The organism is Actinoplanes sp. NPDC021490 (assembly GCF_055562135.1).
Map to the genome: position 1 here is coordinate 111,443 of NZ_JBVHFW010000025.1, position 56,208 is coordinate 167,650.

55 protein-coding genes (2 of these 55 only partly in view) are annotated in these 56,208 nt (G+C 70.8%); 26 read left to right on the plus strand and 29 right to left on the minus strand.

From position 1 onward, the window contains the following. Positions 1-647: the 5' portion of a PPK2 family polyphosphate kinase gene (locus ACZ3I4_RS44215; protein ID WP_465388149.1), read on the minus strand. It extends 205 nt beyond the left edge of the window; only the first 647 of its 852 coding nucleotides appear in the window; its start codon is at positions 645-647; its stop codon lies beyond the left edge, outside the window. A gap of 42 nt (positions 648-689) precedes the next feature. Further along, the gene (locus ACZ3I4_RS44220; RefSeq protein WP_465388150.1) at positions 690-1,568 is read right to left on the minus strand and encodes a DMT family transporter; all 879 of its coding nucleotides are present in this window, start codon (positions 1,566-1,568) and stop codon (positions 690-692) included. 72 nt (positions 1,569-1,640) lie between these two features. Here ACZ3I4_RS44220 and ACZ3I4_RS44225 point away from each other — a divergent pair, with 72 nt between their 5' ends. The 5 genes from ACZ3I4_RS44225 to ACZ3I4_RS44245 all read left to right on the plus strand — a co-directional run bounded on the left by ACZ3I4_RS44225 (position 1,641) and on the right by ACZ3I4_RS44245 (position 6,298). Beyond that, a complete protein-coding gene (locus tag ACZ3I4_RS44225; RefSeq protein ID WP_465388151.1) occupies positions 1,641-2,519 on the plus strand; it encodes a LysR family transcriptional regulator in 879 nt (292 codons plus the stop codon). A 50-nt stretch (positions 2,520-2,569) separates the two neighbouring features. Further along, positions 2,570-3,964, plus strand: a complete 1,395-nt coding sequence (locus ACZ3I4_RS44230; RefSeq protein ID WP_465388152.1) for a M20/M25/M40 family metallo-hydrolase — start codon at positions 2,570-2,572, stop codon at positions 3,962-3,964. 8 nt (positions 3,965-3,972) lie between these two features. Then, positions 3,973-4,932, plus strand: a complete 960-nt coding sequence (locus ACZ3I4_RS44235) for a DNA polymerase domain-containing protein (RefSeq protein ID WP_465388153.1) — start codon at positions 3,973-3,975, stop codon at positions 4,930-4,932. Positions 4,933-4,993: 61 nt separating this feature from the next. Beyond that, complete coding sequence (locus tag ACZ3I4_RS44240; RefSeq protein ID WP_465388154.1) at positions 4,994-5,455, plus strand: DUF6098 family protein; 462 nt, start codon at positions 4,994-4,996, stop codon at positions 5,453-5,455. A gap of 216 nt (positions 5,456-5,671) precedes the next feature. Continuing rightward, on the plus strand, positions 5,672-6,298 hold the full coding sequence (locus ACZ3I4_RS44245; RefSeq protein WP_465388155.1) for a hypothetical protein: 627 nt from the start codon (positions 5,672-5,674) through the stop codon (positions 6,296-6,298). A 39-nt stretch (positions 6,299-6,337) separates the two neighbouring features. On the opposite strand, the gene ACZ3I4_RS44250 is transcribed toward ACZ3I4_RS44245, so the two are convergent. Together ACZ3I4_RS44250 and ACZ3I4_RS44255 are read right to left on the minus strand one after the other, a co-directional pair. Then, positions 6,338-7,513 carry a zinc-dependent alcohol dehydrogenase gene (locus tag ACZ3I4_RS44250; RefSeq protein WP_465388156.1) on the minus strand — a complete coding sequence of 392 codons (1,176 nt, stop codon included), beginning with the start codon at positions 7,511-7,513 and terminating at the stop codon, positions 6,338-6,340. Next, complete coding sequence (locus tag ACZ3I4_RS44255) at positions 7,510-8,052, minus strand: SRPBCC family protein (protein WP_465388157.1); 543 nt, start codon at positions 8,050-8,052, stop codon at positions 7,510-7,512. The genes ACZ3I4_RS44250 and ACZ3I4_RS44255 overlap by 4 nt, the downstream gene beginning before the upstream one ends. A gap of 284 nt (positions 8,053-8,336) precedes the next feature. Here ACZ3I4_RS44255 and ACZ3I4_RS44260 point away from each other — a divergent pair, with 284 nt between their 5' ends. From ACZ3I4_RS44260 to ACZ3I4_RS44275, 4 genes are all read left to right on the plus strand, one after another. Then, positions 8,337-9,821, plus strand: a complete 1,485-nt coding sequence (locus tag ACZ3I4_RS44260) for an FUSC family protein (RefSeq protein WP_465388158.1) — start codon at positions 8,337-8,339, stop codon at positions 9,819-9,821. A 186-nt stretch (positions 9,822-10,007) separates the two neighbouring features. Then, positions 10,008-10,736: a GAF domain-containing protein gene (locus ACZ3I4_RS44265; protein ID WP_465388159.1), complete on the plus strand. Its 729-nt coding sequence runs from the start codon at positions 10,008-10,010 to the stop codon at positions 10,734-10,736. Positions 10,737-10,821: 85 nt separating this feature from the next. Next, a complete protein-coding gene (locus ACZ3I4_RS44270; RefSeq protein ID WP_465388160.1) occupies positions 10,822-11,688 on the plus strand; it encodes an alpha/beta fold hydrolase in 867 nt (288 codons plus the stop codon). A 9-nt stretch (positions 11,689-11,697) separates the two neighbouring features. Then, a complete protein-coding gene (locus ACZ3I4_RS44275) occupies positions 11,698-12,531 on the plus strand; it encodes a helix-turn-helix transcriptional regulator (RefSeq protein ID WP_465388161.1) in 834 nt (277 codons plus the stop codon). On the opposite strand, the gene ACZ3I4_RS44280 is transcribed toward ACZ3I4_RS44275, so the two are convergent. Continuing rightward, complete coding sequence (locus ACZ3I4_RS44280; protein ID WP_465388162.1) at positions 12,500-13,375, minus strand: enoyl-CoA hydratase/isomerase family protein; 876 nt, start codon at positions 13,373-13,375, stop codon at positions 12,500-12,502. The two genes, ACZ3I4_RS44275 and ACZ3I4_RS44280, sit on opposite strands and share 32 nt — an antisense overlap. Before the next feature lie 120 nt (positions 13,376-13,495). On the opposite strand from ACZ3I4_RS44280, the gene ACZ3I4_RS44285 reads away from it, so the two are divergent. Beyond that, positions 13,496-13,891 (plus strand): winged helix-turn-helix transcriptional regulator, encoded by a 396-nt coding sequence (locus ACZ3I4_RS44285; RefSeq protein WP_465388163.1) that lies wholly within the window; start codon positions 13,496-13,498, stop codon positions 13,889-13,891. A 12-nt stretch (positions 13,892-13,903) separates the two neighbouring features. On the opposite strand, the gene ACZ3I4_RS44290 is transcribed toward ACZ3I4_RS44285, so the two are convergent. From ACZ3I4_RS44290 to ACZ3I4_RS44345, 12 genes are all read right to left on the minus strand, one after another. Beyond that, positions 13,904-14,665 carry an ABC transporter permease gene (locus ACZ3I4_RS44290; protein ID WP_465388164.1) on the minus strand — a complete coding sequence of 254 codons (762 nt, stop codon included), beginning with the start codon at positions 14,663-14,665 and terminating at the stop codon, positions 13,904-13,906. 3 nt (positions 14,666-14,668) lie between these two features. Next, the gene (locus ACZ3I4_RS44295; protein ID WP_465388165.1) at positions 14,669-15,430 is read right to left on the minus strand and encodes an ABC transporter ATP-binding protein; all 762 of its coding nucleotides are present in this window, start codon (positions 15,428-15,430) and stop codon (positions 14,669-14,671) included. Positions 15,431-15,552: 122 nt separating this feature from the next. Then, on the minus strand, positions 15,553-16,083 hold the full coding sequence (locus ACZ3I4_RS44300) for an EXLDI protein (RefSeq protein WP_465388166.1): 531 nt from the start codon (positions 16,081-16,083) through the stop codon (positions 15,553-15,555). 43 nt (positions 16,084-16,126) lie between these two features. Continuing rightward, a complete protein-coding gene (locus ACZ3I4_RS44305) occupies positions 16,127-16,432 on the minus strand; it encodes a DUF1048 domain-containing protein (RefSeq protein ID WP_465388167.1) in 306 nt (101 codons plus the stop codon). 1 nt (position 16,433) lies between these two features. Then, positions 16,434-16,790: a DUF1048 domain-containing protein gene (locus tag ACZ3I4_RS44310; protein ID WP_465388168.1), complete on the minus strand. Its 357-nt coding sequence runs from the start codon at positions 16,788-16,790 to the stop codon at positions 16,434-16,436. Continuing rightward, positions 16,787-17,113 (minus strand): PadR family transcriptional regulator, encoded by a 327-nt coding sequence (locus ACZ3I4_RS44315; protein WP_465388169.1) that lies wholly within the window; start codon positions 17,111-17,113, stop codon positions 16,787-16,789. Before ACZ3I4_RS44315 ends, ACZ3I4_RS44310 begins: the two co-directional genes overlap by 4 nt. Positions 17,114-17,156: 43 nt before the next feature. Further along, positions 17,157-19,649, minus strand: a complete 2,493-nt coding sequence (locus ACZ3I4_RS44320) for a DUF4118 domain-containing protein (RefSeq protein WP_465388170.1) — start codon at positions 19,647-19,649, stop codon at positions 17,157-17,159. Positions 19,650-20,865: 1,216 nt separating this feature from the next. Beyond that, positions 20,866-21,708: a potassium-transporting ATPase subunit C gene (locus ACZ3I4_RS44325; RefSeq protein ID WP_465388171.1), complete on the minus strand. Its 843-nt coding sequence runs from the start codon at positions 21,706-21,708 to the stop codon at positions 20,866-20,868. A 1-nt stretch (position 21,709) separates the two neighbouring features. Beyond that, positions 21,710-23,830, minus strand: coding sequence for a potassium-transporting ATPase subunit KdpB (gene kdpB, locus ACZ3I4_RS44330; protein WP_465388172.1), 2,121 nt, complete (start codon positions 23,828-23,830; stop codon positions 21,710-21,712). Continuing rightward, positions 23,827-25,473, minus strand: coding sequence for a potassium-transporting ATPase subunit KdpA (gene kdpA / locus ACZ3I4_RS44335; protein WP_465388173.1), 1,647 nt, complete (start codon positions 25,471-25,473; stop codon positions 23,827-23,829). Before kdpA ends, kdpB begins: the two co-directional genes overlap by 4 nt. Beyond that, positions 25,473-25,562 carry a K(+)-transporting ATPase subunit F gene (gene kdpF / locus ACZ3I4_RS44340; protein ID WP_221381504.1) on the minus strand — a complete coding sequence of 30 codons (90 nt, stop codon included), beginning with the start codon at positions 25,560-25,562 and terminating at the stop codon, positions 25,473-25,475. Before kdpF ends, kdpA begins: the two co-directional genes overlap by 1 nt. Beyond that, positions 25,559-25,690, minus strand: a complete 132-nt coding sequence (locus ACZ3I4_RS44345) for a hypothetical protein (protein WP_465388174.1) — start codon at positions 25,688-25,690, stop codon at positions 25,559-25,561. The genes kdpF and ACZ3I4_RS44345 overlap by 4 nt, the downstream gene beginning before the upstream one ends. A gap of 180 nt (positions 25,691-25,870) precedes the next feature. Here ACZ3I4_RS44345 and ACZ3I4_RS44350 point away from each other — a divergent pair, with 180 nt between their 5' ends. From ACZ3I4_RS44350 to ACZ3I4_RS44360, 3 genes are all read left to right on the plus strand, one after another. Then, entirely contained in the window at positions 25,871-27,817 is a 1,947-nt protein-coding gene (locus ACZ3I4_RS44350) for an APC family permease (protein WP_465388210.1), read from the plus strand. A gap of 85 nt (positions 27,818-27,902) precedes the next feature. After that, the gene (locus ACZ3I4_RS44355) at positions 27,903-28,931 is read left to right on the plus strand and encodes a DUF4331 family protein (RefSeq protein ID WP_465388175.1); all 1,029 of its coding nucleotides are present in this window, start codon (positions 27,903-27,905) and stop codon (positions 28,929-28,931) included. A 65-nt stretch (positions 28,932-28,996) separates the two neighbouring features. After that, positions 28,997-31,687 (plus strand): helix-turn-helix transcriptional regulator, encoded by a 2,691-nt coding sequence (locus tag ACZ3I4_RS44360; protein WP_465388176.1) that lies wholly within the window; start codon positions 28,997-28,999, stop codon positions 31,685-31,687. 6 nt (positions 31,688-31,693) lie between these two features. On the opposite strand, the gene ACZ3I4_RS44365 is transcribed toward ACZ3I4_RS44360, so the two are convergent. The 5 genes from ACZ3I4_RS44365 to ACZ3I4_RS44385 all read right to left on the minus strand — a co-directional run bounded on the left by ACZ3I4_RS44365 (position 31,694) and on the right by ACZ3I4_RS44385 (position 35,697). Beyond that, positions 31,694-32,614, minus strand: coding sequence for an NADP-dependent oxidoreductase (locus tag ACZ3I4_RS44365; RefSeq protein ID WP_465388177.1), 921 nt, complete (start codon positions 32,612-32,614; stop codon positions 31,694-31,696). A gap of 11 nt (positions 32,615-32,625) precedes the next feature. Further along, positions 32,626-33,414 (minus strand): alpha/beta hydrolase, encoded by a 789-nt coding sequence (locus ACZ3I4_RS44370; protein WP_465388178.1) that lies wholly within the window; start codon positions 33,412-33,414, stop codon positions 32,626-32,628. 107 nt (positions 33,415-33,521) lie between these two features. Beyond that, the gene (locus ACZ3I4_RS44375; RefSeq protein ID WP_465388179.1) at positions 33,522-33,890 is read right to left on the minus strand and encodes a cupin domain-containing protein; all 369 of its coding nucleotides are present in this window, start codon (positions 33,888-33,890) and stop codon (positions 33,522-33,524) included. Positions 33,891-33,911: 21 nt separating this feature from the next. Further along, positions 33,912-34,838: an alpha/beta fold hydrolase gene (locus ACZ3I4_RS44380; protein WP_465388180.1), complete on the minus strand. Its 927-nt coding sequence runs from the start codon at positions 34,836-34,838 to the stop codon at positions 33,912-33,914. A gap of 25 nt (positions 34,839-34,863) precedes the next feature. Then, positions 34,864-35,697, minus strand: a complete 834-nt coding sequence (locus tag ACZ3I4_RS44385; protein ID WP_465388181.1) for an alpha/beta fold hydrolase — start codon at positions 35,695-35,697, stop codon at positions 34,864-34,866. Positions 35,698-35,908: 211 nt separating this feature from the next. Between ACZ3I4_RS44385 and ACZ3I4_RS44390 the strand changes: the two genes are divergently transcribed. The 6 genes from ACZ3I4_RS44390 (at position 35,909) to ACZ3I4_RS44415 (ending at position 41,777) form a co-directional block, all read left to right on the plus strand. Continuing rightward, on the plus strand, positions 35,909-36,610 hold the full coding sequence (locus ACZ3I4_RS44390; RefSeq protein ID WP_465388182.1) for an alpha/beta fold hydrolase: 702 nt from the start codon (positions 35,909-35,911) through the stop codon (positions 36,608-36,610). Between the two features lie 64 nt (positions 36,611-36,674). Continuing rightward, complete coding sequence (locus tag ACZ3I4_RS44395) at positions 36,675-37,643, plus strand: alpha/beta fold hydrolase (protein ID WP_465388183.1); 969 nt, start codon at positions 36,675-36,677, stop codon at positions 37,641-37,643. 30 nt (positions 37,644-37,673) lie between these two features. Continuing rightward, on the plus strand, positions 37,674-38,687 hold the full coding sequence (locus ACZ3I4_RS44400) for an SLAC1 family transporter (protein WP_465388184.1): 1,014 nt from the start codon (positions 37,674-37,676) through the stop codon (positions 38,685-38,687). A 12-nt stretch (positions 38,688-38,699) separates the two neighbouring features. After that, positions 38,700-39,074 (plus strand): response regulator, encoded by a 375-nt coding sequence (locus tag ACZ3I4_RS44405; RefSeq protein ID WP_465388185.1) that lies wholly within the window; start codon positions 38,700-38,702, stop codon positions 39,072-39,074. Further along, positions 39,061-39,747, plus strand: a complete 687-nt coding sequence (locus ACZ3I4_RS44410; RefSeq protein WP_465388186.1) for a response regulator transcription factor — start codon at positions 39,061-39,063, stop codon at positions 39,745-39,747. The genes ACZ3I4_RS44405 and ACZ3I4_RS44410 overlap by 14 nt, the downstream gene beginning before the upstream one ends. Then, on the plus strand, positions 39,744-41,777 hold the full coding sequence (locus tag ACZ3I4_RS44415) for a GAF domain-containing sensor histidine kinase (RefSeq protein WP_465388187.1): 2,034 nt from the start codon (positions 39,744-39,746) through the stop codon (positions 41,775-41,777). Before ACZ3I4_RS44410 ends, ACZ3I4_RS44415 begins: the two co-directional genes overlap by 4 nt. On the opposite strand, the gene ACZ3I4_RS44420 is transcribed toward ACZ3I4_RS44415, so the two are convergent. From ACZ3I4_RS44420 to ACZ3I4_RS44445, 6 genes are all read right to left on the minus strand, one after another. Further along, positions 41,778-43,946, minus strand: a complete 2,169-nt coding sequence (locus tag ACZ3I4_RS44420; RefSeq protein WP_465388188.1) for a GAF domain-containing sensor histidine kinase — start codon at positions 43,944-43,946, stop codon at positions 41,778-41,780. Beyond that, positions 43,943-44,686: an alpha/beta fold hydrolase gene (locus ACZ3I4_RS44425; protein WP_465388189.1), complete on the minus strand. Its 744-nt coding sequence runs from the start codon at positions 44,684-44,686 to the stop codon at positions 43,943-43,945. Before ACZ3I4_RS44425 ends, ACZ3I4_RS44420 begins: the two co-directional genes overlap by 4 nt. A gap of 106 nt (positions 44,687-44,792) precedes the next feature. Further along, positions 44,793-47,537, minus strand: a complete 2,745-nt coding sequence (locus tag ACZ3I4_RS44430; RefSeq protein WP_465388190.1) for an AAA family ATPase — start codon at positions 47,535-47,537, stop codon at positions 44,793-44,795. A gap of 130 nt (positions 47,538-47,667) precedes the next feature. After that, a complete protein-coding gene (locus ACZ3I4_RS44435; protein ID WP_465388191.1) occupies positions 47,668-48,492 on the minus strand; it encodes a nitroreductase family protein in 825 nt (274 codons plus the stop codon). Then, positions 48,492-48,818, minus strand: coding sequence for a hypothetical protein (locus ACZ3I4_RS44440; RefSeq protein ID WP_465388192.1), 327 nt, complete (start codon positions 48,816-48,818; stop codon positions 48,492-48,494). Before ACZ3I4_RS44440 ends, ACZ3I4_RS44435 begins: the two co-directional genes overlap by 1 nt. Then, on the minus strand, positions 48,818-49,534 hold the full coding sequence (locus ACZ3I4_RS44445) for a class I SAM-dependent methyltransferase (RefSeq protein WP_465388193.1): 717 nt from the start codon (positions 49,532-49,534) through the stop codon (positions 48,818-48,820). Before ACZ3I4_RS44445 ends, ACZ3I4_RS44440 begins: the two co-directional genes overlap by 1 nt. 87 nt (positions 49,535-49,621) lie before the next feature. On the opposite strand from ACZ3I4_RS44445, the gene ACZ3I4_RS44450 reads away from it, so the two are divergent. From ACZ3I4_RS44450 to ACZ3I4_RS44470, 5 genes are all read left to right on the plus strand, one after another. Beyond that, positions 49,622-50,167 carry a 2'-5' RNA ligase family protein gene (locus ACZ3I4_RS44450; protein WP_465388194.1) on the plus strand — a complete coding sequence of 182 codons (546 nt, stop codon included), beginning with the start codon at positions 49,622-49,624 and terminating at the stop codon, positions 50,165-50,167. 150 nt (positions 50,168-50,317) lie between these two features. Next, entirely contained in the window at positions 50,318-50,656 is a 339-nt protein-coding gene (locus ACZ3I4_RS44455; RefSeq protein ID WP_465388195.1) for a BON domain-containing protein, read from the plus strand. 89 nt (positions 50,657-50,745) lie between these two features. Next, the gene (locus ACZ3I4_RS44460; RefSeq protein WP_465388196.1) at positions 50,746-51,063 is read left to right on the plus strand and encodes a TraR/DksA family transcriptional regulator; all 318 of its coding nucleotides are present in this window, start codon (positions 50,746-50,748) and stop codon (positions 51,061-51,063) included. Positions 51,064-51,075: 12 nt separating this feature from the next. Beyond that, complete coding sequence (locus tag ACZ3I4_RS44465) at positions 51,076-51,825, plus strand: rod shape-determining protein (protein ID WP_465388197.1); 750 nt, start codon at positions 51,076-51,078, stop codon at positions 51,823-51,825. Positions 51,826-51,949: 124 nt separating this feature from the next. Continuing rightward, a complete protein-coding gene (locus ACZ3I4_RS44470; RefSeq protein ID WP_465388198.1) occupies positions 51,950-53,149 on the plus strand; it encodes a PucR family transcriptional regulator in 1,200 nt (399 codons plus the stop codon). A 17-nt stretch (positions 53,150-53,166) separates the two neighbouring features. On the opposite strand, the gene ygiD is transcribed toward ACZ3I4_RS44470, so the two are convergent. Continuing rightward, a complete protein-coding gene (ygiD, locus tag ACZ3I4_RS44475) occupies positions 53,167-54,024 on the minus strand; it encodes a 4,5-DOPA-extradiol-dioxygenase (protein WP_465388199.1) in 858 nt (285 codons plus the stop codon). Between the two features lie 258 nt (positions 54,025-54,282). On the opposite strand from ygiD, the gene ACZ3I4_RS44480 reads away from it, so the two are divergent. Together ACZ3I4_RS44480 and ACZ3I4_RS44485 are read left to right on the plus strand one after the other, a co-directional pair. Beyond that, a complete protein-coding gene (locus tag ACZ3I4_RS44480; RefSeq protein WP_465388200.1) occupies positions 54,283-55,005 on the plus strand; it encodes a CBS domain-containing protein in 723 nt (240 codons plus the stop codon). 270 nt (positions 55,006-55,275) lie between these two features. Then, positions 55,276-56,208, plus strand: the start of a protein-coding gene (locus tag ACZ3I4_RS44485; protein WP_465388201.1) for a galactose-binding domain-containing protein. Its footprint extends 1,335 nt past the window's final position; only the first 933 of its 2,268 coding nucleotides appear in the window; it begins with the start codon at positions 55,276-55,278; its stop codon lies off the right edge, out of view.

A 56,208-nucleotide genomic window follows, 5' to 3' on the forward strand; every position in this document is an offset into this window, starting at 1 on the left:
TCGTCCCAGCGGGCGCGCTCGGCCAGATCGCCCGGGTTGTACTTCCAGTGTTTGGCCGGGTCGTCGAGGCGGTCGAGCAGCCGCTTCTTCTGCTCCTTCTTGGAGATGTGCAGCATGACCTTCACCATGGTCAGCCCGTCGGCGGCCTGTTCGGCCTCGAACTCGTTGATGGCGTCGTAGCGCTGCGACCAGACGTCCTCGCCGACCAGGTTGTGTACCCGTACGACCAGAACGTCCTCGTAGTGGGAACGGTTGAAGATCCCCACGTAGCCGGGCGCGGGCAGGGCGCGGCGGATGCGCCAGAGGAAGTCGTGGCGCCGTTCCTCCTCGCTGGGCGGCCCGAAGCTGACCGCTTTCATTCCGGCCGGGCTCATGCCCCGGGTGACGTTGCGGACGGTGCCGTCCTTGCCGCCGCAGTCCATCGCCTGCAACAGCAGCAGGACCCGGGTGGTGGCCGCGCCTTCCTTGGCCGAGGCGAACATGCGCTCCTGATAGCCGGCCAGGTCTTCCGAGATCGCGGCCACCTCGGCTTTCGACCACCGCTTCGGATCCTTCCCGACCACCTCGCGGCCGGGCAGCCCGGGAGTGCTGCGCGGATCGATGTCGGCGAGGGGGCGCGCCCTCAGGATGGTTCGCAAGTCAGGCATGGCCGGTCTTTACCCGGACGGCCAAATCGCATGCCCGGCGGGTCACACGGGAACCAGCGCCCGATGGCCGGCCTCGACCCGCTGGCCGTAATAGGTGCCGGCCAGGACGAGCGCGATCCCGGCAACGGCGGCGGCGGTCAGGTGCTCGCCGGCGATGCCGACGCCGATCAGCACCGCCCACACCGGTTCGGTGCCCAGCAGCAGGCTCGCCCGCGCCGCCGACGTGCGGCGGATCGCCCACAGCTGCACCACGAAGGCGAACACGCTGCAGCCCAGAGCGAGGTACAGCACGCCGAGCCAGTGTCCCGGCCCGAAGGCCCGCACCGCCGCGGGCAGGGCGGGCGCCGCGACGACCGTGAACAGAACCGCGCCGACCATGGTCTGCAGCCAGGTGAGCGTCACCGTGTCATACCGCCGGCCGTCCGTCAGCCGCCCGGAGAGGGTGACGTGGGCCGCGCGCACGACGGCCGCGGCGAGCATCAGCGCGTCCCCGGCGGTCGGCGCGCGCAGACCCGGGCCGGCCACGAGCAGAACCACGCCGGCCACCGCCACCGCCGCGGCCGCGAAGAACCGGAGCGGCAGCCACCGCCGTCGGACGGCGCCCTCGAGCGCCGGCGTCAGCAGGATCGTCAGGCTGATCAGCACCCCGGCGTTGGTCGCGCTGGTCAGCGACACCCCGTACGTCTCCAGCACCAGCACGGCCGCCTGGGTGAGGCCCAGCAGCACCCCGACCCGCAACTCCGGCCCGCTGAGCCGTCGCACGGCCATGGCCGGGGCTAGCGCGATCGCCGAGACCGCGAAGCGCAGCGCCAGCACAGCCAGCACCCCGCCGGCCAGGACGAGGGTCTGGGCGGCCAGATAGCTGCTCCCCCACACCACCGCCACGGCCAGCAGCAACAGATCGCTCCGGCGTATCGACATGCTTGCAGCCTGGATCGGACGGATCGTGAAGACAAGATGCGTACCACTCAATCGAAGGTGTAGTCATACCTAATGGATCTGCACCACCTGCGCCTTCTCCGGGAGCTCGGCGATCGGGGCAGCGTCGCCGCCGTCGCCCGGGCGATGCACATCACGCCGTCGGCCGTGTCGCAGCAGCTGCGTTCGTTGCAACGCTCGGCGCGGGTGCCGTTGACCGAGCGCAGCGGCCGCCGTCTCGTACTGACCGAGGCGGGCCGGGCCCTGGCCGCCGCGGCGATCGACGTCTCCACCGCGCTCGACCGGGCCGGCCGGGCCGTGGGCGCCTACCTCGACGACCCGGCCGCGCCGGTCACGGTGGCCGCCTTCCACAGCGCGGCGCTCACCTGGTTCGGACCGCTGCTCGGCCGGGCCGGCCTGCCGCCGATGCGGTACTCGGACGAGGACGTGGCCCAGGCCGACTTCCCGGCGCTGGTCGCCGACTACGACCTGGTGCTGGCGCACCGGCTGGCGCACAGCCCGTCCTGGCCGGCGGACCGGCTCACGGTCGTGCCGCTGGTCCACGAGCCGCTGTACGTCGCGATTCCCGTACGCCACCGGCTGGCCTCGAAGACGTCGCTCGTCGCGGCCGATGTCGCCGCCGAGCCGTGGATCTGCGTCCACGAGGGGTTCCCGCTGGAAGGCGTCCTGACGGCGATCGCCGCGGCGGCCGGCCGGCCCCTCGACATCGTGCACCGGGTCAACGACTTCACCGTCGTGGCCGCGATCGTGGCGGCCGGCGGCGGGCTCGCGCTGCTGCCCGGCCACACCAGCCGGCCCGACCCCGGCGTGGTTCTGCGCCCACTGGCCGACCTGCCGGCCGCGCGGCACATCGACGTTCTCACCCGTCCGGAGAGCCTGCACCGGGTCGCCGTGCGCACGGTACTCGGCGCCCTGCGCGAGATGGCGGAATAAGCGCGCCTTCACCGGGTAGCCGACCGGCCCGACTATCCGAGGGGGCCACCATGGCGGACCGGGACCCGGCCCGCGAAGCGCCCGCGGCCGAGCTGGTGCTGCGGGCGGCGATCGAGCGGGAGATGCCCGGGGTCCGCGCCGGCCTCGAACGACTGGTCCGCATCCCCGGGATCGCGTTCGACGGATTCGACCACTCGCACGTCGAGCGGTCCGCCGCGGCCGTCGCCGAGTTGTCGCGCGGATGCGGTCTGCACACGCGCATCGTCCGCTCGGGCGGGCAACCCGCGGTGATCGGACACCGGGCCGCACCGCCCGGCGCGCCCACCGTTCTGCTGTACGCCCATCACGACGTCCAGCCCGCCGGCGATCTCACCCGGTGGAGCAGCGACCCGTTCGAGCCGGTCGAACGGGACGGGCGGCTCTACGGGCGGGGCGCCGCGGACGACAAGGCGGGCGTGATGGCCCACATCGCGGCCCTGCGGGCGTGGGGCGACGACCTTCCCGTCGGCGTGGTCCTGTTCATCGAGGGCGAGGAGGAGTTCGGCTCGGCGTCCCTGGACAGGCTCCTCACCGATCACGCCGATCTGCTGCGCGCCGAGGTGATCGTCGTGGCCGACTCCGACAACTGGGACATCGGCCGTCCCGCGCTGACGACGTCGCTGCGCGGGACGCTGAGCTGCTTCGTCGAGGTCCGAACCCTGCGCGGCGCCGTGCACAGCGGCATGTTCGGCGGGCCCGTGCCCGACGCGCTCACCGTGCTGGCCCGGCTGCTGAGCACCTTGCACGACGACGGCGGCGCGGTCGCCGTCGACGGTCTCGCCGCCCGCGGGAACGCGACGGTGGACTATCCGGAGGACCGGTTCCGCCGGGAGGCCGGGGTGCTGGACGGGGTCGAACTGATCGGTACGGGCCGGCTGGCCGACCGGCTCTGGAACAGACCGGCGATCGCGGTCCTCGGCATCGACGCACCACCCACCGGTGAGGCGCCGAACGCGCTGGTGCCGGCGGCCCGCGCCAAGCTGAGCGTACGGCTGGCGCCCGGTGACGACCCTTCCTCGGCGTACGCCGCCCTCCGCTCGCACCTGGCGAAGCACGTGCCGTGGGGAGCGCAGCTGTCGGTCACCTGGGAGAGCGGCGGGGCGCCGTGCGTCCTCGACACGACCGGTCCGGCGTACGACGCGGCCCGCGCCGCCTGCACCGCCGCGTGGGACGGAACCGCCCCGGTCGAGGTGGGCATCGGCGGCTCGATCCCGTGCGTCGCCATGTTCCGGCAGCGCTTGGAGGAGGCGGCGATCCTGGTCACCGGCATCGAGGACCCGTACTGCGCCGCCCACGGACCCGACGAGAGCCTTCACCTCGCCGAGTTCACCCGGACGTGCCTGGCCGAGGCGCTGCTCCTGGGCAACCTGGCCGGGCTGCGAACGTCCGGCCCGCGTCGGCTATGAGGGAAGGGTTGAAGCCGGCGCCGGTCGGCCCCGGCGAGCTGGCCGGACTCGACGCGCTGGGCGACGGCGGCGTCTGGCCGCTCTTCGGGCGGGAGCTGCGGGTCACCAACCTGGGCAAGGTGTTGTTCCCGGCGCGCGACGGGCACCCACCGGTCACCAAGCGGGACTTCCTGCGCTACACCGCCCGGATCGCGCCGACGTTGACGCCGTACCTGGCCGGGCGGCCGTTGAACCTGCACCGGTATCCGAACGGCGCGCTCACGAAGGGGTTCTGGCACAAGGAGCTGCCCGGGCACGCGCCCGGCTGGCTGTCCCGCTGGACCAACCCCGAGGCCGATCCGGGTGAGACGCGCACCTACCTGGTGGCCGATGAGCCGGCCGCGCTGGTGTGGGCGGCCAACTTCGGCGCCCTGGAGTGGCATCCGTGGACGTCGCTCGCGGCCGCGCCGCACCGGCCCACGTACGCGCTCGTCGACCTCGATCCGGGCCCGGCCACCGGCTGGGACGACGTGCTGACCCTGGCCCGGCTGCACCGGACGGCGTTCGAGCATCTCGGCGTCACCGCGCGGGCCAAGGTGACCGGGCGGCGCGGCATCCAGATCTGGGTGCCGATCGCCCCCGGCCCGGGCTTCGACGAGACGCGGGCCTGGGTGCAGGCGCTCTCCCGTACGGTCGGGGCCGTCGTGCCGGAGCTGGTCAGCTGGAAATGGCAGAAGAGCGACCGGGGTGGCCTGGCCCGGCTCGACTACACGCAGAACGCCATCAACCGCACGCTTGTCGCTCCCTACAGTCCGCGGCCGGCGCCGGGCGCTCCCGTGTCGGCCCCGATCGACTGGGACGAGCTCGACGATCCCGCGCTGCGCCCGGACGGCTTCACGATCGACGACGTCCTGCTCCGCCTGGAGGAACGGGGTGATCTGTTCCGCGAGGTTCTGGACCATCCGCAACGGCTGCCACCGCTGACCTGAGCGGCCCGCCGATCCGGTGAAACAATGACTAACGCCCGCGGATCGGGGCACGCCGCAGCCCGTGTACGAGAACCTGCGCACCGTGGCCGACCTCGATGAGCTGACCGAGCTGATCACCACGTCCGGGGAGCAAGACCGGTTGTTCGTACGGTGGTCGGCCGGCCCCGCGGTGGATCTGCGCCAGGACGGGATCAGCCGGGACTCGCTGACCGGCGTGCCGCTGCCCGGTCTGTCGGCCAACCCGCTCGCCGTCGAGAAGTGGTGGGGTGACCGGTCCCGGCGGCTCTGGGTCGCCCGCCGCCTGTACGACTACCGTCATCTGCGCTATCTGCGCGGTCCGGGCGTCCGGCCTTGGGTCCTGATCGGCGACCAGTGCGGCCGCGGACCGGACAACGAGCCCCTCGTCCGGGTGCGCCGGCCGGTCGCCTGGATCGCCGACGCCGCGCTGACCGAGGCCGAGCAGCTGGTCGAGGCCCAGAACTCGGCCGAGTGGGGCCCGCTGGACCGGCGCAGTGCCCGATGAAGGTGAGGGCTGAAGCAATTGGTGGTGTAGGCGCCTTGCCGACGGGTAGGCGCGTCCGATGACACCACGAACCGGACGGTGGCCAGGCGCTGGGAAAGGCGATGGCCGGTTGGCAGCATGTGCCCGCTGACCTGGCAGGCCGACACGGGCCCGCAGTCCACATTTGTCGCCGTCCACGGCACACCGGACGCGGATTCCATAGTCGCACTGCATACGATGCTGAGGCGTCGTCTCGCTCGGCGACCGAGCTGCCTGATCCTCGACCTGCCCGACATGTCGGCGTCGGACAGGATCGTCGTCATCAGCCGGTCCTTGACGGCCTACTCCGGCAGTATGGCGTCGGGAACGACGGTACTGCTGAGTGGTGACCCGCCCGTCGATGTCACCGTGCGCCGCCATCGGCTGGGCCGGAGCGCAGCGCTCACGCGCCGATACGCCCGGGCCCGGGAAGCACTCACCATGGGGCTGCTGAGGTCGCCGTCGTTCGTCGAACAGGCCCTGCCGACCTCCGGCTCGGCGAGACGCATCCGGGACATGGTCACCGGCGCCTGCCTGACCTGGGGTCTGACCCACCTCACCGGCCCAGCGACGCTGGTCGCCAGTGAGCTGATCACCCGGGCCATCCGGCAGGCGTCAACCATGATGACGGTCGTGGCGCTGTTGGATCGAGACGTCCTCTACCTATGGGTCCGTGCCGGCAGCGCGGCCGCCCTGGATCGGCCGGACGAGCAGTCCGCCGCCCTCGAGACCCTCGTCATCGACACCATGGCCGACCACTGGGGGCACCTGCCGGACGGTCACGAGTCGGTGCTCTGGGCGGCGCTGCCCGTCCATCCCACATGATTGCTCATGGGTGGAGGTCCAGTGCCGCCCGGCAGGCCGTCAGGGTTTGAGGACGACCTTCTCGCAGTCGTCCTGCTTGTTCTTGAACATCTCGAAGCCGCGCTCCGCTTCGTTGAGCGGCAGCCGGTGGGTGATGATGCGGGTCGGGTCGATCTCCCCGCGTTCGATGCGCTGCAGCAGCGGCTTCATGTAGCGCTGCACGTGGCACTGCCCGGTCCGCAGGGTCAGGGCCCGGTTCATCCAGGCGCCGGCCGGGAACTTGTCCAGCAGGCCGCCGTAGACGCCGATCACCGAGACCACGCCGCCGCTGCGGCACGACAGGATCGCCTGGCGCAACGCGTGCGGACGTTCGGTCTCCGACCGCACCGCCTGCTTGACCCGGTCGTACGCGGCGATGTGGGCACTGCCGTGGGTGGCTTCCAGGCCGACCGCGTCGATGCACTTGTCGGGTCCCCGGCCGCCGGTCAGCTCGAGCAGTGTCGACCGCACGTCGACCTCGTCGAAGTTCACCGGGATGTGGCCGGCCTGTTCGGCCATCCGCAGCCGGTACGGCTCCTTGTCGATAGCGATGACCTTCGCGGCGCCGAGCACCCGGGCGCTGTCCATGGCGAACTGGCCGACCGGGCCCGCGCCCCAGACCGCCACCACGTCGCTGGGCTGGATGTCGCACATCTCGGCGCCCATGTAGCCGGTGGGCAGGATGTCGGACAGGAACAGCACCTGCTCGTCGCTCAGGTCCGATTCGATCTTCAGCGGGCCGACGTCGGCGAACGGCACCCGCGCGTACTGCGCCTGGCCGCCCGCGAAGCCGCCGGTCAGATGCGAGTATCCGAAGATGCCGGCGACCGGATGGCCGAACATCTTCTCGGCGATCCCGGCGTTGGGGTTGGTGTTCTCGCAGCAGGAGTACAGCTCGGCGGCGCAGGCGGCGCACGCGCCACAGGCGATCGGGAACGGCACGACAATCCGGTCGCCGACCCGCAGCTTGTCCGCGGACACCCCTGACCCGACCTCGACAACCTCGCCCATGAACTCGTGACCCAGGATGTCACCGTCCTGCATGGTCGGCACGTACCCGTCGACCAGGTGCAGGTCCGACCCGCAGATCGCCGTCGAGGTGATCCGCACGATCGCATCGCGGTTGTTCAGGATCTTCGGGTCCGGCACGTCGCGAACCTCGACCTTGTTGCGGCCGGCCCAGGTGTTGGCCCTCATGCGTCCGCTCCCTTCTCGAGCTCGGAGTCCGACAACGGCTGGGCCGGACGCTGCGGGAATTCTTTGCGGGCCCGTTTGCCCCACGGCGCCCCGTCTGAGCGGACCACCTCGCCGGTCTCCAAGACCTGCTTGAGCCGGCGCAGGTCGTCGTCGAGCTGCTGGTGGGGTTCCTCGCCGAAGTACTTGGCGACCGCTTTGCCGACCGCGCCGCCCGGGATCTCGTACACGAGCACGACGTGCACCTCGGTGCTCACCCCGTCGGGAGCGGGCTCGAACCGGACCGTCCCCGCGTTGGGCACGTCGGCATTGCCGGTCGAACGCCACCCGATCCTCTCGCCCGGCGCCTCCTCGGTGATCTCCGCGTCCCACTCCACGCTCTTGCCGAACGGGGCGGCGGCGGACCAGTGGCTCGTCCGGTCACCGGTGGTGCGGACCTGCTCGAGGTGCGCCATGAACGTGGGGAGGTTCTCCAGATTTCGCCAGAACGCGTACACCTCCGACGCGGGTTTGCGAATGGTTGTCGTGGCCGTCAATTCCATGGATCCTCCTTTTACGTACGCTCCGCACCATCGGCCCGGAGCCGGTTCCTGGCCCGGCTGCGAGGCGCGTCGGGTCCAGATCGGGCCTACCCGCCGCGATTCCCCTGAAACCGGCATTCGGCCGATACGGTGAAATCGGCTCGTCTGCCTCGTGGCGGCCCGCCGGCGGCACGATCTCGCGCGTGCGGGGCCTCGGGCCGGACGAAACCGGATGGCATGCTGGTTAGGCGGACACGTCGCGGGCGCCACCAGCCGGGTATGGCTCAGCCCGACGAGGAGGAGCGATGAGGCTGACCACCTACATGCGCCACCCGTGGACGGCTGTCCTGGCCCGGTGGGGCCGGATCCCCGGGCTCCGAACCGCCAAGGTCACGCTCGCGGCGGTGTTGTCCTACGTCGCCGCCGACCTGCTGAACACGACACCGTCGCCGATCCTCGCCCCGCTGACCGCCATCCTGGTGGTGCAGGTGACGGTGTACCAGACGGTCGCCGAAGGACTCCAGCGCGTCCTGAGTGTGCTGGCCGGCGTCCTGATCGCGGTCGGTCTGGCCACCGTCGCCGGGCTGAGCTGGTGGAGCCTCGGGGTCGTGGTGGGCGTCAGTCTCGTACTCGGGCAGCTCCTCCGTCTGGGGCCGCACACCCTCGAGGTGCCGATCAGCGCGATGCTCGTCCTGGCGGTCGGCGGGGCGGCGGCGCCGCAGGCAGCGGCCGGCCGGGTGTACGAGACGCTCATCGGCGCGGCGATCGGCATCACGGTGAACTTCGCGATCGTGCCCCCGGTGCATGTGGCATCGGCCGGCTCGGCGGTGGCCGGCCTGGCCACCCGGCTCGGGGATTTCCTGCGGTCACTGGCCACGCAACTGCGCGCCGGCTGGTCGCGGCAGGCCGCGCAGGACTGGCTCACCGCGGCCCGGGGCCTGAGCACCTCGGTGCTGGAGGCCGGCCAATCGGTAATCCGGGCCGAGCAGAGTGCCGTGCTCAACCCACGCGGCCTCGAGGTCCGCGTGGCGCAGCCCCGCCTGCGCACAGCCCTCACCGCGATCGAATACTGCACGATCGTCGTCCGCACCCTGTGCCGGGAGATCTTCGATCGGACGTTCTATCTGCCGCCGGACCTGGAGGCGGAGGTCTATCCCCCGGCCGCCCGCCTGGCTTTCGCCGATGTGCTCGACGCCGCCGCGGCGGCCCTGGACGGCGTGGCCGCGGTCGCCGCGGGCGGTGAGCCGGTCGAGGTCACCCGCGCCCGCGTGGCCGAGCAGCTGGACGAGCTGCACCAGCGACGCGAGTTGCTGGGCCGGCTGCTGCTGGTCGACCCGCACGCCGACGCCGCGGCCTGGCAGCAGCACGGCGCGCTGCTGGCCGCGGTGGACCGGCTACGGGTCGAGATCGAGGCGGCGGTACGTCCGGCGGCCGAGCCGTGGCGTCCGCCGTCGCTGACCGAGGGACCGCGGCGGGCCGCGCGGCGGGTCGTGGGCGCCGCCGAGCAGACCCTCCCGCTGGTCACCGATCGTTCCCGGCAGGCGGTCCGGCGGATGATGGACGTCGCCGCGGAAGCCGCGACCGACGCGGCGGCGCATCTGGCCAACCCCGATCCACGGGCTGCCCGTCCCCTGCAGCGCGATGCCGCGGAAAGCGTGCCGGTCGAGCAGGCGGCCGCCGAAGCCGCCGCGGCCGCCCTCCGGGAAGCCGCGGAGTCGCTGGCCGAGGAGGATGCTGCGCCGCCACCGGCGCAACCGGGCAGCACCGAGCCGAAAGCCGGCCAGGAATGACCCGGCGGCTCGACCCTGCTGCTTCTCGTCCCAATAGCCGTCCGGTTCATTCCTTCACGCTGCCTCCTCCGCAGAGTCTTCCCACGCTCCGGCTCAAACCGGATACCTCCCCATTCCACGTGGTGGCGCCCTCCGGACGGTATTGGCAGGGCGTTTAGGTGGAGATCATCGTGGTAAGCACGCGCGATGAGGGCGCATGAGGACGATCCCGCGGCTGTGGCGCCCCCGACCGGTTTGCTACAAGATCGATTGCTGGCGCTGGCCGGCACACCGGACGACAGCCTCCGCATCCGGACCGATCTGATCGTTGTCGCTCAGCTGGCCGCTAAGCTGATCACAGCGGCCGACTGCGCGTCGGTGACCAGCCGGCATGAGGGCGGGTACGCCACCGTCGCGGCCAGCAGCGATCTCGCCGCCGCGGTCGACCAGGCACAGTACGACGACAAGGCCGGACCCTGCCTCGAAGCCCTCGAGGCACAGTATCCGGCCGCGGTGCCGGACATCGCTGCCACGATCACCTGGCGGGGTTTCCGGGGCACCGCAGCCCGGTTCGGCCTGCGGACGTCTCTCTCGATCCCCCTGTTCGCCGGCTCCGGCACGACGATCGCGTCGCTCAATCTCTACAGCCGCCGGATGGGCACCCTGTCGACGCTGACCACCGCGGTCTGGGCCGCCTTCGAACCGGACTCTTCCGACCGCTGGGACTACGACGCGCTGGAAGCCGGCGGCCGCGAACTGACCGCCGGCCTCATCAGCGCCGTGGCCTTACGCGCCATGATCCAGCGAGCGGTGGCCGTCCTGTCCGCCGGCGAGCCGAACGAGCACGGCTACCGGATCCTTTGTGAGCGAGCCGCCGCGGCCGGTGGTTCGCTGACCGATGCCGCCGCCCAGGTCATCGAACAGAACCAGCCCTGACGCGACGCCGGCTCGTCATCGGCTCCGGATCCCCGTACTTCCCGTACGTGGTTGTCCGGCCCGCCCGGCCCTACCGTCGTTGATCATGTTGGATTTGAATCCTGTCGTGCTGGTGCACGGAATGTGGCACGGAAGCTGGTGCTGGAGCCGGGTGACCCGGGCGCTCGCCGCCCGCGGCGTGCCCTCGATCGCCGTCGACCTTGAGGGTCACGGCCTGCAGGCCGGGTCACCGGAGGCACGCTGGGCACGACCTTTCGACCCTTCCGCGTACGCCACCGAGCCGTCCCCACATACCGCGGTCACCGCTTCGTCAGCCGCGGCGACGCTGGTGGCGCAGATCCGGGAGGCCGGCGCCGAGCGGCCGTGCGTGGTCGTGGCGCACAGCATGGGCGGCGTCGTGGCCACGGCGGCGGCCGAACTGGCTCCGGAACTGTTCGCCGAGCTGATCTACCTCACGGCGTTCGCGCCGGTCAGCGGTCTGGCCGCGGGCGCCTACATCGACACCCGGGAGAACGCCGGTTCGCAGATCGGCGCCCTGCTGCGGGCCGACCCGGGACGCACCGGGGCGTTGCGCCTGGATCCCGGCGACCGGGCCGGGCATGCCGCCGTACGGGAAGCGCTGTTTCACGATGTTGACCGGTCGACCGCCGACGCGGCGACGGCGTTGCTGAGCCCGGACGGCCCGGCCGGCTTCGCGACCGAGGTTCTCACGATCACCCCGCAGCGGTACGGTTCCGTGCCGCACACCTACATCGTCTGCACCGGCGACCGCGGGGTGCCGCCCGCCCTGCAACGCCGCTTCGCCGAGGAGATCGACGCCGTGTCGTCAGCCGCCACCACCGTCGTGGAACTGGACGCCTCACACTCGCCCTTCCTGTCCGCCCCGGATGCGCTGGCCGATACGATCGCCGCCGCGCACCACGCCCGCCGGGCGGCACTCGCACCGAGCTGAAGGACCCGCGTGTCTGACACAGTCGACCTTTCCGAGCTCGGCGCCTTCCTGAGGCAGCGGCGTGAGTCCCTGACCCCGGCCGGGGCGGGCGGACGCCGGCGCACCCCCGGGCTGCGCCGGGAAGAGGTCGCGGCCCTGGCCCACGTCTCGATGGTCTACTACGAACGACTGGAGCAGGCCCGGGGGTCGAGACCGTCGGCCACCGTGCTGGCGGCGCTGGCGCAGGCGCTGCGGTTGACGCCCGGCCAGCATGCCCAGCTGTACCGCCTGGCCGGCCGGGCGGCACCGCTGGCCCCGGAGCCGTCCGGGTTCGTCGATCCCGGCCTCGCTTCGGTGCTGACCGCGGTCGAGACGACCACGCCCGGGTTCATCTCCGACGAGCTGGGCGTCGTAGTGGCCCAGAACGCGCTGAACGTGGCCTTGTTCGGCCGGCTCGCCGGGCGCCCGGGCCGCGAGGCGAACCTGGTCTGGCGGTGGTTCACCTCGCCGGAATGGCGGCTCACGCTGGAGCCGGCCGAGCAACACGCACAGACCGGCCGGGCCTACGTGGCCGACCTCCGCGCCGTTGTCGCCCAGCGCGACGGCGATCCCCAGGCGGCGACCCTGGTGGCGCAGCTACGGGAGGTGAGCCCCGAGTTCGCCGCGTTCTGGGCCGAACACGACTCCTCGGTGCTGCACTGCTCGGCGAAACGGGTGGACGACGAACGGGTCGGCCGGCTGCACCTGGATTGCGTGGTGATGCTGAGTCCGCTGTCCCGGCAGCGGATGCTGCTGCTGCGGCCGGTGCCCGGCACAGGCACGGCGGAGCGGCTCACCCGGCTGCACGAACTGGTGTGCCCTTGAGGCCGGGGCTGTCCTGAGCCCTGTTCAGCTCGCGAAACAGACCTTCCAGGTCTTGTTCGCCGTCCCGGGTCTGGGCCCCGCGGCTGAGGCCGGCGCTCAGGAGCTTTGCCGTGGCCGGACGGAATACGAGCCCGGCCCAGGCGTCGTTCTCCCGCGCCAGGCCGTCGGCGTGGTCACTGGCGACGATGGCGTGTTTGGCGGCCGCGACGACATCGTCCGGCAGGGCGGCGATGTTGCGGGCCAGGCGGTCGACGAACTCGTCGAGCTGGTCGGCGGGCACCGCACGGTTGATCCAGCCGTACCGTTCGGCGGTCTCGGCGTCGAACAGGTCGGCGCCGAGCACGATCTCCAGGGCACGGTTGCGCCCGACTCGCTCGGTCAGATATTGCGTGGCGCCTCCGCCGGGGACGATGCCCATGAGGGCCTCGATCTGGCCGAGGCCGGCGGGGCCGATCGCCGCGAACGCCATGTCGGCGGCCACGACGAACTCGGCTCCGCCGCCGCGCGCCTTGCCGGCGAGCTTGACGATGGTCACCTGGGGCTGGTGGCGTAGCTGCTCCCCCACGGCCTGAAAGACGTTCACGCCTTCCGGCAAGTCGGCCATGAGCCCGGCGAGCGACTCGGGCGTGGCGGTCATGTCGACGTGGGCGAGGAAGAAGTCCGGATCGGCGCTGTCGAACACGATCACCCTTACGGACTCGTCGCCGGCCAGCGTGTGGAGCAGCCGCCGCAGGTCGGTCATGACCGCGACGCCGAGGACGTTGATCGGCGGGTGGTCGATCGTGACGTGGGCGACTCCGTCCGCCTGCTTGACCCGCAACGTCGGGTACGCGTCGTCGCGCATGAGCATCTCCTCAGGTATCTGGCAGGACCTTAGTTCCTGCTGTATACCTAGTGTTCGACCGGCTCCAACCGGCGTCAAGAACGCACTTCAGGCATCCCAGGGATCGCGGAGGATACCGCCATGGTCACGTCCGAGCCCGTTTACCAGGCCATCGCCGAGCACGACATCGTGTTCCGCGCCGACTGCGCGAGCCGGCCGATCCTCGACCAGATCGCCGACAAGTGGTCGATGATGACGATGGCGGTCCTGGCCGAGCCCCGCCGGTTCAACGAGATCAAGCGTCGCCTCGAGGGCGTGACCCAGCGCGTCCTCACCCAGACCCTGCGCCGGCTGGAACGCAACGGGATGATCGAGCGTCGCGTGCTGCCCACGTCACCGGTCGGTGTCGAATACTCGCTGACACCGCTCGGCGCCTCCCTGCGCGAGCCGTTCGGCCGCCTCTACGACTGGACGGTCGCCCACGCGCCCGAGATCCAGGCCCGCCAGCGCGACTACGACGAGCGCGCCCAGCAGTGACTCGACTCGTTTTCAGGCGATCTTTTTCTTGTAGGCCATCAGGGCGAAGCCGTACGCGACCACGAGGATGCCGGCGCACCAGGCCAGGGCGGTCCAGATGTCGGTGCCGACGGGTTGCTGGTCGAACAGGGCGCGGATGGAGTTGACGATCGCGGTGACCGGCTGGTTCTCGGCGAACGCGCGGACCGGGCCGGGCATCGTCTCGGTCGGCACGAACGCGGAGCTGATGAACGGCAGGAAGATCAGCGGGTAGGAGAACGCCGATGCCCCGTCGGGGGTGGACGCGCTCAACCCGGCCACGATGGCCAGCCACGTCAACGCCAGGGTGAACACCGCCAGGATCCCCGCCACCGCCAGCCAGGCGAACACATTCGCCGAGGTGCGGAAGCCGATACCCAGACCGACCAGCACGATCACCACCACCGAGATGGCGTTGGACACCATCGAGGTCAGCACATGGCCCCACAGCACCGAGGATCGGGCGATCGGCATCGAGTGGAACCGTTCGAAGATGCCGCTTTTCATGTCGTTGAACAACCGGAACCCGGTGTAGGAGATCCCGCTGGCGATCGCGATCAGCAGGACGCCGGGCATCAGATAGTTGACGTAGTTGTCGGTGCCGGTCTGGATGGCCCCGCCGAACACATACCGGAACAGCAGCAGGAACGCGATCGGCATGATCGTGACGGTGATGATGGTGTCGAGGCTGCGGCTGACGTGTTTGATGGACCGGCAAAGCATGACATTGGTGTCGCCGAGAACGTGGGTGCTCATGACTCAGGCCTGCTTTCCGACGACGGAGAGGAACACTTCTTCCAGGGTGGGCTGACGTTCGACGTACTCCACCTGCGCCGGCGGCAACAAGGCCCGCAGGTCGGCCAGGGTGCCGGACACGATGATCGTGCCCTCATGCAGGATCGCGATCCGATCGGCCAGCTTTTCGGCCTCTTCCAGATATTGGGTGGTCAGCAGCACCGTCGTCCCGCCCCCGGCCAACTTCTGGATCTCGCTCCACACCTCGATCCGCCCCTCCGGATCCAGCCCCGTCGTCGGCTCGTCCAGGAAAATCACCGGTGGGTCACCGATCAGGCTCATCGCAATGTCCAGGCGGCGGCGCATTCCCCCGGAATAAGTGCCGACCCGCCGCCCACCCGCCTCGGCCAAACTGAACCGAGCCAGCAAACTGTCGGCGACCTGCTGGGCGTTCTTCACCCGTCGCAGCCGCCCCACCATGATGAGGTTTTCCCGGCCGGTCAGGATTTCGTCGACCGCCGCGAACTGACCGGTCAAACTGAACGACTCGCGCACCCGTACCGGCTGCGACACGACGTCATACCCGGCCACCATGGCCGTGCCCGCGTCAGGCTTGAGCAATGTGGACAGGATCCGCACGACGGTGGTCTTACCGGCGCCGTTCGACCCCAGCAGGGCGAAGATGCCGCCCCGGGCCACGTGGAAATCCACACCCTTGAGCACTTCGAGTTTCCCGTACGACTTGCGCAATCCGTTGACGCTGATGGCCGGGCTCGCAGCTTCCATGTGCCGTCTCCTGTGCAATAGGCATGGGCCATCGCCGGACGGCCGTCACCGGCTTGCCCGTGATGTGGGGACGTGTGGGATCGACGGACGAGCCGGCGGCTCGCCCGTTTTTCAGGCTCGGATCAGATGTCGAGATCCTCGATCGTCGGTTCGTTGACTGCGTCGAGAACCAACTCGTAAAGCTGGGCCGGAATGAATTCGCGCAGCGCGTCGAGATCGTCGGCGATGCGCAGGCTGGAATGGGCGGGGATGTGCGTCCAGGACTGGTTGGCGCTCCAGTCGCCGACCCAGGCGCGCCAGCCGGTTCGGTACTTCTCGGCGTCCGGTCCGATGTTCACATGGGCCTCGGACCGCTGGTGGTGAACCACGTACTTCTCGGTTCGCGTTCGGTAGACCCGGTAAGACTCATCGCGCTCGTTGCCGGTCTGCTCCATCTCGGCCAGCAGCATGCCGGAGAACCGTTGCTTGCGGCCGAGCCCGGGCCCGACCCGGACGACGACGTCGTCGTAGCCCTCTCGCCGGCCCTCCTCGACCTCGACGTAACGGCGCAGTGCGGCAGCGATGGCCGCCGACAGGGTGCCACCGGCGAGTTCCTGAGCGCGCTGGAACACCGGCAGGTCGTCGTCGGACACATAGATCGTCTTGTTGGGCACGAACCCAATATACGCACACCTATACGTACACGCTACTGTCGGATTATCGTCCGGCGGAGTTCTGATGGAGGTCGGCGTAGGTGCGCGAATCCTTGATCAGGCCGTCGCAGAAGGCGGCGACGTCGGGGCCGGTGACTTCCAGGACCCGCCGGCCGGAGGCGGCGCCCTCCTCGAAGAAGTCGACGATTCCCGGGAGCAGATTGCCGTCGAGCAGGTCGATCGGCCCGACCTTGAACAGGTAGCGCTGCATTTCCTGGTAGACGATCCGATAGTCCGGCGGGAGCGCCTTCACCCGGGCCACGTGCGCCCGCCACTGCTTCTTGCCCTCGATGATGTCCTGAATGCCCACGTCAGTCTCCTAGCCGGGCGAGTTTGCGGGCGACATTGCGGTTCAGCTGCTCCCGCCACCGGTCGCGGTAGTCGCGCGCCCCCGCCCCGCCGGCCAGAGCGGTGGCGAAGCCGGCGATGTCGTCACCGAGCACTTCCGAAACGGTCTGCCCGTCGGCCGAGGCTTCCTCGAGCAGCCCGAGGGCCGCGTCGGCGATCGGTGTCAGGTTGCGGCCGGTGAAGTTCCCGTACGGGAAAAGGTGGTTGATGATCTGGCCCCAGGCGGCCTGATAGTCGGCCGGCAAAGCCTGCGCCCGCGTTTCGAACGCCTTCCATTCCCGGGTCAGATCGCTGCCCGTAACGGTCTCCCAGAAGCTCATGCCCCACCCGCCTTCAGTTTGTCGATGCGCGAGGAGACGTACTCCCATTTGGCCCAGAACGTCGCCAGCTCCCGCCGTCCGGCGTCGTTGAGCGCGTAGAACTTGCGCGGCGGGCCCACTTCGGACGGTCGTTTCGTCACCTGGACGAGGCCGTTGCGTTCCAGCCGCAGCAGAATGGTGTACACCGTTCCGTCGATGACGTCGGCGAATCCGAGCTCGTTCAGCCGGCGCGTGATGGCGTACCCGTAGGTCTCCTCGCGGCTGATGATCTCGAGCACGCAGCCTTCGAGCGTGCCCTTGAGCATCTCGGTCAGGTCTTCCACCGCGGCCCCTCTCCCGTCCGGTACCTCGTACCACCGGGTACCGCTATACCGTACCACCGAATACCGGGCCGGTGGGGAGCGTCAGAATCATCGTGAGTCCGCCGCCGGGGGTGTGCTCGGGAACGAGGGTGCCGCCCATCGCCTCGGTCAGTCCGCGCGACAGGGCCAGGCCGAGGCCCACGCCGGTGTGGTTGTCCCGGTCGCCGAGACGCTGGAAGGGCAGGAACACGTCGTCCCAGCGGTCCTCGGGGATGCCCGGCCCGTGGTCGATGACGCGCAGCTCCAGGGTGCCGCCGAGCGTGCTGGCGGTGATGGCCGGCGGATGGCCGGCCGGGCTGTGGCGCAACGCGTTGGCGACCAGGTTGACCAGAATCTGTTCCAGCAGACCCGGATCGGCGTGCACCGGCGGCAGGTCGTCGGCGATGTGCACCCCGACCTTGCGCCCGTCCGGCCCCAGTTCGTCCAGGGCTCGCGGCACCGCCTCCTCCGCCCCCAGGTCGACCGCGTTCACGCCGAGCGCGCCCGCCTGCAACCGGCTCATGTCGAGCAGATTGGTCACCAGCCGGACGAGACGGTCGAGGGATTCGTCGGCGGTGGCCAGCAACTCCCGGCGGTCCTCCTCCCCGAAGTGCACCTCCTCGCTGCGCAGCCCGGCCACCGCGGCCTTGGCCGACGCCAGCGGGGTGCGCAGATCGTGGCTGACCGCGGCCAGCAGGGCGGTGCGCATCCGATCGGCCTCGGCCAGCGGTTTCGCCGTGGCCGCCTCGGCCGCAAGCTGCTCCTGCCGCAGGGCGACCGTGGCCTGAGCGGCGAACGCCTCCACGATGCGGCGGTCCGAGGCCTCCAGGGGCCGCCCGCGCAGCAGCATGGTCATCGCGTCGTCGACCTTGACCTCGACGTCCGCATCCCGGGCCACGGTGCAGGCCTCCCCCACGTGCGCGGCGACGACCCCGTGGTCGAGCAGGGTCACCGAGTCGAGCGTGAACGTCTCGCGCAGCCGCTCCAGCAGAGCCATCAGCGGTCGCTCGCCGCGCAACACACTGCCCGCCACGGTGGCCAGCGTCTGCGCGTCGGCCGCGGCGGCCGCGGCCTGCCGGGTCTTGCGGGCCGCGGTGTCGACCACCCAGCTCACCGCCAGCGCCACCACCACGAAGATGGCCAGCGCCAGCAGGTTGTCGCCCTCGGCGATGGTGAACCGGCTGAACGGCGGCGTGAAGAACCAGTTGAGCAACAGGAATCCCGCGACCGCAGCCAGCAGCGCCGGCCACAACCCGCCGATCAACGAGACCCCCACGACAGCGGCCAGGAACAGCAGAATGTCGTTGGTCAGCGACAGCGACGGCCCCGCCTCGAGCACGGCAGTCAGCGCCGGCAACCCCAGGGCAGTCACGACGAACCCGGCCACACGACGCCGCCGCGACAACGCCGCCGGCAGCCTTCCTCTCCGACGCCCCTGCGCGGCCCTTTCATGGGTCACCAGATGCACGTCGATCGAACCCGACATGGCCGTCGTGGTAACGCCAACCCCGGCCGAGAACAGCTGCGCGACCTTGCCGCGGCTGGACGCCCCCAGCACGATCTGCGTCGCGTTCACCGCCCCCGCGAAGTCGAGCAGCGCCCGCGGCACGTCCGCCCCCACCACCTGGTGATAGGTGCCGCCCAGGCTCTCCACCAGCACCCGCTGCCGGGCCAGCACGGCCGGGTCGGCGCCGGCCAGCCCATCGTTGCGGGTGACGTGCACGGCCATCAGGTCCGCGCCCTTGTCCCGGGCGGCGATCCGCGCGGCCCGCCGGATCAGCGTGTCTCCCTCACGCCCGCCGGTCAGCGCCACGACGATCCGCTCGCGCGTCTCCCAGGTCGCGCTGATGCGATTGTCGGCCCGATACTTGCCGAGCTGTTCCTCGACCTTGTCGGCCAGCCACAGCAGCGCCAGCTCCCGCAGAGCGGTCAGGTTCCCCGTACGGAAATAATTGCCCAGCGCAGCGTCGATCTTCTCCGGCTTGTAGATGTTGCCGTGAGCCATCCGCCGCCGCAGCGCCTCCGGAGTCATGTCGACCAGCTCAACCTGCTCGGCCGCCCGAACCACCGCATCCGGCACCGTCTCGCGCTGCTGAGCCCCCGTAATCTGCGCGACCACGTCGTTGAGCGACTCCAGGTGCTGAATGTTCACCGTCGTCAGCACGTCGATCCCGGCCTCCAGCAACACATTGACGTCCTGCCAGCGCTTCTCGTTGCGAGAACCCGGAACGTTCGTGTGAGCCAGCTCGTCGACGACCGCCAGCTCCGGCCGGCGCGCCAGCAAAGCATCGAGGTCCATCTCGGTGAACTCCGCACCCCGATACTCGACACCGCGCCGCGGCAACACCTCGAGGTCGGCCATCATGGCTTGCGTGTGCTTACGCCCATGCGTCTCCACCAGCCCGACCACCACATCGGTGCCACGCTCGGCCCGCCGATGCGCTTCCTCCAGCATCGTGTAGGTCTTGCCGACGCCGGGAGCGGCGCCGAGAAAGATCCGCAGCTCTCCCCGTGCCATATGGCCCCTCTTCAACAAAGTCGCTCAACAAGACACGAACCTGGAATGTCTCCTACTCCTCGAGGCCGGCTGTCGTAGCGGAGTAGATGGTGACCGGCCGGAGCTCACGCCGTGTTCCGTTCACCGCCCCAAGGTCAAAGACCGGATGTCGTAGCCGGGTGGGTGGTGCAGGCCGTCGCTCACTCCGAGGGCCATGTGTTCCGCTCCCCGCCCCAAGGTCAAAGGCCGGATGTCGTAGCGGGGTGGGTGGTGCAGGCCGTCGCTCACGCCGAGGGCCCGGGCGGGCCGAGCAGGGCGCCGGGGCGCCCAGAACGCTCGGCCCACCCGCGCGACGTGCGTGAGTGGTGACGCTCGAACCGCCACCGCTGAGCAAACGCATGTGCATCAACTCGATCCAGCCGGTTCGTTCTATCGTGCGCCGCCGTCCCGAGAGACCACGCCGGCCCCGAAGGTTCGCCACCACCCCGGCCCAGAGACCGCCGTACTTCAGTCCCATGGTCTGGCACTTTCCGGCCTCCGCAGATCGCAGCCATCCCTCCCCGCAGATGGTGGCCGCCCCGGTCCCCACAACCCGTTTCCACTCCGGCCCGCAAGCCAGCCCAAGACCACCCCACCCCGGCGCCACGGACCACCCCCACCCCGGCGCCACGGACCACCCCCACCCCGGCGCCACGGACCACCCCCACCCCGGCGCCACGGACCACCCCCACCCCGGCACTGGGTGGGGACGAGTGAAGCAGCCGGGTCCGACAATTTCGTCCTGTTGTCCACAGACTCCGCCGGTCGTCGAGTGCCAAGTTGCGACGGACGGACTGACGCATTCCGGCCCCGCACAGAGCGCCGCCACCCCGCCCTCCCAAGCTGCGGCGTCCTGCGCGAGGCGCAGCCAGCCCCAGCCCCAGCCCCAGCCCCGACCCGACCCGACCCGACAGGCTGCCGCCACCCCGGCCTCGACAGTCGGCCACGGCCGCGCCCCAATCCGTACAGCTGATCGGTTTGTCCGAGGCCGGGCTCACCCTGCCGCCCGCCCGGCTTCCACAGGCTGCCGCCAGCCGCCGGTTCCACAGACCGGCGCCACCCGACGCCACAAGCCGCCGCCGACTCCGATCCCCAGAACCCCGGCGCCCCGGCCCCCACAGACCGCCCCCACCCCGGTACTGGGTGGGGACGAGTGAAGCAGGGGGGTCCGACAGTTTTGCGCTCCTGTCCACAGGATTCAGCGCCCGTCGAGTGCCAAGTTCAGCGAAAGCACGTTCACGGCCGGCTCGCCGAGGAAACCGAGTGCCCGCCCGTCAGTGTGCTCCCCGATCAGCTTGCGCACCTGGTCCAGAGCCAGCCCGCGTTCCCGGGCAATCCGGGCTGCCTGCAAGGAGGCGTACGCGGGACTGATGTCCGGGTCGAGGCCGCTTCCACTGGCCGTAACCGCGTCGGCCGGGACAAGCGGGTCGGCCGGGGCGTCGCCACGGATAGGGGTAATCACACCGCCGAGAGCCTGATAGTCCTCCCCCTTCTTGGCCGATTCGACGAGAACCCCTTGATAGGTGCCGAGGAACGGAGCACCGGTCTGGTTGACCGACACGACCCGGGTCACCGGCCCGGTCAGGCCGTCCCGGTGAAAGACGGCGAGCACAGCGCCCACCCCATCAGCCGTGCAGTAGGGCCGCCGGCCGTCGACGCCCTCGAGCTTCCCCACGGCGAGGCTGCGGGCGCAAACCTGGGTGAGGAGGCTGTCCGAGTCCGCGTCCACGACGCTTTCCGGGCCCAGGTTGCTGGCCGACGTGGCAGTGGGGTCGTAGCCGTCACCGGCGGCCGACGGACGGCTCTGGAAGTAGCGCGGGTCGGGGTTGCCGTCGGCGTCGGTGTAGGACTGGCCGATCAGGCTGCTGCCGACCGCGGTGCCGGCCACCGTGATCACCGAGCCGCCGGCCTTGGCGGACAGGCCGGGGATGTGGCCGATGGCGACGAAGGCGAGGGGGTAGGCCAGTCCGAGGAGGACGGTCATGACGAGCAGCGCGCGCAGCGCCGCGAGATGCTGGCCGAGCCAGGCAGGGAGTCGCATGTCAGATCCCGGGGATGAACTGGACGAGGAGGTCGATGAGTTTGATGCCGGCGAACGGCAGCACGATGCCGCCGAGGCCATAGATCCACAGGTTGCGGCGCAGCAGGGCCGACGCGCTCGACGGGCGGTAGCGCACGCCGCGCAGGGCCAGCGGGATCAGCGCCACGATGATGAGCGCGTTGAAGATGACCGCGGACAGGATGGCCGAGCCGGGTGAGTGCAGCCGCATGACGTTGAGCGTGTCGAGGCCCGGGTAGACCGCGGCGAACATGGCCGGGATGATCGCGAAGTACTTGGCGATGTCGTTGGAGATCGAGAAGGTGGTCAGCGCGCCGCGGGTGATCAGCAGCTGTTTGCCGATCTCGACGATCTCGATGAGCTTGGTCGGGTCGGAGTCGAGGTCGACCATGTTGCCGGCCTCCTTGGCGGCCGACGTACCGGTGTTCATGGCCACGCCGACGTCGGCCTGGGCCAGCGCGGGCGCGTCGTTGGTGCCGTCGCCGGTCATCGCGACCAGCCGGCCACCGTCCTGCTCCTTCTTGATGTAGGCCAGCTTGTCCTCGGGTGTGGCTTCGGCCAGGAAGTCGTCCACGCCGGCCTCGTCGGCGATCGCTTTCGCCGTACGGGGATTGTCGCCAGTGATCATCACGGTGCGGATGCCCATCCGGCGCATCTCGTCGAAGCGCTGCCGCATGCCCGCCTTGACGACGTCCTTGAGGTGGATGACGCCGAGGGCGCGGGCCGGCTGCCCGGCGACGAGTTCGGCCACCACCAGCGGGGTGCCGCCGGTGCCGCTGACCGTGTCGACGATCTCGCCGACCTCCTCGGTGGGGTGCCCGCCGTTCTGCCGGACCCACTTCAGGACCGCGGACGCGGCGCCCTTGCGGATCTGCCGGTCCCCGACATCGATGCCGCTCATCCGGGTCTGCGCGGTGAAGGGCACGAACGTCGCGTTGGGTATCAGGCCGGGCTCCCGTTCGCCCAGCCCGTACTCGTTCTTGGCCAGGACGACCACCGATCGGCCTTCGGGTGTCTCGTCGGCCAGGCTGGACAGTTGGGCGGCGTCGGCCAGTCCGGCGGCGGTGACGCCGTCGACCGGGACGAACTCGGCGGCCTGCCGGTTGCCCAGCGTGATCGTGCCGGTCTTGTCGAGCAGCAGCGTGTTGACGTCGCCGGCGGCCTCGACCGCGCGGCCCGACATGGCCAGGACGTTGCGCTGAACGAGGCGGTCCATGCCGGCGATGCCGATGGCCGAGAGCAGCGCCCCGATGGTGGTCGGGATGAGGCAGACGATCAGCGACACGAGCACGATGCCGGTGACGCCATGGCCGTCCAGGGCCACGGTGTCGGGCGCCGCCGCGTTGAACGCCTTGGAGAAGATGGCCAGCGGCTGGAGGGTCACTACGGACAGCAGGAAGATGATGGTCAGCGCGGCCAGCAGGATGTTCAGGGCGATCTCGTTCGGCGTCTTCTGCCGGTTGGCCCCTTCGACGAGCGCGATCATGCGGTCGACGAAGCTTTCTCCGGGCCTTTGAGTTATCCGTACGACGATCCGGTCGCTGAGCACCTTGGTGCCGCCGGTGACGGCCGACCGGTCGCCTCCGGATTCGCGGATCACCGGGGCCGACTCGCCGGTGATGGCCGATTCGTCGACGCTGGCGATGCCCTCGATGACGTCGCCGTCACCGGGGATGATCTGGCCGGCCTCGACCACGACCACATCGCCCAGCGTGAGCTCGGTGGCCGGGACCTCGCGGCCGTCCTTCAGATAGGCGACCGTGTCCTGCTTGGCCGCGCGCAGGGCGGCGGCCTGGGCCTTGCCGCGGCCCTCGGCGACGGCCTCGGCCAGGTTGGCGAAGACGACGGTGAGCCACAGCCAGACGGTGATGATCCAGGCGAAGACGCTCGGGCCGGCGATCGACAGCACGGTGGTGAACACTGCGCCGATCTCGACGATGAACATGACCGGGTTGCGCCACATGACGCGCGGGTCGAGCTTGCGAGTGGCAGCCGGCAAGGACTGCCAGAGCTGTTTCGGGTCGAGCAGGCCGCCGCCGACCTTGCCGTCACCGGCCGACGCGACCGCTTCGGCCTGGGGTTTTTCGAGGGTGGGGGTGGTCATGACAGGCCCTCCGCGATGGGTCCGAGAGCAAGGGCGGGCAGGAAGGTCAGCGCGACCAGCACGACGGTGACGCCGACGACCAGACCGACGAACAGGGGTTGGTGGGTGGGCAGGGTGCCCTCGGATTCCGGGGTGGCCTTCTGCCGGGCCAGCGAGCCGGCCAGGGCCAGCACGAGCACCATCGGCAGGAACCGGCCGAGCAGCATGGCCAGGCCCAGCGCGGTGTCCCACCACGGGGTGTTGACCGTGATGCCACCGAAGGCCGAGCCGTTGTTGTTCGAGGCGCTGGTGAAGGCGTACAGGACCTCGGAGAGACCGTGCGGGCCGACGTTGAGCGCCGTGGCGTTGTTGCCGGTGGCGAAGGCCGCAGCGGTGCCGATGAGCACGAGCGCGGGGGTGATCAGGAAGTACGAGGACGCCAGTTTCATCTCCCGGGCGCCGATCTTCTTGCCGAGGTATTCCGGCGTGCGCCCGACCATCAGGCCGGCGACGAAGACCGTGATGACGGCCAGGATGAGCAGGCCGTAGAGGCCGGAGCCGGTGCCGCCGGGGGCGACTTCGCCGAGCATCATGTTGACCATCGGCATCATGCCGCCGAGCGCGGTGTACGAGTCGTGGAACGAGTTCACCGCGCCGGTGGAGGTGAGTGTCGTGACGGCGGCGTAGGTGGCCGAGCCCGGGATGCCGAAGCGGGTTTCCTTGCCTTCCATCGCCACGCCGGCCGCCTGTGGCACCGTGCCCGAGCCGTGCATCTCGAAGCCGACGGTCAGCGCGACCGAGGCGATGGCCAGCACGGCCATGACCGCGACGATGGCGTACCCCTGCCGGTTCTGCCCGGCCATGCGGCCGAACACGCGGGGCAGGCTGAACGGGATCAGCAGGATCAGGAAGATCTGGATCCAGTTGGTCCAGGTGGACGGGTTCTCGAACGGGTGCGCGGAGTTGGTGTTGTAGAAGCCGCCGCCGTTGGTGCCGAGCAGCTTGATCGCTTCCTGGGAGGCGACCGGTCCGCCGGTGAGGTGCTGCGTCGCGCCGGTCAGGGTGGTCACGTCGGTGCCGCCGGACAGGTTCTGCACCACGCCGCCGACCATGAAGATCAGCGCGGCCAGGGCCGCCACGGGCAGCAGAATGCGCAGCGTGATCCGGGTCAGGTCGACCCAGAAGTTGCCCAGCGCGCCACTGCCCCGCGAGGCGAATCCGCGGATCAGGGCGACCGCGACTGCGACACCGACGGCCGCGGAGACGAAGTTCTGCACGGCCAGGCCGGCCATCTGCACCAGGTGGCCCAGGGCGGATTCCCCCGCGTACGCCTGCCAGTTGGTGTTCGAGACGAAGCTGACCGCCGTGTTCCAGGACACGTGGCTGTTCATGGTGGGCATGCCCAGCGACAGCCACAGCTTGTCCTGCAGGCGCAGGAAGAGGAACAGGAAAAGGATCGAGACGGCCGAGAACGCGAGCACGCTGCGGGCGTAGACACCCCAGGTCTGCTCGGCTTTCGGGTCCACACCGACGAGGCGGTAGACGCCGCGCTCGACGACGTTGCTGCGTTCCCCGGTGACGACCCGGTACATGTAGTCACCGAACGGCCGGTACACCGCCACGAGCGCGAGCACCAGCGTGATGACGAACAACCAGCCGGCCATCAGAACTTCTCCGGGAAGAGCAGGGCGGCCACCAGGAAGGCGGCCAGCAGGACGGCCACGACAAGGCCGATGACGTTAACGGCGCTCACCAGCGTTCGACCGCCCGGATCAGTACGGCCAGCGCTGCGAACAGCGCCACCGTGATCACGACGAACACGAGATCAGCCACGGTGCGACTCCTAGACGAAGGGGTGGTGCTTGCTTCGAGACGAAGCATCGGCGCGCCAGAACCCCTCGTCATCGGCGTTCACGCGATGACTACGCCCGCCGCCCGATCGTTAACGCCTTTTTGACGGCGACGGTGATCGGCGCCACCGGCGGCGGCTCGTACCCTGATCGGGTGAACGATCAACCGGGGCCGATCGAGGCGCCACCCGAGTACGCCGTGCCTGCAGTCATGGCATCCCCGGCCCACGAGACCATGCCCTCGACGGGTGTGCCCGGCTGGCTGCTGCGCCACCGGGTGCAGCCGGTCGGGCCCGCGGCGGGCGAGGCACACACCGAGCAGCACTCGTGGTGGAAGGTGATGTGCCTGACCGGGGTGGACTACTTCTCCAGCCTGGCCTACGTGCCGGCGATCGCCGTCGCCGCGGCCGGGGCGGTCTCCCCCTTGGCCACCCTGCTGATCGTCGCGCTCACGCTGTTCGGTGTTCTGCCGATGTACCGGCGGGTGGCCCGGGAGAGCCCGCACGGCGCCGGTTCGGTCGCCATGCTCGAGCGGCTGCTGCCGTTCTGGCAGGGCAAACTGTTCGTCCTGGTGCTGCTCGGCTTCGTCGCCACCTCGTGGCTGATCACCATCACCCTGTCGGCCGCCGACGCCGGCGTGCACGTGGTGGAGAACCCGTTCTTCCCGTCCTTCCTGCACGGCCACGAGGTAGCGCTGACCGTCGGGCTGCTCCTGCTGCTCGGCTTCGTGTTCCTGCTCGGCTTCAGCGAGGCCGTCAGCGTCGCGATCCCGCTGGTCGCGCTGTTCCTGGGGCTCAACGCGCTGGTCATCGGCGACGGCCTGGTCCACGTCATCACCGACGGCGCCGCGTGGTCGGCCTGGACGTCCGCGCTCGGCGACACCGGCGGCGGCTTCGGCGGTCTGCTGGAGCCCGCCTTGGTGGCGTTCCCGCTGCTGGTGCTGGGCCTGTCCGGCTTCGAGACCGGGGTCAGCATGATGCCGCTGGTGGCTGCCCCGGGCGCCGACCCGCAACAGCGGCTGGAGAACCGCATCCGCAACAGCCGGAAACTGCTGACCACGGCCGCGCTCATCATGAGCGTCTATCTGCTCGCGGCCAGCTTCGTCACCACCGTGCTCATCCCGGCCGAGGAGTTCGAACCGGGCGGGGAGGCCGCCGGCCGGGCCCTGGCCTGGCTGGCCCACGAGCAGCTCGGCGAGACGGTCGGCACCGCGTACGACGTCAGCACCATCGGAATCCTGTGGTTCGCCGGCGCGTCGGCGATGGCCGGCCTGGTCAACATCGTGCCGCGCTACCTGCCCGGCTACGGCATGGCCCCCGAGTGGGGCCGCGCCGTGCGCCCGGTGGTCCTGGTCTACACGGTCATCACCGTCATCATCACGATCGCTTTCGACGCCGACGTGAACGCCCAGGCCGGCGCCTACGCCACCGGCATCCTGGCCATGATGGTCTCCGGCGCGTTCGCCGTCACCACCTGGGCGTACCGGCGCCGCAAGCGCGGCGCCACGGCCGGTTTCGCGCTGCTCACCCTCATCCTCGGCTACGCGCTGGTCGAGAACATCATCGAGAAGCCGGACGGCATCGCCATCTCCGGCCTGTTCATCGCCGGCATCATCACCGTCTCGCTGATCTCCCGGGTCAGCCGGACCACCGAGCTGCGCGTGGACAGCATCGAGTTCGACGAGACCGCCCGCCGCTTCATCACCGAATCGCTCGCCCTCGACGGCGCGCTCGACCTGGTCGCCCACCGCCGCCAGACCGGCGACGCCGCCGAATACCGGTTCAAGGAAAGCGAGCAGCGCGGCGACAACCCGGTGCCGGGCGCCAACGACATCCTGTTCCTGGAGATCGACGTGGTCGACCCCTCCGAGTTCAGCGACACCCTGATCGTCCGGGGCATCGACGTCGACGGCTACCGGATCTTGCGCACCGAGGCCCCGGCGGCGCCGAATGCCATCGCCGCGATCCTGCTAGCCCTGCGCGACGCCACCGGCGTACGCCCGCACTGCTACTTCGCCTGGGCCGAAGGCAGCCCACTGGTGCACATGATCCGCTACTTCCTCCTCGGCCGCGGCGACACCGCCCCCGTGACCCGCGAGATCATCCGCAAACACGAGCCCGACCAGACCCGCCGGCCCGGCGTCCACGTCGGCTCCTGACGTACGGGCAAGCGGCCGGAGCCGGCGTCATCTTGCGTCACGTGACTGAAGCCGCCGGAGGGGCCGCGCGCCCACCATGGAGGACATGTCGCATCACCTGGATTCACCGCTGGCGCGGCAGGACCCGCGCCTGAACATCACCGACCAGTACCTCTTCGACGGCGGCGAGGAGACCGTCCTGATCATGAATGTGCGGACGTCGCTGGCCGCGGACGGTCACGCCGACGCGTTCCATCCGGAGGCCCGCTACGAGTTCAAGATCCACCTGGACGGCAGTCCGGACGAGGCGATCACCTACCGTTTCGTCTTCGGCCCCGGCCAGGACGGCCATCAGCCGTACGAGGTCGAAATGCTCACCGGAACCGGAGCCGGCCACGACGACGCGTCCGGGACGAAGATCGCCGGCGGCCGGACCGGTGAGGCCGTCTCGACGAGTGAGGGCGGACGGGTGTGGGCCGGTGAGGCGGTCGAGCCGTTCTACCTCGATCTCGGCCAGCTCGACGCGATCAATCACGCGATCGGTGAGGGCGAGGACCCCGACCTGTTCCGCTGGCTGCCCGGAACCGCCAAGGACACCTTCACCGGTTCGACCGTGCAGTCCATCGTCCTCACCGTTCCGGTCGGGGCCGGCGCCTGGCGACGGGGACGGCACGTGGCCACCTGGAGCACCGCGAAGCTGGCCACCGACGCGGGCGGCTGGCGGCAGGTCGGCCGCACCGGGCTGCCGATGATCTGGCCGCTCTTCCGCGACAAGGACAGCGAGGCGGCCAGCCACGCCAACGAGACGCATCCGCGCGACGACAAGGCTTCCTACGGCGACTCCATCGCCGGTCTGGTGGCCTCGGTGGTCCGGCGGCGGGGAACCGCCGAGCTTCCCGAGACGTACGCGGCCGGCCTGCTCGACCGGATCATGCCGGATCTTCTCGGCTACGTCGTCGGGACGCCCGCGCTGTTCGGTCTGGCCGCGTTCAACGGACGACGGCTCAGCGACAACGCACCCGAGATCATGTTCAGCCTGGCCACGAACGCCGGCATTCCGGGCGGCCTCCGAGCCGGTGACGTTCCCCGCAGCCAGACTTCGTTCCCGTACGTCCTCCCGGCCGACCGGCGCTGACCGGGTCCGGCCGGCCTCGAACGCGATAGGGTCGCCGGGGAAGTTCCCCGGGATCCGGAGGCACGATGGCGGACGCGATCGTGGGGCGCGAGGCCGAGCAGGCCCACTTGCTCCGGCTGCTCGGCGATCTGCACCGGTCCGGCGCGGCGGTCGTGCTCCGGGGCGAGGCCGGCGTGGGCAAGTCGACCCTGCTCGACTGGGCCGCGCGTCAGACAACCGCTCAGGTCCTGACGGTCACCGGGGTGCAAGCCGAATTCGACATCGCGTACGCGGGCCTGCACCGGCTGATCCGGCAACTCCCTCCCGGCGAGGGCCGCAGGGCGGCAGTGTCGGCCATCTCGGCCCAGCAGACACCGGCCCGGGTCGGCCTGGAGCTTCTCGACCTCGTCACGGCCGCGGGCCCCACCCTGATCCTGGTGGACGACGCCCAATGGCTGGACGGGCCGAGCTGGGAGGCGCTGACGTTCGTCTCCCGGCGGTTGCACACCGACCCGGTGCTGCTGCTGACGGCGATGCGTGACGGCGTCGGAGCCGACGTCCGGCTCGAGCGCGGCGGTTTGACCGAGTTGCGCGTCGAGCCCCTGGCCACCGGCCCGGCCGCCGACCTGCTTCAGGCCCGCGCTCCGGCTCTGCGGGCCGACTTGCGGAGCCGGGTTCTGGCCGAGGCCGCCGGTAATCCACTGGGGTTGGTCGAGCTGGCCGAGGTGGCCGGCCGGTACGGTGCGGCCGGACTGCCGTCCGCCACCTTGCCGTTGCCCGCCCGTATTGAACGCACCTTCGCCCAAGCTGTCTCCGACCTGCCGGTGGCGGCACAGGCGTTGCTGCTCATGGCCTCGCTCAGTGACGGCTCCGGCATGGACGAGATCGTGAACGCGGCGGCGCTGCTCGGCGAGGGGCCGGTCAGCGCCGACGACCTCACTCCGGCGGTCGCGGCGCGTCTGATCGAGGTGGACGATCTGTCCCAGGTCCGGTTCCGGCATCCGCTGGTGCGCTCGGCGTTGCGCCAGGGAGGATCGGTCAGCCGCCGGCGGGCCGCGCATGCCGCCCTCGCCACCGTTCTGGCCGACCGGCCGGAGCGGCAGATCTGGCACCGGGCCGAGGCGGCCACCGGCCCCGATGAACAACTCGCCGCGGACCTCACCGCGGCCGCCAACGAGGCCCGCCAGCGCGGCGCCACGGCGACGGCCGTTTCGTCGCTCGAGCGGGCCGCTCAGCTGAGCGAGGACGCGCAGGAAGCCGCCAGCCGGCTGCTGTGGGCCGCCATCGCCGCCAGTGAGGTCGGCGACATCGAGGCGACGCGGCGCCTCATCAGCAGCTTGGAAAGCCGGCCGATGCGAGCGCCCGAGCGAGCCCATCTGGCCTGGCTCCGCGAGATCTACCTCGGCGGCGGCTGGTCCGGGGCCACCCGGATGCGCTCGTACATGGACATCGTCGACCGGATGCGGAAGAACGGCGACGGCGAGCTCGCCCTCGATTCGCTGGTCGCGGTCAGCCTGCGCTGCTTCTGGTCCAACCCCGACCGCGAGACGCGTGACCTGGTCGTCGCCGCGGCCGAGCGGCTGCAGGCCGACCCGATGAACCGCCGTCTCGTCTCGGTGCTGGCCCTGGTGGCGCCGCTCGAGCAGGTCGAGGCCACGCTGCCCCGGGTGGCGATGCTGGCGACCGAGCTCGACGCCGACTCGGTCGAGCTCGACCTGATGGCGGCGGCGGCCGGGGCGCTCGGCGACTTCCCCACCTCCTTGATCTTCGCCGGCGCGGCGGTGGCCGCCACCCGCGCGAAGGGGCTCCTCGGACTGCTGGCCCAGGCACTGCACGAGCAGGCCTCCTTCGCCGCTCAGCTCGCCGACGTCCGGCTGGCCGTCACCGCTGCCATCCAGACGCGTGACCTGGCGCTGGAGACCGGTCAGCCGTTGTGGGCCGTGACCGCCGACATCGTCCGGGGGTACGCGGAAGCGTTGCGCGGCAACCAGGCCGAGGCACTGGCGCTGGCCGAGGCGGGCGAGGCCGTGGTGCTCTCGATGGGTGCGAATCCGCTGCTGGCCTACGTGGAGATGGTCCGGGGTGCCGCGGCGCTGACCAGCGGGCGGCACGCGGCGGCCTACGACCATCTGCACCGGATCTTCGACCCCGCCGACGCGGCCCACCATCCGGTCATCCGGCTGTGGATGGTCAGCCACCTGGCCGACGCGGCCCTCGGCTGCGGGCGGGCCAGTGACCTGCGATTGCTGCTCGAGGAGCTGACCTCGATCGGACCCTTCCCGGTTCTGCTTGTCGCCCGGAACTACTGCCGCGCGTTGCTGGCGCCGGCCGCGGACGCGGAGGCGGCGTACGAGGACGCTCTGGGTTTCGCCCTGCTGGCGAGCTGGCCCTTCGAGCGGGCCCGGTTGCAGTACGCGTACGGGTCCTGGCTGCGCCGGCAACGCCGGGGGGTCGATTCGCGGCCGCACCTGCGTGCCGCCGCCGACACCTTCGACGCGCTGGGCGCCCGCCCCTGGGCCGAGCGCTCGCGCGCCGAACTGCGTGCGTCGGGCGAGACCATCAACCGGGTGCCCGATGCCCGCGACCATCTGACTCCGCAGGAACTGCAGATCGCCACCCTGGCCGCGGACGGTCTGAGCAATCGGGAGATCGCCGAGCGACTGTTCCTGTCGCCCCGGACCATCGGCTCCCACCTCTATCGCACGTTCCCGAAGCTCGGCATCACCTCCCGCGGCGAGATCGCCGCTGCTTTGGCCGGATCAGGTCACCAAGGATGAGGCGTCTCAGGGACGCACCTGGATGACGACCTTGCCGGGCTGACGGCGACCGCCGGTGTCGAAGGCGGCCGGACCGTCGGCCAGCGGCACCACCCGGGACACGATCGGCCGCAGCGTCCCGGCGTCGACCATCTCGGCCAGCCGGGCCAGCTCGAGGTGGTCGGGGGTGACCACGAAGAAGGTCGCGGTGACGCCGTGTTCGGCCGCGGCGCGCTGGTCGGGCGGAGCGGCGAGCGTGATCAGCCGGCCGCCGGGACGCAGCACGCCGTAGGAGCGGTTCAGGGTCTCGCCGCCCACTGCGTCCAGGACGACGTCCAGGCCGCTCAGCATCGAGTCGAAGCGCTGCGTGGTGAAGTCGAGAAACTCGGCGGCGCCCAGGTCGCGTACGAACCTCTCGTTCTGCGCCCGATCGGTGGCGATCACGTGCGCGCCCAGCCCGGCGGCCAGTTGCACGCCGTAGACGCCGACCCCGCCCGCTCCCCCGTGCACCAGCACCCGTTCGCCCGGCCGGATGCCGGCGTGGTCGACCAGGGCCTGCCATGCGGTGAGCGCGGCGAGCGGGAGGGCCGCGGCTTCCACATGCGAGGCCTTGGCCGGTTTGGCCGCCAGCGCCGAGGCGGGAACGGTGACGAATTCCGCGGCCGCGCCGTTGCGGTCGAAATCGATCAGCCCGTACACCTCGTCGCCGGCCGCCACCCCCGTCACCCCGGCACCGGCGCCGGTCACCACCCCGCTCACCTCATGCGACGGGATGACCGGGGTCCGGTCCGCGCCCTCCCGGGTCTGCCAGGACAAATCCCACGTCAGTTCGGTCAGGGTGATCGCGGCAGCGTGCACCTCGACCAGCACTTCGCCGTCCACCGGGACCGGGACCGGCGCCTGTTCGACGACCAGCTGTCCCGCGTCGCCCCGCCGATGTGCGCGCATCGCCAGCATGGTCACATCCCTTGCTTCCGCAGCCAGGCCAGTGAGGTCTCGGCGATCTCGAGCCGGCCGCCGTCGATGGTGAGCGAATGGCCGCGGTCGGGGAACTCGATCAGGTCGGTGACCGCGGCGGAGTGCCGGTACTGCTTCAGGGTCGCCTTGGTGATCACCTCGGGAACGGTGTGGTCCTTGCCGCCGGCGATCAGCAGCAGCGGACCTCGTTCGTCGTTGCCGGTGTTCACCGCGGCCGGCGAGTGGAGGCGGAAATTCGCGGCAGCGGCCTCGAACAACGGCCGCCCGGGCGATGGGATGGTCCACTGCTCCCACAGCGCGTGCGACTCGTCCTCGCTGATCGCGTTGCCGAAGCTGTAGCGGAACTCCTCCGCGGTCAGCGACACCGCGCGGTGGATGTTCGCCGGGTTCTTGAACACCGGCAGCGTCGAGTGCAGGGCGGACAGCGGCAGGGGCAGCACCCCCTTGATCTGCGCGGCGTCGATGGCGACGGCGGCGGCGGCATGGCCGAGCCCGAGGATCTTCTCGGCGATCATCCCGCCGAACGAGTGGCCGATGAGGATCGGCGCCTCGTCCAGGGTCTCGATGATGCCGATGAAGTGCTGGGTGACATCGTCGATGCCGTGGTCCGCGGCCGTCTCGGGGTTGGCACGAGCCGCAGCGACGGTGTCGGGGGTGCCGGGCCACTCCGGTGCGATCGTGTCGTAACCGGCCGCCCCGAAGTGGTCACGCCAGGAGTTCCACGAGCTCGAGTGCAGCCAGAGGCCATGAAGGAAAACGATGGTCGGCATGGTGGTGCTCCGTCTCTTGAGTCGACGACCACAGCCTGGACCTCCGCGACGGCCGGCCTCTTCGGTCACCTGACTGCAACCCAGCTTGCTTGGCCGGGCCGCAAGCGTCAGGGGACGAAGGTGGCCAGCGGCTGTCCGGGCTCGACGATGTAGGTCGACAGCATCAGCCCGGTGTCGGGGCCGAGGTCGGTGGCGTTGTGGGGCGTCCGCGGCGGGATCAGGAAGCCGTCGCCGGGATGCAGGGTGAGCGTCGGCTGGTCGCGGATCTCCATCCGGACGGTTCCGGCGACGATGTAGCCGACCTCCTCGCCGGGGTGGACGTGCCAGCCGGACTGGACGCCGGCCGGAATCTCCGTACGCACCTGGACGATCTCCCGGCCCGGGATGGATGAGCTGCGGCGCAGCGTTTCGGTGCGCTTGAGCGTGGCGGCGAGCTCGTCGGTCTGCTCACCGTGCTCGGTTGCTTCGGCTGACATGGCTGACTCCTTCTACAGGGGTCACGAGATTCCGAACGCCGACGGCCGGCGCTGGAGGAACGTGGACACGGCTTCCGCGACGGCCTCGGGCTGGTCCTCGACGAGGAAGTGGCTGCCCGGCATCGGGTGACCGGTGAGGTCGCCGGCCCAGGGCCGCCAGACGTCGAGCACGTCGCCGTAGAAGCGTGGGAGGGCTCCGTTCGCGCTCCACAGGGCGAGGAGCGGACAGTCGATTTTCCGTACGCCCCGGTCGGCGTCGTCGTGCTGCCGGTCCACCGTGGCCCCGGCCCGGTAGTCCTCGCAGATGGCCTCCACGGTGCTCACGTCGTCGAGCAGCGCCCGGTAGCCGGCCATGAGCTCGGGCGGGTACCGGCCCGGCGCCCGCCCGAGGCCGAGGGCCCGGACGTGGAAGTCGAAGAACGCGCCCGGGTCGGCGGCGATCAGACGCTCGGGCAGCGGGGCCGGCTGGGCCAGGAACGCCCAGTGCCAGTAGCCGAGCGCCATCTGCGCGTCGGCGCGGGCCCACACGTCGCCGGTGGGCACGACGTCGAGGACCGCGGCGGCGCTGACCGTTCCGGGGTGGTCCAGGGCCATCCGGTACGCCACCCGTCCGCCCCGGTCGTGGCCGGCGACGGCGAACTGCTCGTGGCCGAGCAGGCTCATAGCCTGGACGAGGTCGGCGGCGAGAGCGCGCTTGGAGTGGGGCGCGTGGTCCGCCGCGGGCACGGGCCGGAAGGACGCTCCGTATCCGGGCAGATCCGCCACGACGACGGTGAAGCGGTCGGTCAGCAGTTCGGCCACGGTGTGCCACATGACATGGGTCTGCGGGTATCCGTGCAGGAGCAGCACCGGCGGCCCCTGCCCGCCGACCCGGGCGAAGACTCGTCCCCGGTCCGTCTGCAGGGAGTGCTGCACGAAGCCGCCGAAGACGGCGGGACCTTCGGACATCGGGATTCTCCTTGAACGGGCGAAGTTATCGGGCCAGGAAGGCGAGCAGTTCGCGGTTGACCTCATCGGCGTGGCTCAGGCACATCAGGTGCGGTCCGCCGTCGATCTCGGCGTAGTGCGCGTCCGGCAGCGCCGCGTGCATGCGGCGTCCCTGGCCGTCGATCGACAGGATGCGGTCGGCGGTGCCGTGCAGCACCAGCGCCGGGACGTCGATGCGCTTGATGTCCTCGTGGAAGTCGTCCAGCCAGGTCTGCGGGCAGGCCCAGGTCGCCTCGGGTGAGGCGTCGGCGCCGGCGTTCCACAGGTTGCGGACGGCTTCCTCGCTGACGCGCTTGCCGAGCAGCTCGTCGAGGTTGAGCATGTCGCCGATGAGCCCGGTGAGCCAGGCCGGCCGGTCGTTCAGGATGGCCTGCTGAACACCGTCGACCCCGGCCTGGTCGACACCGTTGGGGTTCTCGCCGGACTTGACGAACGAGGGGGCCAGGCTTTCGATGAACACGCAGGCCTTGAGCCGCTGGGTGCCGTTGACGCCGATGTAGCGGGCGACCTCGCCGGTGCCCAGCGAGAGCCCGACCAGGGTGACGTCGCGCAGGTCGAGGGTGGTCAGCAGCTTGTCGAGGTCGGCGGCCAGGGTGTCGAAGTCGTAGCCGACGGTGGGCCGGCTGGACCGGCCGAAACCGCGGCGGTCGTAGGTGATCACCCGGTACCCCGCGGTCAGCAGCGGATGCACCTGGGCCTCCCAGGACCGGCTGTCGAACGGCCATCCGCTGATCAGGACCACGGCCGGTCCGCTGCCGTGGTCCTCGTAGTAGAGGTCTATCGAGGTCGAGTTCTCGGTGCCGACGGTGATGGTGGACATGTGCGCTCCTCGGTCGTCCGGTCTGATGTCAACCTGGCAGAGCCGGGGTGGGCTGACCAGAACGGTGGGCCCGAAGACCGGCGGGAGTTCACCGGAAGAAAACGCGGGCCGGCCGGGGCCGGAATTCCGGTCAACCGGATGGCCCCCGCGGGTGCCGCTTGCCAACCTCTGTTTACCCGTCGTGGTGGCGGGCCGCCGAGAGGGGCACCTGATGAAGCCGACGATAATCCTGGTCCACGGGGCGTACGCCGAGTCGTCCAGCTGGAACGGAGTGCTGGATCCGCTCGTGTCGGCCGGCCACCGGGTGATCGCCTTCGCGACACCGCTGCGCGGGGTGGCGTCGGACGCCGCGCTGCTCAGCGATCTGCTCGCCACGCTGGACGGTCCGGTGGTGCTGGCCGGGCACTCGTACGGCGGTGCGGTCCTCACCAACGTCACCGCCGCGCCGGGACAGGTGACCGGCGCCGTGTACATCGCCGGTTTCGCCCTGGAGGCGCAGGAGAGCTGCGCCGACGCCTCCGCGCTGGCGCCCGGGTCGACGCTGGCCGAGACCCTGGTTCCGGTGCCGCTGACCGGAGGCGGTGCGGACACCTACATCGCCCCGGAGAAGTACCACCACCAGTTCGCCGCCGACCTGCCGGTGGAGCAGGCCCGGCTGATGGCGGTCACGCAGCGCCCGGTCACCGACCGCGCCCTGGCCGAGCCGTCGGGCGATCGCCCACTGTGGCAGTCGGTGCCGAGCTGGTTCCTGTTCGGCGAGCTCGACCGCAACATCCCGGCCGGCGCCCATCGGATCATGGCCGCCCGCGCGAAGGCCCGCGAGACGGTCGAGATCGCCGGCGCCTCCCACGTGGTCGGCATCTCCCACCCGGCCGAGACCGCTCGGATCATCCTCGAGGCCGCCGGCGCCTGAGCGCCGCCGCGGCCAGCAGACCGAGCCCCGGCCCACCGGACATCGACGAAGGGCAGCACACGACATGAACATGCAGAACGCGACCGACGAGGGCGACATGTCCGGCCGGCGCGGAACCTCGCGCCGGGCGATGCTGGCCGCCGGAACAGGTGCCGCGCTGACCGTGGCGGCCGTCGCCGGGACCGGTGTCTCGCCGGCCGCGGCAGCTCCGCGTCCCGGCGTGGGCACCCGCATTCCGGTGGCCCCGGGAGTCGAGGTCAACATCGCCGACCTGAACGGCGGCCGCCGGGGCACGGTCGTCTTCGTTCCCGGCTGGCCGCTGGCGTCCACCACGCTGGAGTCCAACCTGCTCTTCCTGGCCGATCACGGCTTCCGGGCGATCGCCCTGGACCAGCGGGGCTTCGGGTTGTCCGACGCCCCGTACGGCCCGTACGGCTACGACGTCTGGGCCCGGGACATCCAGACCGTTCTGGAAGCGTTGTCGCTGCACGACGTGACCCTGGTCGGGCATTCGATGGGTGGTGCGGTCGCGCTGCGGCACGCGTCCCGCTTCGGCAGCCGGATCGGCAAGCTGGTGGTGGCCGAGCCGGCGGCTCCCCGCTTCGTGTACGGGCCGCACTCGGCCGACCTCGCCGCCGGGCTGGCCGCCCTGATCTCCGGTTACGCCACCGACCGTACGGTGCCGGTCCGGGATCTGACGAAGAACTTCTTCTCCACCCACACCGACGTCACCACCGATCCGTTCCTGCAGTTCTTCGAGCGGCAATGCCTGGACCAGGCGTCGTTGCCGGCCAGCCGGGCCGGCCTGATCGCTCTGCGGGACGACGATCTGACCGCCGATCTGGCCCGGATCAAGGTGCCGACCCGGGTGTTCCACGCGATCAACGACAAGATCCTGCCGCTGGATCACGGCCAGGCGGTGGCCGCGGGCATCCGCAACGCGCGGCTGGTCACGTTCGCGACCGCCGGGCACGCCGTCTACGTCGACGAGCGGGACAAGTTCAACGCGGAACTTCTCGCGTTCCTGCGCTGATCACCCGGACGCGAGCAGTCGGAGGACGCCATGACGTCAGCGAGTAGCGGCTACCGGGTGACACCGAACCTTTTCGCCTTGCCTTTCGGGCTCTGCGGACTGGCTCAGTGCTGGACGACGGCGCACGCGGTGGCCGGAACGCCGCGATGGCCGGCCGACACCGTGTGGATCATCACGGCGGCCGTCTGGGTGGCGTCCCTGATCTGGTACGGGCGCAATGTCGTACGGGGTGGACGGTTGCGCACCGAGCTGACCGATCCGGTGTTCTCCCCCTTCACCGCGCTCATCGTGATCGTGCCCATGTTGCTCGGCGTCGCGCTGGCCGGACACGCCCGGGTGGCCGGCGAACTGGTCTTCGGCGTCGCCCTGGCGCTGACCGTGGCGGTCGGCGGCTGGTTGTCGGGCGAGTGGATCATTGCGGATCTCCAGCTGGCGCAGTGGCATCCCGGCTACTTCCTGCCCACCGTCGGCGGTGGACTGATCGCGGCGGGCGGCAGCGCGGCACTCGGTCACCGCACTCTGGCGATGGTCATGTTCGGCTACGGGGTGATCTGCTGGTTCATCCTGGGCACGATCATCCTGCTGCGGCTGTTCACGTCGCCCGCGCTGCCGCCGCCGCTGCGTCCGACCATCGCGATCGAGGTCGCCCCGCCGGTGGTCGCCGGGAACGCCTGGTTCCTCCTCAACGGCGGACATCTCGACGCCATCGCCGCCGGGCTCGCCGGCTACGCGGTCCTCATGGTCCTGGTGCAACTGCGGCTCGTCCCCGTCTACCGGCGGGTTGCGTTCGGCCCGGGGTGGTGGGCGTTCTCGTTCTCGTACGCCGCGGCGTTCACGCTGTCGGTCAACTGGCTGGCCGCCGGGCGGGTCGCCGGACAGACCGTCTGGACCGCGGTCGCGCTGGCCGTGCTCACGCTGGGGATGGCGGCGCTGGCTGTTCCCACCGTCCGGCGTCTCGTCGCGGGCACCTACATGCCGGCCGTGGGCAGCCCACCGCCGTCCACGCCGGCCGGTGGCCTCGCCGGGTCGGTGCAAGCGCGATGAGAGGATGAATCAATGCCGGACTCGATCCTGGTCGTCGATGACGACACGTCTGTCCGGGGGCTGGTGGTGCGCATCTTGCGAAGCTGGGGGCACGGGGTGATCGGCGAGGCCGGCTCGGTCGCCGAGGCGCTCGCCTACGCGGACGCCCGGCGTCCCGGCATCGTGCTGGTCGATATCGGACTGCCGGACGGCGACGGGTTCTCCCTCACGCGACAACTGCGGGCCCGGCCGTGGGCCATGCGCGTGGTGATCTTCTCGTCGGACGCCGATCCGTCGAACATCGCCGCCGCCGAACGGGCCGGGGCGATCGGCTTCTTCCCCAAGGACGAGCTGTCGAGCCCCGAGCTGCAACGACTCCTCGAGGACCGGGCCGATGACCGCCGCTGACGCCGGCCGCCCGCTGCGGGTGGCGATCGGGGAGGACGACGTCCTGCTCCGCGAGGGCATCGCCCGGATCCTCACCGGCGCCGGGATCGAGGTCGTCTCCCAGTCCGGCGATGCCGACGACCTGCTTCAACGTGCGCTGGCCTACCGCCCCGACGTCGTCGTCACCGACGTGCAGATGCCGCCGCGGCGCGAGGACGACGGCCTGCGGGCGGCCATGGAGCTGCGCCGCCGCTCCCCGCGGACCGGTGTGCTGATCCTGTCCCAGTTCTGCGAGCCCGCTTACGTGATGGATCTGGTCGGCGACCGGCCCGAGGGAGTCGGATACCTGCTCAAGGAGCGGGTGGGGGACGTGTCGGCGTTCCTCGACGCGGTCCGGCGGGTAGCGGCCGGTGGCAGCGCGCTCGATCCCGAGGTGGTCGTCCGCATGCTCGGGCGCCGCACCAAGGAGGGCCCCCTGCAACTGCTGACCGCTCGTGAGCTGGCTGTGCTCGCGGCCATGGCCGAGGGGATGTCCAATTCGGGCATAGCGCAGAGCCTGCTGATCAGTTCCGCCTCCGTCGAGAAGCATGTGACGGCCATCTTCCGCAAGCTGCACATCGCCCCGACGGACAGCGAGCATCGCCGCGTCCAGGCCGTCCTGACCTTCCTGCGCGCGGACGACCGCCGGCGATGAGCCTGGACGGGGTACGCCGTGTCACCTCGATCGCGGCCTCCGGCGCACCGCCCCGGACGGTGTTCGAGGCGGTCACCGGCGAGGCTTCGGCACTGCTGGGCGGGGCCCTGATCGCGCTGACGAAGTTCGAGGGCGGCGGAACCGAGTCGGTGGTCGTGGCCCAGACCGGCGGTCATGTCGCCGTCGGCGCACGGCTTCACCTGGGCGGCGACGGCGTGGCCGACCGCATGTGGCGATCGGGCCGCGCCGAGCGTATCGACGACTACACCGGCGTGGTCGAGGCCGCGACGGCGAACGATCTCGGGGTGCGGGCGGTCGTGGCCGTTCCGGTGACCGTGGAGGGGAGTCTCTGGGGTGCGCTGAGCGTGAGCTCGAGGGCCGATCCGCTGCCGGCCGGCACCGAGGACCGCCTCGCGGTGCTGGCCGAGATCGTGGCGGCGGCCGTCGTGAGCGCGGCGGCCCGCGAGAGCTTCCGCGCCCTGGCCGACGAGCAGGCCGCCCTGCTCCGGGTGGCGGCGCTGGTGGCGCACCGGGCCGGTGAGGCGGAGATCTTCGAGGCCGTCGCCGTGGAGGCGGCCCGCCTCACCGACAACGAGGCGACCACGCTGGTCCGTTACGAGGGCGACCGGACCTTCACGGTGCTCGCCCACCGCAACGGTCCCGCGCCGGTCGGCACCCGGTACACGGTTCCGGTCGACGACGGCGGCACCTCGAACGAGATGATGCGAACGCTGAAGCCCGCCCGGCTGGACAACTACGACGCCTTCCCCGACCGCAGCTACTACAGCCGGGAGTTCGGGGTCGGGTCGAGCGTCTCGGTCCCCATCATCGTCAACGGCCGCCTTTGGGGCGCCCTCGGCATCGTCAACGAGGGCCGGCGGCTGCCGGCGAGCACGGAGGAGCGCCTCGGCAAGTTCGCCGAGCTGGTCGCGTCGGCCCTGGCCAACGTCGAGGCGCACGCCGCGCTGGCGAGTTTCGCGGCCCGGCAGGCGGCCCTGCGCCGGGTGGCCGAGCTGGTCGCCCGGGGAGCCGGGCTCGACGAGGTGTTCGGCGCCGCCGCGACCGAGGCCTCGAACGTCCTGGGTGGATCGGCCGCCGAACTCTTCCGGTACGACAGCACCTCCTGCACGGTCGTCGCCACATGCCGCAGCCTCGTGCCGGTGGGCGCGCAGTGCCGGGCCGATGGAGACTCGACCGGCGCCCGGGTGATGCGGGCCCGGCGGCCGCTGCGGTACTCGAGTCCGGCCGGGGCCCTGGTCGCCGTGCCCATCGTGGTCGAGGGGCAGTTGTGGGGCGCGCTGTCGACCACCACGCGGGATGAGCCGCCGGTCGACGCCGAGGGCCGGCTGGCCGAGTTCGCCGAGCTGGCCGCGGCCGCCATCGCGAACGCCGAGAACAAGGAGAAACTGCGGGCCTCCCGGGCGCGGGTGGTGGCCACGACCGATGAGGTGCGCCAGCGGTTGCAGCGCGACGTGCACGACGGCGCCCAGCAGCGGCTCGTCCAGACCGTCCTGTCCCTGAAGCTCGGTCTCCGCGCGGCGGACCGGGGTGAGGACGCCGTCGAGCTCATGCGGGAAGCGCTCGAGCACGCCGAGCGCGCCACGGTGGAGCTGCGCGACATCGTGCACGGGATCCTTCCGCCCGCGCTGGCCCGCGGTGGCCTGCGCGCCGGGATCGACTCGCTGGTCACCGCAGCCGCAATCCCCGTGGACGTCGACCTGACCGCCACGCCGCAGGAACGGCTGCCGGGCGATGTCGAAGTGACCGCGTACTTCGTCGTCGCCGAGGCGTTGACCAACGTCGTCAAGCACGCGAGAGCCACCCGGGCGCGGGTGACGGTCGCCGAGGTTGCCGGCGAGCTGGTGGTCGAGGTCGCCGACGACGGGGCCGGGGGTGCCGGCCCCAGCCGCGGCTCGGGCCTGACCGGCCTGTCCGACCGGGTCGACGCCCTGAACGGCAACCTCACGCTGACCAGCACCGCCGCGGGCACGACATTGCGGGCGGTGCTGCCTCTCCCCCCGGCTGAGTGATCAGCGTGGCGTGACCGGCACGGGATGATCGGGCGGTGCGCCGGCCGGCAGCGTCGCCTCGATCGTCGTGCCCTGCCCGGCCAGGCTGGTGAGCCGGAGCCGACCACCACACGCCTCGACCCGGTCGAACAAGCCGGTCAGGCCGGAGCCGTCGGCGGGGCGGGCACCACCCGTGCCGTCGTCGCCCACCTCGATGCTCAACGCGCCGTCGCTGAGGCCGGCGCGAACCCAGGCCCGACCGGCCTGGGCGTGCTTGACCACGTTGGTGAGCGCCTCGGCGATGATGAAGTACGCCGTGGTCTCCACCTCCACGGCCATCCGCGGCACGTCGACGACCGCGTCGACCGGCAGCGGCTGGTCGGCCAGCAGCGACTCCACGCCGCCACGCAGGCCGCTACGCGTCAGCGCCGCCGGAAGGATCCCGCTGACGATCTCCCGTAGTTCGTCGGTGGCCCGGTGGGCGTGCTTGAGCGCCTCCTCGACATGATCAGTAGCGGTCGGCATGTCACCTTGAGCGAGCGCGTGCCGCGCGAGTTTGAGCGTGATAAGGGTGTGCACGAGGCGTTGCTGGGCGCCGTCATGCACGTCGCGCTGCAGCCGGCGACGGGTCTCGTCGGCCGTCGACAGTACGCGGGCCCGGGAGGCGATGAGCTGAGCCCGGCTGGTCGCGTTGCTCACCGCGGTGCCGACGAGGTGGGCGAACCGCTGCAGGCGTTGTTCGGTGCCGCGGGCCACCGGTCCGTCGGCCGAGGTGGCGGTGAGCGTGCCCCAGATGTGGCTCTCCACCGCGATCGGCGCGGCGACGGCGGCGACCAGACCGTACTGACGGGCGCGGGCGGCGTTGGGTTCGGTGCTGTAGTCGTCCACCCGGACCGTGTCCGCCGAGCGCCGTACGCGGTCCGGCATCGACCCGGGCTCATAAGCGATGCGTGTTCCGGGCGCGGCGGGCCCACCACTCCGGCTGACGACGACCAGGGACTCGTCCTGCTCGTAGCGGACGAGCGTGACCGGCTGGCCGTCCAGGAGCTGCTGGGCCTCGGCGGCGACGGCGGCGAACACCGTCTCGGAGGGCTCGCCGCGGGCGACCTGTTCGGCGACGCGCAGCAGGGCCGCCTGTTCGTCGGCGAGCGCCTGAACCTCGGCGCGCGCCTGGGAGCTGACGATCGCGGTGCCGGCCAGCTCCGCGAACCCGGCGAGCTTGTCCTCGATGTGAGGCGGCAGAACACCACGCCCGGCCGCGACCAGAACGCCCCACAACCGGTCCTCGGCCAGGACCGGGGCGGCGGCGCTGGACAGGAACCCGCTACCGGACGCCAGCCGCGCCCACGCCCCCGACATGTCCGGCAACTGATCGGCGCGGGCCGGCCGCCCGGTGCGCCAGACCCGCTGGGTGGCGCCGTCGCCCCCGGCCGGAGCCCGCATGCCCACCGCGACGCCGTCCGGCGGATCGTGGACCGCGACGACCTCGGTCGCCCCATCGGACTCGAAGCGCAGCAGCGTGGTGAAGGCGACGCCGACCAGGCTCGCCGCCTCGGTGACGACCGTGTCGAGTACCTCGCCGGGTGGGGCGTCGTGCGCCACCATCTCGGCCACCCGCCGCAGCGCGGCCTGCTCGGCGACGAGCCCCGCGGCCAGCCGTTCGATCTCCTTGCGGCTCCGGGCCGCGGTGATCGCGCTGGCCAGCAGGTCGGTGAACGCGGCCAGCAGGTCCTCCGCGCCCGCGGCAAGCGGCTCGCCGTTCGTCGCACCGACGGCGGTCAGCCCCCACACCTGGTCGTTGACGAGTACCGGAGCACCGGCCGAGGCCGTCCAGCCCCAGCCGCGGATCATGCCGGCCAGCGGACCGGACGCGTCCGCGTAGGCCGTGACCCGGCCCGGACGTCCGGAGTCCCAGATCGCCCGGGCCAGGGTGCCGGATCCGAACGGGTGGCGGACCTGGAGGCTGCGGTATCCGGCGGACACGTTCCAGCGGCCGATCAACGTGGCCGTCTCGTCGTCGTGCAGACGCACCACAGCCGCCTCGGACGCCGGCATCAACCGGCCGATCTCGGTCACCAGCGCCTCGATCACCCGCGCGGGAGCGGCCCCATGAGCCACCAGCGTGGCCACCCGGCGCAACGCCGCGTGTTCAGCCGCCGATCGCGCGACCTCGCCGGAGTCGTCCCTCATCGCTGACCACAGTCGCTTGGCCCCGCCGGCCGGCCGACGGCCTCGAGAGCTTCCAGGATGACCGCCGTGACCGCGGCCGGCTGGGAGAGCATGATGATGTGCGAGCCGTCGATCTCGGTGATCGCGGCGCCGGCGCGCTGGGCCATCTGCCGGACGACGTCGCTGCCGGCCACGTAGTCGGCGGTGCCGACCGCCGCCCACACCGGCAGGCTCTTCCACGCGGCGGGACCGTTGAGCTGTTCGAAGGCAGCGGCCGCTATCGGCCGTTGCGACAGCGCATACACGTCGGACTCCTCCTGGGGCAGGTCGGCGGTGGACAGCGCACGGAACCGCGCCGGATCGATGATGAGCTCGGTCGCGGTGGCGCCCGGGCCGGTCGGATACTGACTGGGCTGCACCGCGGTCGTCAGGACGCTGTCGTCCGACCTCGCCACGATCTCGGTCAGCGTCTCCCCCTCGTCCGGGGCGAACGCCGCCACATAGACGAGGCCGACGACGTTCGTGATCCGCGGGACGGCGTTGGTGATGGTCGCGCCGCCGTAGCAGTGGCCCACGGCGAGCACCGGGCTGCGGAGCTGGCTGATGGCGCCGGCCACATAGGCGGCGTCGGCGTCGATGCCCCGCAGAGGGTTGACGATGGCCCGCACCGGGACGCGCGCGGCGACGAGACGCTGGATGACCGGCGCCCAGCTGCCGGTGTCGGCGAAGGCGCCGTGGACGAGGACGACGGTCGGGGTCATGGACCTCTCCGGATCAGGACGGAGGAGGAAGCGCTGATGCCTTGCGCCTCATGATGGCGGTCCGGACCGGGCTGTCGCGTACATCAGGTGGTGTAGTTGCCGGGGCTCAGCCCCCGGACAGTGCTGGGGCGAGCTGCTTACGCCCGGTCACGCCGAGCTTGGCGTAGACCCGGTGCAGGTGGGTGCTGATCGTGCTCGCGGCCAGGAACAACTGTTCGGCGATCTCCGGGTTGGTCAGCCCGGAGGCGGCGAGATGGGCGATCTGCAGCTCCTGCGGCGTCAGGGTCACGGTCGCGGACGGTGACCGGCGTGAGCGTTCGCCCGACGCTCGAAGCTCTTGGCGAGCGCGTTCCGCCCACGGCTCGGTGCCCAGCGCCTGGAACACCTGCTGAGCCGCGCGCAACTGCCCGCGGGAGTCGGCCACCCGGTGGTGGCGTCGCAACCAGGCCCCGTACGCCAGTTGGAGCCGGGCTCGTTCGAACGGGAAGTCGGCCGGGATCCGGGGCAGCGCGGCGACGAACGCCGCGTCGGCTTGATCGTCCGGGGCCAGCAGCGCCGACGCGTACGCGGTGCTCGCCTGCAGCAGAGGCCAGCCGCCCTTGTCCGCGATCGGCTCGCAGATGGCGGCGGCGGTGCGGAGCCGGTCGTAACGCCCGGACAGGGCGGCCGCCTCGGCGAGATGCGGCAGGGCCCACAGGCGTACGTGCTCGTGGTAGTGCAGGTCGGCCGGATCGAACAGGGTGCCGAGCTCGTCGACCGCCGCCGAGGGACGCCCGCCGGCGAGGTGCGCAACCCCGCGAACCAGCGCGACCTGGCACAACATGAAGCGGGCGCCCCCGGCCAGCAGCTGCCGCTCGATCTCGTCCATCATGGCCGGCGCGTCGTCGGCCTCACCGCTGAGCGCCCGGGCGAAGGCCGCCCACAGCACGCCCTGGAAATGCCACGTCGCCTGGTTGGTCTCCAGCGCCGTCCGTTGCACCTCCTCGGCCGAGGTCAGCGCGAGCCGGACGTCGCCGAGCAGCGCCGCGACGGTCGCCTGCGAGCCGAGCACCTGCGGCAGCAGGGTCAGCAGGCCCTGCCGCCGGATCGAGGTGAGCGCGGTCCGCAGGAAGGACAGCGACGATCGCAGGTCGCCTACCCCGCTGGCCGCGATGCCGAGCCGGTGCGCCGCGACGATGTCCTGCACGGGGGCGAGAAGGATGCGGCGCATCCGGTCGATCGACACCCGCCCGTGCTCGATCGGGGAGACCAGGGCGATCACGCTGACGTAGCGGGGGTCCGATTCGGGCAGCCGCATCTCCTCGACGACCCGGACGATCCGCTCCCGGGAGGGCGGGGCGAGGTCGACCCACCAGCAGAGGGCGCTCATCGTGGCCAGACCCTGCAGCGCCAGCTCGGTGCGGCCGTCGGCCTGCAGCCGGGCCGCGATGCCGGCCAGCAGGGCGAACGACTGGTCGTACGGCCACTGGAAGCCGTTCGAGACCTGCCGCAGCCATTCCAGTTCGGTCCGTCCGGCCGGGCTGAGCTGATCGTCGTCGAGGCCCTCGAGCATGCTCCGCACCTTGGCGATCTGGCTGAACTCCAGACCGGCGTGCGCGGCGCGCATGAGCCGCCGCGTGCGCAGCGGCCCCTCCGGTGACAACTGCGCCGACCGCTCCCAGGCCCGCATGGCCGAGCCGAGCGATCCTGCCGTGTCCGCCCGCTCGGCCAGGCCGGCCAGCCGATCGGCCACCTCGGCATCGGTGTCGACCGTGGCCGCGGCCAGATGCCAGACCTGCCGGGCCTCCTGGCCGTCCAGAACACCGGCGATGGCGGCATGCGTGGCCACCCGGACCGGCGCGGAGACCGACCGGGTGACGGTCCACCGGATCAGCGGATGCCGGAACCGCATGGTCTCCTTGTCGGCGACGAGCAGCCCGGCGGCGATGGCCGGCTCGAAATCGTCCAGGGCCACGTTCGGCCCGTGCAGGGCCCGCGCGACGGCCAGCAGCTCGCCCAGGTCCACAGTGTCGTCGAAGGCGGCGATCAGGACCAGGGAGCGGGTCAGGATCGGCAGGCGCGAGAGCGTCAGGGCGTACGTGCGTTCCAGACGCTCGGTGAGCGGAAGGTCGGACGCCAGCAGGTCGCTGTCGCTGTCGGCCAGCCTGCTCGCGGCGACACCGAGTTCGACCAGGCCCAGCGGGTTACCCGCCGCCTCGCGCAGCACGAGGTGCGTCAGTGCCGGCGCCAACCCGGGCGCGGCCGTGTGAAGCAGCGCGAGAGCAGCGTCCGCGGACAAGGGCTCGAGCTGGTGCTCCGGCAGCCCGGAGCCGGCCAGCAGCGATGCGGACTCCTCGCCGTCGCGCATGCCCACCAGCAGGCCGACCTTGTCATCGGCGACCCGGCGCCCGACGAACGCGAGGATGTCCCAGCTTTCCTGGTCGAGCCATTGCGCGTCGTCGACGATCAGCACCCGCCCCCGGCCCGCGGCCGTGGTGACGGCGTTGAGGGCCGCGCGGGCCAGTTGGTAGCGCTCGGCCGGGTTGCCGGACGGACCCGCACGCCCGAGAGCCGCCTCCCACATGCGGCGCGGCCCGGCCGGCTGGTTGGCCAGCAGCGTGCCCAGAAGCTGGTCGATGCCGGCGTAGGGCAGCTGCGTCTCGGTCGGCACCGTGGTCACGGCGAGCACGGACATGCCCCGTTGCCGGGCCTGCGCCTCGGCCCGGCGCAACAGCGCCGACTTGCCGATCCCGGCGACCCCACGCAGCACCAGAGTGGAGCCGTGCGACCGCAGGCAGCCGTCCAGGACCTCCACCAGCATGCCCTGCTCGTGGTCGCGCCCGAAAAGCTCCGCCTCGCCGTCGTCCCGCAAACCGGCCTCCTGGCACGCCCCTCGAGTCTCCGCAGCGTACCAACGGCGACGGCCGCGAGCGGGCCAGAAATCCGACGGTGTGGATCGATTCAGCGGTCGATCGTGGGGCCCTCGATCGGCCACGCTGCGGCTACGCCCGGCCTGATCGTTCTCCTTGTCCGGCGGTCTCGTCCCAGCCTTCCTGCGGGGTCGCGCAAGTGCCGCGGAAGACGTACTGCGACGGCAGCCGGCGTTGCTCGCTGGTCCAGTCGATGGGGGGCCGGCGCTGTTCGGCAGGCAGGTAGCCGAGCCGGTACACGGCCATCAGCTCGAGGTCGTCCGGCACCTTGAGCAGGCCGACGATCTCGTCCCAGCGGCCGGGGACCTCCATCGGGAACGAGATGAACTGGATGCCCATGCCGAGTTCGACCGTGGTCAGCCACAGATTTTCCATGGCCGCGCCCATGCTGAACACCGAGTAGAACGAGGACAGCTCGCCCGGCCGATACTCGGAGCGGTCGAGCATGACGCCGAGCAGCAGCGGGGAGCCGGCGACGAGTTTGCGGTTCTCCTCGCCCAGATTGTGCGGCACCCGCATGGCGTTCATGAGCTTCTGGCCGCGGCTGGTGAACACCTGGCTGGTGAACGGGCGCAGCGGCGCGGGCAGACGGTCGAACAGCATGCCGTCCCGCCGGCGTTCCATCTCTTCCTTGCTGAACCGGAAGTAGGGCTTGTAGCGCTCGAAGAACGTGCCGTTGGACATCGCTTCGGTCATGCTCTCGCCGCTGATCCGGGCGATGGCCTCGATCGTCGGGCGTTCCTCCACGATCACGAACCGCCATGGCTGGCTGTTCAGCTGCGACGGGGCCCGCCCGGCGACCTCCATCAGGAGCCGCTGATGCTCCTCGGAGACCGGGTCGGGCAGGAACGCGCCGTTGGTCGTCCGGCGACGACGCACCACATCGAGAAACTCCATCAGTGACTCCTCCAGACGGAAAACAGGGCGGCCGCGTACGCCGGCGCCGCCGACCCGGCCAGGGCGGCATGCCGGCGAATCCGGCTCCCGGCGTACGGCAGGGCGGTGAGCGGGCCGAGCGCCGGCAGCAGCGCGAGACCGGCGGGCCGGCGCTCGAACGCGCAGGCAGCGACCGCGACCACGGTGAGCGACATCGTCGCGCTGAACAGAGCGTGATGAACCCAGCGGATGCGCCGGTTGTCGATCACCCCCGCGGCGACGGCGGCCCCGAAGGCGGCGTTGACCGCGTAACTCGTCGCGGCCGCGGTGACCAGGGTCCGGGTCATCAATGGCCCCTCTCGCAGATGAGCAGCAGGCGTTGCGGAAACATCGGCGTGACCCGCCATCCCGGCGGGACGGCGGCTTGCAGTTCGGCCCGCCGGTAGCTGCGGCGGATGGACAGCAGTCCGTCCTGATGGAGGAAGGAGCGGCGGGCGAACGGCAGGGTGGCCGCGGCGTACAGGCCGTAGCCGGCGCGACCCCGGGCGAGGTCGTTGTGGATGACCAGGCGGCGGGACAGGGCCACGCTGTCGGCCAGCACGGCGTCGAGTTCCCCGGCGTCGAGGTGGTGCAGCAGATGATTGGAGATCACCAGGTCGTACCGGTCACCGCGGGCGACCAGGTCGGCGCTCGAAGCCTGTTCGAAGCGGACTCCGGCATCGGGAAGCCGCAGCACATGACGCACGGCCCGCGCGTCCGGGTCGATGGCTGTCGTGGTGAGCAGAAGCCCGTCGCGGGCCGCCCATCCGGTCAGAGCGCGGGAGATGTCACCACCGCCGAAGCCGATGTCCAGCAGCGTCGTCGGCCGGTGGGCGTCCAGCCGCGGCCGGATCCGTTGCCGGTAGAGGCGCCGCCAGCCCGAGACGAGCCGGTTGACCGCGGTGAACTGGCGGTAGGTGCGTTCGAGCCGGTCGGGGTCGCAACCGGGGTCGTCCATCAGCTCCCGTGATTCGGTGTCCCGCCGGGCGAATCCCGGCACGTCCGCCGTACGGCTGCTGCTCATGGTGCTCTTCTCCGATCTCACGGCGTCCCGGATCGTCCGCGACGACAGGGTTACCCCCGTCGGCAGCCGGGAAAGCATCGTTTCCGGGTGCGAAGGAAAGGGCGGACGGCCATGGCGTACGGGGTGGTGCTGCGGCCCGGCGCGCAAGTGTCACGGTCGCTGATCGAGCTGTCGCACGAGATCGGGGACGGTCACGAGCCGATCGTGCTGCTCGGCGACCAGGCACCGCCGCACGTGTCGGTCCTGCACGTCGACTGCGCCGCCGATCAGACGGCAAGCATCGTCGCGGCCACCGCGCGCCACCGCGGCCGGGTCTTCCCGGCGACGATCATCGGCCTGCTGTACAGGGTGGTTCCGCCCGGCGACTACTACATCCCCACCGGCGGTCACTACTTCGGCCTGGAGATCATCCGGAGCCCGGAACTGGACGCCCTGCACCAGGAGTTCCGGCGCCTCGGGCACCCGCCGCTGGGTCAGGTCGATCAGGATTTCCGCCCGCACATCACGCTGGGTGTCACGGCCGGGCCGCCGTCGGGGCCCCCGTTCGCGAGCATTCCCGCGGGGGTCATCGAGCTGACGATGTCCAGCGGCCCGGTCGGCCCCTTCGGCACCTTTCCCGACCTCTCCGACTGACCGGCGATCCTCACCTTCTTGCCGACCGTCGGCAACCAACCGGCACTTTAATCGCCGTCGCGCGCCGTGGTCGATGGCCTCTTCACCGGCCAAGCTTGGGTGAAGAGATGCCGACATTCAGGGCTGGGGACAGCCCGGGAAGGTGCCGTGGTGCGAAGCCGAACCGATGATGTGAAGAACCGCGACGACGAGACCGGGATCGCGCGCAAGGTCGACGAGGTGTTGCGCCATCGCATGTGGTTCGCCTCCGGCCAGGTCCGCGTACGCATGCGCGACGGCACAGCGGTGCTGACGGGTGACGTGGGCCGGCGCTCCACAGCGGACATCGCCGCGCGTCTGGCGTCGGCCGTGCCCGGTGTGCGGGACGTCGACGACCGCATCCGGTTCGAGTTCGACGACGCCGAACTGGTCCGTTCCCGGGTCGGCCGGACACACCCCTTCAGCGCCGAGCCTTTCCGGCCCCGCCGGAAGCGTCGCCGGGATCGATGAAGTCGTCGAACCTCCGCGAACACACCCGGGCGAAGCTCTTCAGCTTCGCCCGATTTCTTTATCCGGGCACCACAACTACGGGACTGATGATGAGCGTCGACACGGAACTGTCCGGCCACGGCCGCTACACGGGGTTGAGAACGTCGCTGAGCGAGGAGTTCGAGGCGCAGACCGCTCGGCTCAAGCAGCTCACCATCGCCGGCGACCCGGGCGAGGCGCACAACCGGGCGGCACTGCTGGCCGCCACCCGGCAGAGCCTGGAGCAGATCAGCAGTGCTTTGCGGCGCATCGCCGAGGGAACGTACGGGATCTGCGAGAAGTGTGACGCCCCGATCCCGTCCGAGCGGCTCGAGGCGCTGCCACACGCCCGGTTCTGCGTGCCGTGCCAGCAGAAGCACCACGGGTGAGCGGTGGAAACCATGACTTCAGAGGCTTCCCGTACGCCGGTAGCTCTGGCCGTCGACCTCGGCAGCTGGAACACCGGCCTGTGGGCGGCTCGTCGCGGGACGGTCCGCGCGTCGTGCGGTGATGCCGGCGCTCCGGCGGGCAAGGTGGTCCGGCACGGCCGCATCGTCGACGTCGCCGAGTGCGTCACGCTGCTGTCGGCGCTCGCCCGCCGGTACGAGTTGCCGGTGCCGCCCGGTGGTCTCATCGTGGCGTGCCGCCCGGTGCTGTCGGCCGAGGCCGAGCAGCGCGTCTACCGAAGCGTCCTCGACGCGGTCTTCGCGCCCCGGCAGGTGTTGTTCATCGACACGGTCCGCGCGGCCGCCATCGGTTCCGGCGCGGCCGCGGGAACTCTGCTGGTCATCGATGTCGGGGCCGAACTGACCGAGGTCGCCCTGCTTCTCGAGGGCCGGGTCGTCACGGCCCGCCGCACCGAGGTCGGCCTGCGCGATCTCGGCCACGGCGACACCGTGGAACTGATCAGCAAACGCGTTCTCCGCCACGTGGACAATCTGCGGGCCGGTCGGCACGCGCCGGACACCGCGGCGGCGATACGGCGTGGTGTTCTGCTGGTCGGGGCCGGCGCCCTGGATCCCGGACTGGCCGCCGGGCTCTCGAGCCGGCTGCGCGCGCCGGTTCACCGGGCCGCGACACCGCTCACGGCCGCGCTGCACGGCGCGGGCCTGGCGGCGGCGTCGATGCTCCGCCACCCCGCTGTGGCCTGAGCTCCGGCCGTTTCGGGCGGAAGCACCGCCGTGCCGGCCGGGGCGATAGCATGCGGGTACCCGAGCATCCGCTCTCCGGCACGGATATGACCGAGATGTTTGACCTGAGGGACGAGGGCCGGCCGTGGAGAATCCGTCCTCCGGTGAGCGGGACGACCAGTGGCTTGCGGCCGTCGCCGCGGACGCCGGCCGGGACGCGGGCGGCGTCCCGGTGGAATTGCTCGGCGACTACCTGCTCATGCTGGCCGACGCGGCGATAACCGGCCGGCGCCCGAAAAGGGCCGAACTCGATGCCGTCGAACTCCTCGGGCGACGCGCCGCCGAACAAGGGGTCTCGGCCGGCCGTGCGGTACAGCTGTACCTGTCGGCGGCGCGACGGCTCTGGCAGGATCTTCCGGCCGTCGTGCGCAGCCGTGACCCCGAGGCCGTACGCGCGGCCGCCGCCGCGGTGCTGCACGTGGTCGACGATGCGGTGGCGACCCTGGCCGAGGGGTATGCGACGGCCCGCCGCGATCTCGTACGCCGCGAGGAGGCGCTGCGCCGCGAACTGGTCGACGACCTGCTGCGCGGTGACTCCGACCCGGGGGCGCTGGTCGACCGGGCCGAGCCGTTCGGCCTCGACCTGGCGCGGTCGCATCAGGTGGCCCTGGCCTCGGCCAGTGAGCGTCTGCCGGACGCCGAGGCGGCCATCTCGGCACTCGAGGCGGTCATCTTCGATCGGCTCGGCGACCGGGACGTGCTGGTGGCGACCAAGGACGGTCTTCTCGTGGTCCTGGCCCCCGCCGACACCGTCGTCCCGGCTGGGACGCCATCCGACCTGGGCAGGTTGATGCACGACCAGTTGCGCCGGCTGCCGCGTGGGCAACCGTGGCGCATAGCGGTCGGCCGTCCCCATCCCGGCTTGTACGGCATCGCTCGCTCGTACGAGGAAGCTCGCGAGGCCCTGTCGATGGCGACCCGGCTCCGGCTCGACACGCCCGTGGCCGACGCTCGCGAGCTGCTCATCTACCGGGTGTTGCTGCGCGATCAGCCGGCCATCGTGGAACTGGTGCACGCGGTGCTCAGCCCGCTCGAACAGGCCCGCGGGGGTGCCGAGCCGCTGCTGACCACCTTGCAGGCGTACTTCGAGACGGGCGCGGTGGCGACGGAGACCGCCAAACGCATTCATGTGTCGGTGCGCGCCGTGACCTATCGGCTGGACCGCGTCAAGGTCCTGACCGGATACGACCCGTCCGATCCGGCGCACCGTTTCACCCTCCAGGCGGCGGTGCTCGGAGCCCGAGCCCTCGACTGGCCGGCACAGCCGCTCTCCGGCCGCCCCTGAGACACCCCGCCACCGATTCAGATGTTGGAGCCGTCCGGTGGGAGGTCGTCCGGCGGCCGGGACGAACCGCCCTCACCCGCGGCATCCGGGCAGGACAAGCCGAGCGTGTAGGCCGTCATCGACAATGATCCGTAGGCATAGCCGTCGACCAGAACCGAGGTGCCGGGGTCGTCGGACGTCGCCGCCAGGCCGGCCAGATAGAGAGCCGGGATGAAGTGGTCCGGGGTGGGCACGGCGTTGCCGTAGTCCCGGTGGGCGTCGAGGGCCGCGAACCCGCTCGGGTCGGTCAGCATGCGCGCCTTGGCGTCCTCATCGAAACGTTGCGCCCAGTCGTAGCCGTCGTCGGTGAGTTTCCAATTCATCCCGCGCAGGTTGTGCACCACGTTCCCGCTGGCGACGATCAGGACGCCGCGACGGCGAAGCGGAGCCAGCTTCGCACCCAGCTCGAGGTGGTAGTCCAGCGGCTTGTCCGCGTTGATGCTGAGCTGCACGACCGGGATCGAGGCGTCGGGAAAGGCGTGTGTCAGCACGGACCAGGTGCCGTGGTCGATGCCCCAGCTGTCGATGTCGGCGCCGACCCAGGTCGGGTGGACCACATCGCTGACCTCGGCGGCCAGTTCGGGAAGCCCGGGCGCCGGATACTGCACCTCGAAGAGCTGCTGGGGAAAGCCGTAGAAGTCGTGGATCGTACGAGGCCTGGGCATCGCCGTGACGGCGGTGGCGTTGGTGTACCAATGGGCACTGATCACCAGAATCGCCCGCGGACGCGGCACTGATTCGCCGAAGACCCGCCAGGCGGTGGTGTAGCGGTTCACCTCGAGAGCGTTCATCGGATTGCCGTGCCCGAAGAACGCCGCCGGCATCAGCACGTCCATGTACGGCCTCCCGGTCCGCCGCTTCCGCAGCTTCGCGATCAGCCTAGCCCCAGCGCCGACCCTCACCGCTTCGTCGAGCGTCCTTGCCGACCGTCGGCAAGCCAAGGCCATGTTCTCTGTGCTTCGTGGCCATCGCCTGGCAATGAGAACGAAGCGAGAATGGAACTGAACCCACCGCACGGCAGCCGCCACGGCGCCGGCCGCTCCTGACCTCCGGACCGGTACGGGTGGGCCCTTCAGTGCCAGGAAAGGACCGAAATGCGGCAATGGCGCGTTCAGGACGTCATGACCAGCGACGTGATCACCGCCTCCGGTGATGCGCCGGTTGCGGAGCTCGTGACTCTGCTCAGGACCCGCGAGATCAGCGCGGTGCCGATCGCCGATGAATTCGGCGTCGTGCTGGGAGTGGTCTCCTGGAGTGATCTGCACGAGATCATCGAGATCGCCGAGCCGGCCCGCCCACGACGATGGTGGCATCGCGTGGCTCCGAAGCGCCTGGTCTGGCCCGAGGGCACGGCGGCCGGGGTCATGACCGGTCCCCCGATGACGATCGGGGCGGACGCGTCGCTGACGGCCGCCGCCCGGTTGATGCACAAGTACGCCGTCGGCCGGCTGCTCGTGGTCGACGCCGGCCACAAGCTGCGGGGCATCGTCAGCCGCTCGGACCTGTTCAAGGTGCACGACCGTCTGGACGCGGTCATCCGCGACGATGTGGTGCACCAGGTCCTCAACGACGAGCTGCGCATTAGGCCCGGAGCGGTGCACGTCGACGTGCAGGACGGCGCCGTGACCCTGACCGGGCACACCGCGCGCCGCACGACCGCCCTGGCCGCGGCCCGATTGACCGCGCTGATCCCCGGGGTCACCGACGTGGACAGTCAGCTGCGGGCGGACGTCAACGACACCGCCGGCCACGACCTCCGGCGCAACTACCTGATGCCGCACGGCGGCCGGCGGAGGACGGCGAAAGCACCGGCCTGAATCAGACTTAATGCGCGCGATAACGGTTTTCCCGAGAACAGTTTTGCGGTTTTTCTGCGGCTATTCGAATACCGACAGTAAGGAGAGTGGTTGAAAGGGCAAAGTCTGCCCGAGCAGTCGGTCTTTTGTTGCCGGGACATTGACGTCCCGCAACAGCGACGTAACATTGCCCTACCCGGAGAGCGCTCTATCGTCTTTGCTGCACTCCTCCCCGATACGCCACGCGTCTGTCCCCCATGGACGTGTGGCAAACGTTCGACAGGTAGGCACATGACACTTCCGACACTGATTTCCCCACCGTCGCCGAAACGCCGCCGCGGGCTTATCGTGCTGAGCGCGGTTCTGGCCACCGCCCTCGGCGTCACCGTCGCTTCGGTCGCCACCGAGGCCAGCGCCGCGGACATTCCGCTGTCGCAGGGCAAGCCGGCCACCGCCTCGTCCGTCGAGAGCGCCGCGTTCAGCGCGTCCGCCGCGGTCGACGGTGACGCCGCGACCCGCTGGTCGAGCACCTTCGCCGACCCGCAGTGGCTGCGGGTCGACCTCGGCAGCACCCAGCCGATCAGCCAGGTCGTCCTGAACTGGGAGGCGGCCTACGCCTCGGCGTTCACCATCCAGACCTCCCCGGACGGCGCCACCTGGACGAACATCACGCCCGTGACGGCGGGCAAGGCCGGCATCCAGACGCTGAACGTGTCCGGCAGCGGCCGCTACGTCCGGATGAACGGCACCACCCGGGCCACCCCGTACGGATACTCGCTCTGGGAGTTCCAGGTCTTCACGAACGCCTCCAGCCCGACGCCGACACCCCCGACGACCCCGCCGACGACCCCAGGCACCCCGACCCTGCCGACCTCGGACACCCCCGACCTGGGTCCCAACGTGCGGGTCTTCGAGCCGTCCACGTCCGCGTCGACCATCCAGTCCGCGGTGGACCAGGCGTTCAACGCTCAGCTGCGCAGCCCGACCGCGCAGTTCGGCACCCAGCGCCACGTGTTCCTGTTCAAGCCGGGCACGTACGGGCGGGTCTGGGCCAACGTCGGTTTCTACACCACGGTCGCCGGCCTCGGGCTGAACCCCGACGACGTGACGATCAACGGTGCGGTCAACGTCGACTCCGGGTGGAACTACGGCGACGAGAGCAACGCGACCCAGAACTTCTGGCGCAGCATGGAGAACCTGTCGATCGTGCCCGACGGCGGCACC

Coding starts and splice junctions, on each gene's coding strand:
- ACZ3I4_RS44355 (WP_465388175.1), top strand. CDS start 27,903: ATGTCGCATCACCTGGATTCACCGCTGGCGCGGCAGGACCCGCGCCTG.
- kdpA (WP_465388173.1), bottom strand. CDS start 25,473: ATGGCCGGCTGGTTGTTCGTCATCACGCTGGTGCTCGCGCTCGTGGCG.
- ACZ3I4_RS44365 (WP_465388177.1), bottom strand. CDS start 32,614: ATGCGCGCACATCGGCGGGGCGACGCGGGACAGCTGGTCGTCGAACAG.
- ACZ3I4_RS44480 (WP_465388200.1), top strand. CDS start 54,283: ATGCGGCAATGGCGCGTTCAGGACGTCATGACCAGCGACGTGATCACC.
- ACZ3I4_RS44395 (WP_465388183.1), top strand. CDS start 36,675: ATGAACATGCAGAACGCGACCGACGAGGGCGACATGTCCGGCCGGCGC.
- ACZ3I4_RS44225 (WP_465388151.1), top strand. CDS start 1,641: ATGGATCTGCACCACCTGCGCCTTCTCCGGGAGCTCGGCGATCGGGGC.
- ACZ3I4_RS44420 (WP_465388188.1), bottom strand. CDS start 43,946: ATGAGGGACGACTCCGGCGAGGTCGCGCGATCGGCGGCTGAACACGCG.
- ACZ3I4_RS44285 (WP_465388163.1), top strand. CDS start 13,496: ATGGTCACGTCCGAGCCCGTTTACCAGGCCATCGCCGAGCACGACATC.
- ACZ3I4_RS44440 (WP_465388192.1), bottom strand. CDS start 48,818: ATGACCCGGACCCTGGTCACCGCGGCCGCGACGAGTTACGCGGTCAAC.
- ACZ3I4_RS44230 (WP_465388152.1), top strand. CDS start 2,570: ATGGCGGACCGGGACCCGGCCCGCGAAGCGCCCGCGGCCGAGCTGGTG.
- ygiD (WP_465388199.1), bottom strand. CDS start 54,024: ATGGACGTGCTGATGCCGGCGGCGTTCTTCGGGCACGGCAATCCGATG.
- ACZ3I4_RS44375 (WP_465388179.1), bottom strand. CDS start 33,890: ATGTCAGCCGAAGCAACCGAGCACGGTGAGCAGACCGACGAGCTCGCC.
- ACZ3I4_RS44270 (WP_465388160.1), top strand. CDS start 10,822: ATGTTGGATTTGAATCCTGTCGTGCTGGTGCACGGAATGTGGCACGGA.
- ACZ3I4_RS44220 (WP_465388150.1), bottom strand. CDS start 1,568: ATGTCGATACGCCGGAGCGATCTGTTGCTGCTGGCCGTGGCGGTGGTG.
- ACZ3I4_RS44345 (WP_465388174.1), bottom strand. CDS start 25,690: ATGCTTCGTCTCGAAGCAAGCACCACCCCTTCGTCTAGGAGTCGCACC.
- ACZ3I4_RS44405 (WP_465388185.1), top strand. CDS start 38,700: ATGCCGGACTCGATCCTGGTCGTCGATGACGACACGTCTGTCCGGGGG.
- ACZ3I4_RS44250 (WP_465388156.1), bottom strand. CDS start 7,513: ATGAGGGCCAACACCTGGGCCGGCCGCAACAAGGTCGAGGTTCGCGAC.
- ACZ3I4_RS44245 (WP_465388155.1), top strand. CDS start 5,672: ATGCTGAGGCGTCGTCTCGCTCGGCGACCGAGCTGCCTGATCCTCGAC.
- ACZ3I4_RS44465 (WP_465388197.1), top strand. CDS start 51,076: ATGACTTCAGAGGCTTCCCGTACGCCGGTAGCTCTGGCCGTCGACCTC.
- ACZ3I4_RS44325 (WP_465388171.1), bottom strand. CDS start 21,708: ATGCGACTCCCTGCCTGGCTCGGCCAGCATCTCGCGGCGCTGCGCGCG.
- ACZ3I4_RS44280 (WP_465388162.1), bottom strand. CDS start 13,375: ATGCGCGACGACGCGTACCCGACGTTGCGGGTCAAGCAGGCGGACGGA.
- ACZ3I4_RS44260 (WP_465388158.1), top strand. CDS start 8,337: ATGAGGCTGACCACCTACATGCGCCACCCGTGGACGGCTGTCCTGGCC.
- ACZ3I4_RS44370 (WP_465388178.1), bottom strand. CDS start 33,414: ATGCCGACCATCGTTTTCCTTCATGGCCTCTGGCTGCACTCGAGCTCG.
- ACZ3I4_RS44425 (WP_465388189.1), bottom strand. CDS start 44,686: ATGACCCCGACCGTCGTCCTCGTCCACGGCGCCTTCGCCGACACCGGC.
- ACZ3I4_RS44460 (WP_465388196.1), top strand. CDS start 50,746: ATGAGCGTCGACACGGAACTGTCCGGCCACGGCCGCTACACGGGGTTG.
- ACZ3I4_RS44350 (WP_465388210.1), top strand. CDS start 25,871: ATGGCATCCCCGGCCCACGAGACCATGCCCTCGACGGGTGTGCCCGGC.
- ACZ3I4_RS44390 (WP_465388182.1), top strand. CDS start 35,909: ATGAAGCCGACGATAATCCTGGTCCACGGGGCGTACGCCGAGTCGTCC.
- ACZ3I4_RS44360 (WP_465388176.1), top strand. CDS start 28,997: ATGGCGGACGCGATCGTGGGGCGCGAGGCCGAGCAGGCCCACTTGCTC.
- ACZ3I4_RS44265 (WP_465388159.1), top strand. CDS start 10,008: ATGAGGGCGCATGAGGACGATCCCGCGGCTGTGGCGCCCCCGACCGGT.
- ACZ3I4_RS44445 (WP_465388193.1), bottom strand. CDS start 49,534: ATGAGCAGCAGCCGTACGGCGGACGTGCCGGGATTCGCCCGGCGGGAC.
- ACZ3I4_RS44380 (WP_465388180.1), bottom strand. CDS start 34,838: ATGTCCGAAGGTCCCGCCGTCTTCGGCGGCTTCGTGCAGCACTCCCTG.
- ACZ3I4_RS44415 (WP_465388187.1), top strand. CDS start 39,744: ATGAGCCTGGACGGGGTACGCCGTGTCACCTCGATCGCGGCCTCCGGC.
- ACZ3I4_RS44385 (WP_465388181.1), bottom strand. CDS start 35,697: ATGTCCACCATCACCGTCGGCACCGAGAACTCGACCTCGATAGACCTC.
- ACZ3I4_RS44255 (WP_465388157.1), bottom strand. CDS start 8,052: ATGGAATTGACGGCCACGACAACCATTCGCAAACCCGCGTCGGAGGTG.
- ACZ3I4_RS44410 (WP_465388186.1), top strand. CDS start 39,061: ATGACCGCCGCTGACGCCGGCCGCCCGCTGCGGGTGGCGATCGGGGAG.
- ACZ3I4_RS44320 (WP_465388170.1), bottom strand. CDS start 19,649: ATGGCACGGGGAGAGCTGCGGATCTTTCTCGGCGCCGCTCCCGGCGTC.
- ACZ3I4_RS44400 (WP_465388184.1), top strand. CDS start 37,674: ATGACGTCAGCGAGTAGCGGCTACCGGGTGACACCGAACCTTTTCGCC.
- ACZ3I4_RS44290 (WP_465388164.1), bottom strand. CDS start 14,665: ATGAGCACCCACGTTCTCGGCGACACCAATGTCATGCTTTGCCGGTCC.
- ACZ3I4_RS44435 (WP_465388191.1), bottom strand. CDS start 48,492: ATGGAGTTTCTCGATGTGGTGCGTCGTCGCCGGACGACCAACGGCGCG.
- ACZ3I4_RS44295 (WP_465388165.1), bottom strand. CDS start 15,430: ATGGAAGCTGCGAGCCCGGCCATCAGCGTCAACGGATTGCGCAAGTCG.
- ACZ3I4_RS44310 (WP_465388168.1), bottom strand. CDS start 16,790: ATGAGCTTCTGGGAGACCGTTACGGGCAGCGATCTGACCCGGGAATGG.
- kdpB (WP_465388172.1), bottom strand. CDS start 23,830: ATGACCACCCCCACCCTCGAAAAACCCCAGGCCGAAGCGGTCGCGTCG.